Annotated in this window: 51 protein-coding genes (1 of these 51 running past the window's edge); 12 read left to right on the top strand and 39 right to left on the bottom strand. The window is 56.7% G+C overall.

From position 1 onward, the window contains the following. Nucleotides 1-1,634, bottom strand: partial view of a peptide ABC transporter substrate-binding protein gene (locus tag ACM3N8_RS10330; protein ID WP_290017519.1) — the 5' portion only. The gene continues 4 nt to the left of window position 1, outside the view; the window shows 1,634 of its 1,638 coding nt (coding positions 1-1,634); the start codon lies at nt 1,632-1,634; the stop codon falls past the left edge of the window. Nucleotides 1,635-1,874: 240 nt separating this feature from the next. Here ACM3N8_RS10330 and ACM3N8_RS10325 point away from each other — a divergent pair, with 240 nt between their 5' ends. After that, nucleotides 1,875-2,774, top strand: coding sequence for a DMT family transporter (locus tag ACM3N8_RS10325; RefSeq protein WP_043137548.1), 900 nt, complete (start codon nt 1,875-1,877; stop codon nt 2,772-2,774). Between the two features lie 138 nt (nt 2,775-2,912). Here ACM3N8_RS10325 and rsuA read toward each other — a convergent pair whose 3' ends face one another. Then, nucleotides 2,913-3,605, bottom strand: coding sequence for a 16S rRNA pseudouridine(516) synthase RsuA (gene rsuA / locus ACM3N8_RS10320; protein WP_043137550.1), 693 nt, complete (start codon nt 3,603-3,605; stop codon nt 2,913-2,915). A gap of 173 nt (nt 3,606-3,778) precedes the next feature. Between rsuA and ACM3N8_RS10315 the strand changes: the two genes are divergently transcribed. Further along, nucleotides 3,779-4,975, top strand: coding sequence for an HD-GYP domain-containing protein (locus ACM3N8_RS10315; protein ID WP_098983477.1), 1,197 nt, complete (start codon nt 3,779-3,781; stop codon nt 4,973-4,975). On the opposite strand, the gene ACM3N8_RS10310 is transcribed toward ACM3N8_RS10315, so the two are convergent. Together ACM3N8_RS10310 and fsa are read right to left on the bottom strand one after the other, a co-directional pair. Next, nucleotides 4,972-5,160: a hypothetical protein gene (locus tag ACM3N8_RS10310; protein ID WP_241326279.1), complete on the bottom strand. Its 189-nt coding sequence runs from the start codon at nt 5,158-5,160 to the stop codon at nt 4,972-4,974. The genes ACM3N8_RS10315 and ACM3N8_RS10310 overlap by 4 nt on opposite strands. Nucleotides 5,161-5,269: 109 nt before the next feature. Continuing rightward, nucleotides 5,270-5,920: a fructose-6-phosphate aldolase gene (gene fsa / locus ACM3N8_RS10305; RefSeq protein WP_290017521.1), complete on the bottom strand. Its 651-nt coding sequence runs from the start codon at nt 5,918-5,920 to the stop codon at nt 5,270-5,272. Nucleotides 5,921-6,048: 128 nt separating this feature from the next. Here fsa and ACM3N8_RS10300 point away from each other — a divergent pair, with 128 nt between their 5' ends. The 5 genes from ACM3N8_RS10300 (at nt 6,049) to ACM3N8_RS10280 (ending at nt 13,242) form a co-directional block, all read left to right on the top strand. Beyond that, nucleotides 6,049-6,945 carry a glycyl-radical enzyme activating protein gene (locus ACM3N8_RS10300; RefSeq protein WP_290017522.1) on the top strand — a complete coding sequence of 299 codons (897 nt, stop codon included), beginning with the start codon at nt 6,049-6,051 and terminating at the stop codon, nt 6,943-6,945. A gap of 4 nt (nt 6,946-6,949) precedes the next feature. Continuing rightward, nucleotides 6,950-9,382, top strand: a complete 2,433-nt coding sequence (locus ACM3N8_RS10295) for a formate C-acetyltransferase/glycerol dehydratase family glycyl radical enzyme (RefSeq protein WP_290017524.1) — start codon at nt 6,950-6,952, stop codon at nt 9,380-9,382. Nucleotides 9,383-9,477: 95 nt separating this feature from the next. Beyond that, on the top strand, nt 9,478-10,224 hold the full coding sequence (locus ACM3N8_RS10290) for a DNA-binding transcriptional regulator YciT (protein ID WP_290017525.1): 747 nt from the start codon (nt 9,478-9,480) through the stop codon (nt 10,222-10,224). A 141-nt stretch (nt 10,225-10,365) separates the two neighbouring features. Further along, on the top strand, nt 10,366-11,259 hold the full coding sequence (locus ACM3N8_RS10285; protein WP_290017526.1) for an EamA family transporter: 894 nt from the start codon (nt 10,366-10,368) through the stop codon (nt 11,257-11,259). Nucleotides 11,260-11,391: 132 nt separating this feature from the next. Then, nucleotides 11,392-13,242 (top strand): extracellular solute-binding protein, encoded by a 1,851-nt coding sequence (locus tag ACM3N8_RS10280; protein WP_416016126.1) that lies wholly within the window; start codon nt 11,392-11,394, stop codon nt 13,240-13,242. Nucleotides 13,243-13,369: 127 nt separating this feature from the next. On the opposite strand, the gene ACM3N8_RS10275 is transcribed toward ACM3N8_RS10280, so the two are convergent. Both ACM3N8_RS10275 and ACM3N8_RS10270 read right to left on the bottom strand, forming a co-directional pair. After that, nucleotides 13,370-13,762 (bottom strand): DUF2750 domain-containing protein, encoded by a 393-nt coding sequence (locus ACM3N8_RS10275; protein ID WP_042036410.1) that lies wholly within the window; start codon nt 13,760-13,762, stop codon nt 13,370-13,372. A 94-nt stretch (nt 13,763-13,856) separates the two neighbouring features. Then, on the bottom strand, nt 13,857-14,414 hold the full coding sequence (locus ACM3N8_RS10270) for a hypothetical protein (protein ID WP_290017528.1): 558 nt from the start codon (nt 14,412-14,414) through the stop codon (nt 13,857-13,859). A gap of 251 nt (nt 14,415-14,665) precedes the next feature. On the opposite strand from ACM3N8_RS10270, the gene ACM3N8_RS10265 reads away from it, so the two are divergent. Further along, nucleotides 14,666-14,914 carry a TIGR02647 family protein gene (locus tag ACM3N8_RS10265; RefSeq protein ID WP_005320240.1) on the top strand — a complete coding sequence of 83 codons (249 nt, stop codon included), beginning with the start codon at nt 14,666-14,668 and terminating at the stop codon, nt 14,912-14,914. On the opposite strand, the gene ACM3N8_RS10260 is transcribed toward ACM3N8_RS10265, so the two are convergent. The 7 genes from ACM3N8_RS10260 to ACM3N8_RS10230 all read right to left on the bottom strand — a co-directional run bounded on the left by ACM3N8_RS10260 (nt 14,901) and on the right by ACM3N8_RS10230 (nt 20,791). Beyond that, nucleotides 14,901-15,206, bottom strand: coding sequence for a hypothetical protein (locus ACM3N8_RS10260; RefSeq protein WP_098983464.1), 306 nt, complete (start codon nt 15,204-15,206; stop codon nt 14,901-14,903). The genes ACM3N8_RS10265 and ACM3N8_RS10260 overlap by 14 nt on opposite strands. A 106-nt stretch (nt 15,207-15,312) precedes the next feature. Further along, nucleotides 15,313-15,522: a cold-shock protein gene (locus ACM3N8_RS10255; RefSeq protein ID WP_005331438.1), complete on the bottom strand. Its 210-nt coding sequence runs from the start codon at nt 15,520-15,522 to the stop codon at nt 15,313-15,315. Nucleotides 15,523-15,727: 205 nt separating this feature from the next. Continuing rightward, nucleotides 15,728-16,828 (bottom strand): dihydrolipoamide acetyltransferase family protein, encoded by a 1,101-nt coding sequence (locus ACM3N8_RS10250; RefSeq protein WP_290017529.1) that lies wholly within the window; start codon nt 16,826-16,828, stop codon nt 15,728-15,730. Then, nucleotides 16,825-17,808, bottom strand: coding sequence for an alpha-ketoacid dehydrogenase subunit beta (locus ACM3N8_RS10245; protein WP_290017530.1), 984 nt, complete (start codon nt 17,806-17,808; stop codon nt 16,825-16,827). The genes ACM3N8_RS10250 and ACM3N8_RS10245 overlap by 4 nt, the downstream gene beginning before the upstream one ends. Before the next feature lie 102 nt (nt 17,809-17,910). Next, nucleotides 17,911-19,005, bottom strand: coding sequence for a pyruvate dehydrogenase (acetyl-transferring) E1 component subunit alpha (pdhA, locus tag ACM3N8_RS10240; RefSeq protein WP_290017531.1), 1,095 nt, complete (start codon nt 19,003-19,005; stop codon nt 17,911-17,913). 273 nt (nt 19,006-19,278) lie between these two features. After that, entirely contained in the window at nt 19,279-20,304 is a 1,026-nt protein-coding gene (gene astE, locus ACM3N8_RS10235) for a succinylglutamate desuccinylase (protein ID WP_290017533.1), read from the bottom strand. A gap of 277 nt (nt 20,305-20,581) precedes the next feature. Beyond that, the gene (locus ACM3N8_RS10230; protein WP_043137637.1) at nt 20,582-20,791 is read right to left on the bottom strand and encodes a DUF1127 domain-containing protein; all 210 of its coding nucleotides are present in this window, start codon (nt 20,789-20,791) and stop codon (nt 20,582-20,584) included. Nucleotides 20,792-21,312: 521 nt separating this feature from the next. Between ACM3N8_RS10230 and ACM3N8_RS10225 the strand changes: the two genes are divergently transcribed. Further along, complete coding sequence (locus ACM3N8_RS10225) at nt 21,313-22,206, top strand: DNA replication terminus site-binding protein (protein ID WP_241326291.1); 894 nt, start codon at nt 21,313-21,315, stop codon at nt 22,204-22,206. Between the two features lie 171 nt (nt 22,207-22,377). On the opposite strand, the gene ACM3N8_RS10220 is transcribed toward ACM3N8_RS10225, so the two are convergent. From ACM3N8_RS10220 to ACM3N8_RS10120, 21 genes are all read right to left on the bottom strand, one after another. Next, on the bottom strand, nt 22,378-26,220 hold the full coding sequence (locus ACM3N8_RS10220; protein WP_290017540.1) for a DEAD/DEAH box helicase: 3,843 nt from the start codon (nt 26,218-26,220) through the stop codon (nt 22,378-22,380). A 213-nt stretch (nt 26,221-26,433) separates the two neighbouring features. Further along, nucleotides 26,434-27,087, bottom strand: coding sequence for a YceH family protein (locus ACM3N8_RS10215; RefSeq protein ID WP_043137590.1), 654 nt, complete (start codon nt 27,085-27,087; stop codon nt 26,434-26,436). Nucleotides 27,088-27,232: 145 nt separating this feature from the next. After that, a complete protein-coding gene (locus ACM3N8_RS10210) occupies nt 27,233-28,951 on the bottom strand; it encodes a PglL family O-oligosaccharyltransferase (protein WP_290017541.1) in 1,719 nt (572 codons plus the stop codon). Between the two features lie 85 nt (nt 28,952-29,036). Next, on the bottom strand, nt 29,037-30,101 hold the full coding sequence (locus ACM3N8_RS10205) for an LPS O-antigen chain length determinant protein WzzB (RefSeq protein ID WP_290017543.1): 1,065 nt from the start codon (nt 30,099-30,101) through the stop codon (nt 29,037-29,039). 86 nt (nt 30,102-30,187) lie between these two features. Next, nucleotides 30,188-31,468 carry a sugar transferase gene (locus tag ACM3N8_RS10200; RefSeq protein WP_290017545.1) on the bottom strand — a complete coding sequence of 427 codons (1,281 nt, stop codon included), beginning with the start codon at nt 31,466-31,468 and terminating at the stop codon, nt 30,188-30,190. A gap of 27 nt (nt 31,469-31,495) precedes the next feature. Beyond that, nucleotides 31,496-32,305 (bottom strand): glycosyltransferase, encoded by an 810-nt coding sequence (locus tag ACM3N8_RS10195; RefSeq protein ID WP_290017547.1) that lies wholly within the window; start codon nt 32,303-32,305, stop codon nt 31,496-31,498. A 64-nt stretch (nt 32,306-32,369) separates the two neighbouring features. Beyond that, a complete protein-coding gene (locus ACM3N8_RS10190) occupies nt 32,370-33,209 on the bottom strand; it encodes a glycosyltransferase (RefSeq protein ID WP_290017549.1) in 840 nt (279 codons plus the stop codon). Beyond that, the gene (locus ACM3N8_RS10185; protein WP_416016062.1) at nt 33,206-34,519 is read right to left on the bottom strand and encodes a hypothetical protein; all 1,314 of its coding nucleotides are present in this window, start codon (nt 34,517-34,519) and stop codon (nt 33,206-33,208) included. The genes ACM3N8_RS10190 and ACM3N8_RS10185 overlap by 4 nt, the downstream gene beginning before the upstream one ends. 44 nt (nt 34,520-34,563) lie before the next feature. Beyond that, a complete protein-coding gene (locus ACM3N8_RS10180; protein ID WP_290017553.1) occupies nt 34,564-35,988 on the bottom strand; it encodes a hypothetical protein in 1,425 nt (474 codons plus the stop codon). A gap of 9 nt (nt 35,989-35,997) precedes the next feature. Then, nucleotides 35,998-37,248 (bottom strand): O-antigen translocase, encoded by a 1,251-nt coding sequence (locus ACM3N8_RS10175; protein ID WP_290017554.1) that lies wholly within the window; start codon nt 37,246-37,248, stop codon nt 35,998-36,000. After that, nucleotides 37,245-38,348, bottom strand: a complete 1,104-nt coding sequence (locus tag ACM3N8_RS10170) for a DegT/DnrJ/EryC1/StrS family aminotransferase (protein WP_290017556.1) — start codon at nt 38,346-38,348, stop codon at nt 37,245-37,247. Before ACM3N8_RS10170 ends, ACM3N8_RS10175 begins: the two co-directional genes overlap by 4 nt. Nucleotides 38,349-38,353: 5 nt before the next feature. Further along, nucleotides 38,354-38,761 carry a MaoC family dehydratase gene (locus ACM3N8_RS10165; protein ID WP_290017557.1) on the bottom strand — a complete coding sequence of 136 codons (408 nt, stop codon included), beginning with the start codon at nt 38,759-38,761 and terminating at the stop codon, nt 38,354-38,356. Further along, nucleotides 38,754-39,503, bottom strand: coding sequence for an N-acetyltransferase (locus ACM3N8_RS10160; protein ID WP_290017558.1), 750 nt, complete (start codon nt 39,501-39,503; stop codon nt 38,754-38,756). The genes ACM3N8_RS10165 and ACM3N8_RS10160 overlap by 8 nt, the downstream gene beginning before the upstream one ends. Beyond that, entirely contained in the window at nt 39,500-39,898 is a 399-nt protein-coding gene (locus ACM3N8_RS10155) for a sugar 3,4-ketoisomerase (protein WP_098983421.1), read from the bottom strand. The genes ACM3N8_RS10160 and ACM3N8_RS10155 overlap by 4 nt, the downstream gene beginning before the upstream one ends. After that, nucleotides 39,889-40,446: a dTDP-4-dehydrorhamnose 3,5-epimerase gene (rfbC, locus tag ACM3N8_RS10150; RefSeq protein WP_098985072.1), complete on the bottom strand. Its 558-nt coding sequence runs from the start codon at nt 40,444-40,446 to the stop codon at nt 39,889-39,891. Before rfbC ends, ACM3N8_RS10155 begins: the two co-directional genes overlap by 10 nt. A gap of 5 nt (nt 40,447-40,451) precedes the next feature. Further along, entirely contained in the window at nt 40,452-41,330 is an 879-nt protein-coding gene (gene rfbA, locus ACM3N8_RS10145; RefSeq protein WP_290017566.1) for a glucose-1-phosphate thymidylyltransferase RfbA, read from the bottom strand. A gap of 121 nt (nt 41,331-41,451) precedes the next feature. Further along, nucleotides 41,452-42,339, bottom strand: a complete 888-nt coding sequence (gene rfbD / locus ACM3N8_RS10140; protein WP_290017567.1) for a dTDP-4-dehydrorhamnose reductase — start codon at nt 42,337-42,339, stop codon at nt 41,452-41,454. Beyond that, a complete protein-coding gene (rfbB, locus tag ACM3N8_RS10135) occupies nt 42,339-43,424 on the bottom strand; it encodes a dTDP-glucose 4,6-dehydratase (RefSeq protein WP_290017568.1) in 1,086 nt (361 codons plus the stop codon). The genes rfbD and rfbB overlap by 1 nt, the downstream gene beginning before the upstream one ends. Nucleotides 43,425-44,193: 769 nt before the next feature. Continuing rightward, nucleotides 44,194-45,615 carry an efflux transporter outer membrane subunit gene (locus tag ACM3N8_RS10130; RefSeq protein ID WP_290017569.1) on the bottom strand — a complete coding sequence of 474 codons (1,422 nt, stop codon included), beginning with the start codon at nt 45,613-45,615 and terminating at the stop codon, nt 44,194-44,196. Continuing rightward, nucleotides 45,608-48,757: an efflux RND transporter permease subunit gene (locus ACM3N8_RS10125; RefSeq protein WP_103471159.1), complete on the bottom strand. Its 3,150-nt coding sequence runs from the start codon at nt 48,755-48,757 to the stop codon at nt 45,608-45,610. The genes ACM3N8_RS10130 and ACM3N8_RS10125 overlap by 8 nt, the downstream gene beginning before the upstream one ends. A gap of 17 nt (nt 48,758-48,774) precedes the next feature. Beyond that, nucleotides 48,775-49,956, bottom strand: coding sequence for an efflux RND transporter periplasmic adaptor subunit (locus ACM3N8_RS10120; protein ID WP_098983406.1), 1,182 nt, complete (start codon nt 49,954-49,956; stop codon nt 48,775-48,777). A gap of 143 nt (nt 49,957-50,099) precedes the next feature. Between ACM3N8_RS10120 and ACM3N8_RS10115 the strand changes: the two genes are divergently transcribed. The 3 genes from ACM3N8_RS10115 to ACM3N8_RS10105 all read left to right on the top strand — a co-directional run bounded on the left by ACM3N8_RS10115 (nt 50,100) and on the right by ACM3N8_RS10105 (nt 52,952). Then, nucleotides 50,100-50,741, top strand: coding sequence for a TetR family transcriptional regulator (locus ACM3N8_RS10115; protein ID WP_290017572.1), 642 nt, complete (start codon nt 50,100-50,102; stop codon nt 50,739-50,741). A gap of 342 nt (nt 50,742-51,083) precedes the next feature. Next, a complete protein-coding gene (locus tag ACM3N8_RS10110; protein WP_416016125.1) occupies nt 51,084-51,656 on the top strand; it encodes a class I SAM-dependent methyltransferase in 573 nt (190 codons plus the stop codon). Nucleotides 51,657-51,773: 117 nt separating this feature from the next. After that, a complete protein-coding gene (locus ACM3N8_RS10105; protein ID WP_043134212.1) occupies nt 51,774-52,952 on the top strand; it encodes a dicarboxylate/amino acid:cation symporter in 1,179 nt (392 codons plus the stop codon). 64 nt (nt 52,953-53,016) lie between these two features. Here the strand turns inward: ACM3N8_RS10105 and tesB are convergent, their stop codons facing one another. The 5 genes from tesB to ACM3N8_RS10080 form a co-directional block, all read right to left on the bottom strand. Continuing rightward, nucleotides 53,017-53,880: an acyl-CoA thioesterase II gene (tesB, locus tag ACM3N8_RS10100; protein ID WP_043134214.1), complete on the bottom strand. Its 864-nt coding sequence runs from the start codon at nt 53,878-53,880 to the stop codon at nt 53,017-53,019. Nucleotides 53,881-54,083: 203 nt separating this feature from the next. Beyond that, the gene (gene rluB, locus ACM3N8_RS10095; RefSeq protein ID WP_043134216.1) at nt 54,084-55,007 is read right to left on the bottom strand and encodes a 23S rRNA pseudouridine(2605) synthase RluB; all 924 of its coding nucleotides are present in this window, start codon (nt 55,005-55,007) and stop codon (nt 54,084-54,086) included. A 268-nt stretch (nt 55,008-55,275) separates the two neighbouring features. After that, nucleotides 55,276-55,839 carry an SMC-Scp complex subunit ScpB gene (gene scpB, locus ACM3N8_RS10090; RefSeq protein ID WP_241278349.1) on the bottom strand — a complete coding sequence of 188 codons (564 nt, stop codon included), beginning with the start codon at nt 55,837-55,839 and terminating at the stop codon, nt 55,276-55,278. A 98-nt stretch (nt 55,840-55,937) separates the two neighbouring features. Further along, nucleotides 55,938-56,804 carry a segregation and condensation protein A gene (locus ACM3N8_RS10085; RefSeq protein ID WP_274454354.1) on the bottom strand — a complete coding sequence of 289 codons (867 nt, stop codon included), beginning with the start codon at nt 56,802-56,804 and terminating at the stop codon, nt 55,938-55,940. A 16-nt stretch (nt 56,805-56,820) separates the two neighbouring features. Then, nucleotides 56,821-57,441: an L-threonylcarbamoyladenylate synthase gene (locus tag ACM3N8_RS10080; protein ID WP_043134223.1), complete on the bottom strand. Its 621-nt coding sequence runs from the start codon at nt 57,439-57,441 to the stop codon at nt 56,821-56,823. Between the last annotated feature and the right edge of the window lie 100 nt (nt 57,442-57,541).

Here is a 57,541-nt window from a genome sequence, read left to right as displayed (position 1 = left end):
GGCTGGCTGAAATAGAGATCCTTGGTGGCGATCGCCCCCTTGAGATTCTGAACGGGCAGGCCACGCAGGGTGGGATCCACCAACCGCATCTGGTTGTAGTGATAGACGGGAATAGCGGGCATCTCGTCCATCAGCAACTGCTCGGCCTGACGGTAGAGCCCGGTCCTGACGTTACCATTCAGGGTCTCCGAGGCCTGTTGCAACAGACTGTCAAAGGCCGGATTGCAGTAGCCGCTCTCGTTCTGGGGATCCTGGCAACGGAAGCTGTTGAGCATGGACGAGGGTTCCACGTAATCCCCGAACAGGAAGGAGCGGGCCAGCATGAAATCCCCGCTGTCTTTGGCCACCTGATAGGCGTTCCACTCCATGTTGTTGAGCGCCACCTCCACCCCCAGCGGCTTCCACATGGCAGCCACCGCCAGTGCCAGCTTCTTGTGATTCTCCGAGGTGTTGTAGGTCAGTGCCAGCTTGAGGGGATGCGCGCTGTTGTACCCTGCCTGTGCCAGCAGGGCACTCGCCCTGGCCAGCCGGGTCGGCTGATCCTGCAAGGCCAGCGGCGAGCTCAGCGCCTCATAGCCAGGCATGGTCGGCAGCAGTGACCAGGCGGCTTGTTCGCCCTGGCCGCTGACCTTCTCGGTCAGCAAATGGCGGTCTATGGTCATGGCCAGCGCCTGGCGCACCCGCACATCCTGCAGCTCGGGGCGACGCAGGTTGAAGGTATAGAGATAGGTGCCGAGCAGCGGCAGGCCCCAGATCCGCTCGGGGGTCGCCTCCTTGGTCTTCTGGTAATACTCCAGTGCCACCTTGTTGGTGAGCTGGATCTCGCCCGCCTCGTAACGCAGCCGCTCGGCATGCTGGGAGGCAAGCGGCAGATAGGTGACCCGCTGGATCCGGGTGTGGGCATCGTCCCAATACTGGACGTTGCGCTCCGCCTCGATGCGCTCGTTGGGCACCCAGTTCACCAACTTGTAGGCGCCATTGCTGACCAGCTTGCCTGGCTGGGTCCACTGCTTGCCAAACTGGTTGATGGCCTTCTCGTTGACCGGCACGAAGGGACGCTGGCTTATCAGTTGCAGGAAATAGGGCACAGGCCGCTCCAGGGTCACTTTCAGGATCTGCTCGCTCTCGGCCTCCACCCCCAGGGTATTGAGATCCAGCGCCCCTGCGTAGATGGACTGGGCATTGTTGATGCCGGTCGCCAGCAGCAACCCGGCGGAAGGTGAGCCCTGCGCCGGATCCAGCAGTCGCCGCCAGGCATAGACAAAGTCCTGCGCGCCGAGCGGCTCGCCGTTGGACCACTTGAGCTGCGGGCGCAGGAAGAAGCGCCACACCAGCCCGTCTTCACTGGTCTCCCAGCGCTGGGCCTGGGCCGGCACTATCTTGCCCTGGCCATCTTCGCTCACCAGCCCCTCGAACAAGTCCACCAGCACGACCTCGCCCGGAAAACCGGAGCGGATCTGGGCCGGGTCGAGGGATTCCGGCTCGGCGCCGTTGCCCTTGACCAGGGTCTGGCGGTCCGACAATACAGGCTCCTGGGACACAGTGGTGGCCTGCACTGAAGGGGCCATCAACAGACCCAGCAGCAAGGGAGAGAGCCAGCGACGGGCTGGCCGGGAAGCGGGGCACAAAACCATGACATAAACCTCGTTCAATTCACTTTATTTCAAGAAGGGGGAAGGCCGGCAGCGCGCCTGAATACGAATGCATGATGCTGCGCTTGTTATCCCCGAAGACGCCCCGTATTGTATCGGGCTTGCTCAAGAGATGGAGTCTTTCGGGCTATTTTTTTCTGTAGTTTTTTATGAAGTGCGAATGGCTGTCGCCGGTAACGGCCTGATGCGTCTTTCGATTTAGCTACATTTTCAGGAGTTGTTATGGGGTATGAGTGGCTGGCGCTGGCGGCGGCCAGTTTGTGGGCAGTGGCGGCCCTGATCTCCGTCAAACCGGCCCGTCACCTGGGGGCGTTTGCCTACAGTCGCTGGCGCATGTTTCTGGTCAGCCTGATGCTGGGCTCCGTCAGCCTAGCCACCGGCGGCTGGCAATCTCTCACCGAGAGCGCCCTGCCCCTGCTGGCATTGTCGGGCCTTATCGGCATCTTCGTCGGCGATACCGCCCTGTTTGCCTGCATGAACCGGCTGGGCCCCAGGCGCAGCGGCCTGCTGTTCTCCTGCCATGCCCTCTTCTCCGCCCTGCTCGGCCTCTGGTTGTTTGGCGAGCAGCTCGGTGGCTGGCGACTGGTGGGGGCCTTGCTGGTGTTTGCCGGCGTCATGCTCGCCATTTTGTTCGGCCGGCGTGGCGGCAATCAGCACAACGAGTGGGAACAGGTGCGCGGGCATCTCGCCATCGGCATAGGTCTGGGTCTGACGGCCGCCTTCTGCCAGAGCCTGGGCGCCATCATCGCCAAGCCCGTGATGATGAGCGGCAGCGTGGATGCGGTGAGCGCCTCCGGCATCCGCATGGGCAGCGCCCTGTTGGCCCACTGCACCTTGCGGGCGCTGCGGGTGCCGCTGTCACTGCCGCACAACCCCATCAACCGTCAGGTACTGGGGATGATTGGCATCAACGGCTTCCTGGCGATGGCCATGGGGATGACGCTGATCCTGGTCGCCTTGCGTCAGGGAGACGTCGGCATGGTGGCGATCCTCTCCTCCACCACCCCTGTCATTCTGCTGCCCCTGCTGTGGTGGCACTCGGGCCAGCGCCCTTCGCTGGCGGCCTGGGCAGGCGCCCTGCTGGCCACCCTGGGGACAACCATGGTGCTGGGAGCCGGGTAAGACGGCTCGACGTCAACGCAGGGGTTGAACACTCTCGTCCGAATAGGCTTGGCCAATCGAGCCTGCGACCAAGTTCTGCCCGTGGGTTCGATTAACCCCATGGCGCCGTAATCGACTCTCGATGGCCGGGTCGGATGACTAGAACTGGGCGATTTCCTCGGCCGTCAGCTCGCGGTATTCGCCCGGTGCCAGCGCGTCATCCAGCACCAGTGTACCGATCTGCTCCCGATGCAGCCCCACCACCTTGTTGCCGATGGAGGCAAACATCCGCTTCACCTGATGATACTTGCCTTCATGGATGGTGAGGCGGGCCTCGCACTCACCCAGAATTTCCAGTTGGGCGGGACGGGTCTTCTCGGATTCGTTGCGCAGGAAGACACCATCGGCAAACAAGGAGATGGCATCCTGGTGCACGGGGTCGGCCAGCCAGACGTGATAGGTCTTGGCACACTCATGGCGCGGCGAGGTGATGCGGTGGGACCATTTGCCATCGTCGGTGACCAGCACCAGACCCGTGGTGTCGAGATCCAGTCGGCCAACCACGTGCAGCTTGCCCATGGCGGGCTCGTCCATCAGGAAGAAGACGGTCGGGTGATCCGGGTCCTCGTTGGAGCAGACGTACCCTTCCGGTTTGTGCAGCATGAAGTAGCGATTGCGCTGATCCAGCGTCAGCGTGACGCCGTCAAATTCGACCTGGCTCTGCTCGTTGATGTGGAAAGCGGGTTGTTTGACCACTATGCCGTCCACCGTGACCTCTCCCTGCCGGATCAGCTTGCCCGCCAGGGACCGGGTCAAATCGGAACAATCGCAAAGAAATTTATCGAGCCGCATGCACAACCTCAGAGTCCATCAATAAAGGGGCGCCATTATATAGGCCGAGGCCAACAACTCCAGCACTAAGCGGTGGCGATGCAGACCATGTCGTCATGACGAAGCCCGGCGCGGGTGTTAGACTGCCTGCAGAGGGCCTAACGTTACGCATAATAATAAAGTCAGGAAGCCGTATGAAGTCGCACACTCCTCATCCCGTCATTCCCGTCAACCAGCTGCAAGCCGGCATGTATGTGATCGCCATCATCAGCCAGACAGGCGGCATGGAGATTGCCCAGATGGGGCTGGTTACCACCCGTCAGCAGATCGATGATCTGGTCCGGCGCGGTGTGCTCACGGTGCGCGTGGATCTTGCCCGCAGCAAGCTGGCCGGCATAGAGCAGATCATCTCCCCCGACCCGGCCGCCTTGTCCGCGTCATCCCAACGCCCGGCAGGCAGTGCCAACGGCGAGGGTCGTGAACTCAAGATCCGCCGTCTCTATCAGGAAGCCCGTGAGCTGCAGGGCAAGTTCATCCGTCAGCTCAAGGCGGGTGAGCCCATCGACATCACGCCGCTGGCGGCGGTGGCCGAAGAGATGGTGGACACCATGTTCACCCACGGCGATGCCATGCTCTGCCTGGCCAGGATCCGCGCCAAGGATGCCTACCTGATGGAGCACTCCATGAACGTGGCCATACTGCTGGCCAACTTCGGCCGCTATCTGGACCTGGATCGCAGCGTGCTCAAAGAGCTGACGCTGGGGGGCCTGCTGCACGATGTGGGCAAGATCATGACCCCGGACGAGGTGCTCAACAAACCGGGCAAGCTGACCGATGCAGAGTTCACCGTGATGCGCCAGCACGTGGTGCACAGTTACGACATCCTCAGCCATACCCCCGGTATCACGGCCACCATGCTGGAAGTCGCCGCCAATCACCACGAGCGGCTCGATGGCACGGGTTACCCCCGCCACCTCAAGGGAGATCAGCTCTCCCTCCATACCCGCATGAGCGGCATTGTCGACGTCTACGACGCCGTGACGGCGGATCGGGTCTACAAACAGGGAATGCAGCCGACCCAGGCATTCCGGATCCTGCTCAAGGGGGCCGACCACCATTTCGATCGGGGGCTGGTGACCAAGTTCATCAAGTGCATGGGGGTCTATCCAGTGGGAACTCTGGTTCAACTCTCCAACCAGCGGCTGGCCATCGTCATGCAGCGCAATCCTCATGAGCCGCTCAAGCCGGTGGTGAAGGTGATCTATCACGCCACCCAGCGCCACTACCTCGAGGTGCAGTGGCTGGATCTGGCGAAGTCGGGAGTACAGGAGAGCATAGAAAGCACGGTCGATCCCAAGGAGTTCGGCATCAGCCTCGCCAACTTCGTCTAGTTGGTGCTCCCCTGCCGGGACCGTTCGACACAATGCTGGATGAGAAACTCCTCATCCAGCGGTGACAGGTCAAAACGGATGCAGGCCTCTTCGATGGCCCGGATGTCGTGTTGATGGTGCTCGCTGAGCCAGCGCACGGCGCGGCGCAGATCTTCACCATGGGGCAGCAGGGTATGGTCGCTCATGAGGCACCTCCGGTAAGCCATCGACATCAGCCCGTCACACCGGGTTGTCTCTTATAGCTTAGTCCGCCCGCCGCCCCTCCTCTAGGCTCCCTCAATCCGGCCGCTGACCTCAGGCAAAGGCCCGCTGCCAATCCTGATCAAACTTCGCCAATGCCGCATCCACCGCGGGTACCTTCAGCAACTGCTCGGCCACGTCGAGCGGCAGTGTGATGGACTGGCAACCAGCCAGCAGGCAGTCAAGCGCCTGACGCGGGGTACGGAAGGAAGCCGCCAGCACCTTGCTGTTCGGCGCATGCAGCGCCAGCAGCCGTTGCAATTCCTGCACAGTGGCTATGCCATCGCCACCCTGGGCATCCAGCCGGTTGACATAAGGGGCGACATATTCAGCACCAGCCACAGCCGCCAGCCAACCCTGCAGCGGGGTGTAGACAGCCGTGCCCAGGGTCGGCACACCATTGGCGGTCAGGCTCTTGATCGCCGCCAGCCCCTCCTCACATACCGGGATCTTGATCACCAGATCCGGGTCCAGCTCACGCAGGGCGAACGCCTCGCGCACCATCTCTGTCTCGGTTTTGGCCATCACCTGGGCAAACAAGCGAGCCTTGGGGCCCAACACGTCACGCAGGGCGGGCAGCAGCGCCTTGAGCGGCAATCCCCCGGCGGCAGTAATGGAAGGATTGGTGGTCACACCGGCCAACGGCAGGATCCGTGACCAGCAACGCACTGCCGCCACATCGGCGGTATCGAGATACAGCTCCATCTCTAACTCCTTAACGGGATGTTCAATATGTCGCCATTCTAGCGACAAAACATCTGCGAATTGCTTGATCGAAAGCAAATCAACTTTCGAATGAAAGTAAATAGAATGAAAAAACAAAAGGAGGCGGTATGATTTTCGACCTGCAACGATATTCAACTCACGATGGCCCCGGCATTCGCACCCTGGTGTTTCTCAAGGGGTGCTCGCTGGCCTGTCTGTGGTGTCAAAACCCGGAAAGCCGCTCTCCCAAGCCGGACATACTACTCGACCGGCGCCAGTGCATCGAGGGATGCCGGCTCTGCAGCCAGACCTGTCCGGCAATCTTGCGTGACAGCGAGGGCATCCAGCTCACCCGTTCAGCCCTCAATGCCGAGGACATGGAACGGCTGCGCGGCCTCTGCCCGAGCGAAGCGCTGCAGGTGTGTGGCCGGGATGAAACGCTGGACACCCTGATGGACACCATACTGCGGGATCGCCCCTTCTTCGAGCGCAGCGGCGGTGGCGTCACCCTCTCCGGTGGCGAGCCTTTTATGCAGCCCGACTTTGCCGCCGCCCTGCTGGCCCGTTGCAAGGCACAAGGGCTGCACACTGCAGTCGAGAGCTGCCTGCATGTGCCCTGGCACCAGATTGAGCCAAGCCTCTCTTATCTGGATTTGGTGCTGGCGGATCTCAAACACGTGGACAAGGAGCGTTTCTTCAACTGGACTCGCGGCAAGGTGGAGCTGCCCATCGCAAACCTCAAACGCCTCGCCGAGCGCGGCGTGCCCATGCAGATCCGGGTGCCGCTCATTCCCGGCTTCAACGCCGACCGCGCATCGATCAAGGCCATCACAGACACGGCCGCCAGCCTCGGCACTGTGCAGGAGATCCACTTCCTCCCTTACCACACTCTGGGGATGGGCAAATATGCCCTGCTGGATCTGCCCTATCTGGCGCCGGACACACAGCTCGACGACCCCGATTTACTCAACTTTGCCCACGCATACGCCCAACGTCAGGGACTGACCCCTGTGACCAGAGGATAAGATCATGACCCAGCTCGACCTCAATACCCTCAGCCCGCGGATCCGCGCCCACAAAGAGAGCCTGATCCACATCGTTCAGCCGCCGGTCTGCACCGAGCGTGCCCGCCACTACACGCAAGCCTATCAGGCTCATCTCGCCCGGCCGCTGCCGGTGCGCCGCGCCCTGGCGCTGGCCCATCACCTCAAGGAACGCACCATCTGGATCAAGCACGAGGAGCTTATCGTCGGCAATCAGGCGAGCCAGGTGCGGGCGGCGCCGCTCTTCCCCGAATACACTGTGAGCTGGATTGAGAAGGAGATCGACGAGCTGGCAGACAGACCCGGCGCCGGTTTTGCGGTGAGCGAAACCGACAAGGAGATCATCCACGCCCTCACCCCCTTCTGGCGCGGCCAGACGGTGCAGGATCGCTGCTTCGGCCTCTTTACCGACGAGCAGAAAGCACTGCTGGAGAGCGGCATCATCAAGGCCGAGGGCAACATGACCTCGGGGGATGCCCACCTCGCGGTCAACTACGACGAGCTGCTCACGCTGGGTCTCGATGGCTTCAAGGCCAAGGTGGCCGAGCGGCGCAGTCGGCTGGATCTGGCGGATTGGGCCGATCTGCAGCGCGAGCAGTTCCTGCATGCCGTCGCCATCACCCTGGATGCGGTCAGCGATCATATCGGGCGCTACGCCACTCTTGCCCGTGACATGGCCACGATAGAGCCGGGCCCCGAGCGCCGAAGCGAGCTTGAGACCATGGCGCTGAACTGCGCCCACATAGCCCACCGGCCCCCCGAAACCTTCTGGCAGGCGCTGCAGCTCTGCTACTTCATCCAGCTCATCCTGCAGATCGAATCCAACGGCCACTCGGTATCGTTTGGCCGGATGGATCAATACCTCTACCCCTGGTATCGCCGCGAGGTGGAACTGTCAGGATCCCTGTCACGCCCGCGCGCCATCGAACTGCTGCAAGGGTGCTGGCTGAAATTGCTGGAGGTGAACAAGATCCGCTCCGGCACACACTCCAAGGCCTCCGCCGGCAGCCCCCTCTATCAGAACGTCACCATAGGCGGCCAGAACTGGCAGGATGGCGCAGCCCATGATGCGGTCAACGGCCTCTCCTACGCGATTCTGGAGTCTTGCGGCCAGTTGCGCTCTACCCAGCCCAACCTCTCGGTGCGCTACCACGCACGAATGAGCGAGGCTTTCCTCGACGCCTGCATTCAGGTGATCCGCTGCGGCTTTGGCATGCCCGCCTTCAACAACGACGAGGTGGTGATCCCCGAGTTCATCAAGCTCGGGGTAAGCGTGGAGGATGCCCACCACTACGCCGCCATCGGCTGCATCGAGACAGCCGTGCCCGGTAAGTGGGGCTACCGCTGCACCGGCATGAGTTTCATCAACTTCGCCCGCATCCTGCTGGCGGCCCTCGATGGCGGCCGCGATGCCACCACAGGCAAGGTATTCCTGCCCCAATCCCAGTCGCTGCGGGAAGGAACCTTTGGCCACTTTGACGAGGTGATGGCCCGCTGGGACGAGCAGGTGCGCTACTTCACCCGCAAGTCCATCGAGATCGACTGCGTGGTCGACAGCGTGCTGGAGGCGCAGGCCCACGACATCCTCTGCAGCACGCTGGTGGATGACTGCATCGAACGCGGCAAGACCATCAAGGAGGGGGGCGCCGTCTATGACTGGGTCTCCGGCCTGCAGGTGGGGATAGCCAACCTGGGCAACAGCCTGGCAGCCCTTAAAAAATTGGTGTTCGAGCAGGGCGTGGTGGATCAGCGCGAGCTGGCTGCCGCGCTGGAGCAGGACTTTGCAGGACTGGCAGGAGAGCAGCTGCGCCAGAGCCTCACCCATGCGGCCCCCAAATATGGCAACGATTTGGACGAGGTGGACATGCTGCTGGTGCAGGCCTACCAGAGCTACATCGACGAGCTGAAGGGATTGCACAACACCCGCTTCGGCCGTGGCCCCATCGGCGGCACCTACTATGCAGGCACCTCCTCCATCTCGGCCAACGTGCCGTTTGGTGCGGCCACCCTGGCCACCCCGGATGGCCGCCACGCCCGCACCCCGCTGGCGGAAGGGGCCAGTCCCTCCTCGGGCTCGGATCGCCTCGGGCCCACGGCGGTATTCAACTCCATCGGCAAGCTGCCCACGGCGGCCATTCTCGGTGGCGTGCTGCTCAACCAGAAGCTGAGTCCGGCCAGCCTTGAAAACGAGCGGGACAAAACCAAGCTGATGAGCCTGCTGCGCACCTTCTTCGAGGTGCACAAGGGGTGGCACGTGCAGTACAACATAGTCTCGCGGGAGACACTGCTGGCGGCCAAGGCCCATCCGGATCAGTACCGGGACCTGGTGGTGCGGGTGGCGGGCTATTCGGCCTTCTTCACCGCCTTATCCCCGGATGCGCAAGATGATATCATCGCCCGCACCGAGCACAGTCTCTGACGGGGCCCTCTCCATGGCGCCTGTGACGTCATATGATTGGCAAGCCACCCCACGGGTGGCTTGCCGCTATCCACCACCTTGCATGCGAGCGCACCATGAATCCACGCCACCAACTGATCCTCACTCTGGTCCATCAGGCTCGCAAGATGAGCGTGGCCGAGCTGTCCCGCCACACGGGGGTGTCAGAGGTGACGGTGCGCAACGATCTCACGGCGCTGGAGAAACAGGGGTTGCTCAAGCGGGTGCACGGCTCGGCCATGGCGCTGGAGACCGATGATCCGGATGCCCGGATGAACATCAACTACCTGCTCAAGGAGCGCCTCGCCGAGCGGGCCGCCCAGCTGGTGGAAGACGGCGAGACTGTCTTTATCGAAGGGGGCAGCGCCAACGCCATGCTGGCCCGCCACCTCGCCCTGCACAAACGGGTCACCATCATCACCATCAGCAGCTATATCGCCCATCTGCTCAAGGACACGCCGGCCCAGGTGGTACTGCTCGGCGGTCTGTTCCAGCACCAGAGCGAGAGCGTGGTGGGGCCGCTGACGCGCCTCTGTATCGAGCAGGTGCACTTCTCCAAGGCCTTCATCGGGGTCGATGGTTTTCACCCCGAGGTGGGCTTTACCAGCCGCGACATGATGCGGGCCGACGTGGTCAACAGCGTGCTGGCCAAGGGGATGACCAATGTGGTCATCACCGACAGCAGCAAGTTTGGCGCCATCCACCCCAGCCAGCTTGGCGCGCCGGGTCAGATCGGCGTGCTGGTCACCGACGATGCCCTGCCCGCCCCCATGCTGGCTGCCATCGCGGCTCGCGGCATAACCCTGCATTGCGTCACCGCCTGAACCTGTCATTGCGGCTCGCAGCCTAAAGCCATGCCCCGCCTGGCGGCTTGACGCCAGCCACCCTCTCAAGGGTATGCTCGTCCCCTTGCCGATCCGCCCGTGCTATGCGGATCGCCATTTCTCTGATGACAAGGAAGCTGAATGCAAACCAAGGACAAGTGTCTGGCCGCCCTGGTCATCCTCTGCTGGGGACTCAACTTCGTGGCGATCAAGTGGGGGCTGGAGGGGATACCCCCGCTGCTGCTGGGGGCACTGCGCTTCGTAGGCGTAGTCTTTCCCGCCATCTTGCTGGTGCCAAGGCCCGCCATGCCCTGGCGCTGGCTGCTGGCCTATGGCGGTGCCATCAGCCTGGGCCAGTTTGCCTTCCTGTTTTGCGCCATGAAGTTCGGCATGCCGGCGGGCATGGCCTCGCTGGTGCTGCAATCCCAGGTGGTGTTCACCCTGCTGTTCGCCATGCTCTGGCTGGGGGAACGCTGGCAGCCCCACCACTGGGTGGCGCTGCCGCTGGCGGGGGCAGGTCTCTATCTCATCGCCACCCATGGCGAGGGCAACCTGACCTTGCTCGGCTTCGTGCTGACGCTGTGCGCGGCCGCCTGTTGGGGCCTGGGCAACGTCATCAATCGCCAGATTGGGCTGCGTTATCAAACACCATTACCAAGCCTTATCGCCTGGGGCGGTCTGGTGCCCATACTGCCTTTCTTCGCGCTCTCCTGGTTGTTCGAAGGGCCGGAGCGCATTGCCAGCAGCCTGCTCAACTTCAGCTGGCAGGGGTTCTTGTGCGTACTCTATCTCTCCTTTGTCGCCACCTGGCTGGGTTACGGCCTGTGGGGGCGTCTGCTGATGCGCTATCCGGTGGCGCAGGTGGCGCCGCTCTCCCTGCTGGTGCCCTGTGTCGGCATGGTGGCGGCCGCCCTGCTGCTCGACGAACACCCGACCCCCTTGCAGTGGCTGGGCTCCGGCCTGGTGCTGCTCGGCTTCGTGGTCCATCTGCTGGGTGGCCGACTGCGCTGGTTCAAGCAAGAGACGGCACCTTGATGGTCACCCGGTTATTTTCCGCCCGCCATTGACCCGGCTGGGGAAAATTTCCATCATGAGCCAGTCCCCATCGGGACTGGCGTCACCAGAGCGTGACCTGCAGGAAGCAGACCATCAAGAGAGAGCATGGATATGCCATCGACAGCCTCAGCCGGGGTGAGCCCGGTCACACCCCTTATTCGTACTGCCGCCATCACCCTGACCCTGTTCTGGAGCCAGCTTGGCTGGAGCGCCAGCCTGCCTGCGGACCTCAAGTGGGAGAGCAACAACGCGGATCCTGTCTACGCCGATCTGGCCGCCAAACGGGGCGGCACCTTTCACACCTTTATGACCAGCTTTCCCCTGACCCTGCGCAAATTCGGCCCCGACTCCAACGGCGGATTTGCCGGTTATGTCAGGGAGACCAACCTGCCGCTGCTGAGCACCCATCCCGTCACCGGCAACCCCATGCCCATGCTGGCAAACGAGTGGGCCTTCGGCGCCGACAACAAGACGCTCTACTTTCGCATCAACCCCAAGGCGCGCTGGTCGGATGGCCAGCCCGTCACCGCCGGTGACTGGGTGTTTACCCTCAAGATGATGCGCAGCAAGGAGATAAGCGACCCCTGGTACAACAACTACTACAGCACCCAGATAACCGACGTGACCCGCTTCGATGACCGCACCCTGGCCATCACCAGCGGCAGCGAGAAGAGCCGCCAGGATCTGCTGGAGTCCTTGCCGTTCAGCCCGGAACCGAGCCACGCCATCAAGCTCACCGCCAACTGGGTCAAGGAGTACAACTGGAAGATATTGCCGGTCACGGGCCCCTATCAGCTCGGCGAGGTGAAGAAAGGCAAATCGGTCAGCTTGGTGCGGATCCAGGATTGGTGGGGCAACGATGAACGCTACCTCCAGCACCGCTTCAATCCGGACAAGATAGAAATCAAGGTACTGCGGGATCAGAACATCGCCTGGCAGCATTTCTTGCGCGGCGAGCTGGATACCTTCCCGCTGGTCATGCCCAACTGGTGGCACGACAAGACCAAAACCGCCGAATTCGAGAAGGGTTATATCGAGCGGCGCTGGTTCTACAACCAGACTCCCCAATCCCCCATGGGACTCTATCTCAACACAGCCGACCCGCTGCTGAAGGATATCAATGTGCGGCTCGGCATCCAGCATGCCCTCAACCTCGACAAGATGCTCGCCACCCTGCTGCGGGGGGATTACCAGCGCCTCAACAGCTATGGATCTGGCCAGGGCGCCTTCACCAACACTGAGCTCAAGGCTCGCCCGTTCGATCCCCAACTTGCGCGCAACTACTTCGCCAAGGCCGGTTTCACCAACGCTGGACCGGATGGCACCCTGCAAAACGAGCGGGGGCAGCCGTTGACCCTGAGCATCACCTACACCATTGCGGAGCATGCCCAACGCCTCACCCTGCTGCGAGAAGAGGCCAAGAAGGCGGGGCTCAATCTCGAACTCAACCTGATGGATGCCTCCGCCGGCTTCAAGTCCATGCTGGAGAAGAAGCACCAGAGTGCCTGGATGGGCTGGAGCTCCGGCCGCTACCCCGCCTATTGGGAGCATTTTCACAAGGTCAATGCCAACAAGCCCCAGACCAACAACATCATGAACATAGATGACGAGGCCATCACGGCACTGGTGGAGCAGTACGACAAGGAGTTCGATTTTGCCAAAAAGGCGGCCCTCTCACGGCAGATCCAGCAGCGGCTCTATGAGCTGGCCAGCTTCGTGCCCACCTATCAGGTGCCCTATACCCGGGAAGGGGCCTGGCGCTGGATAAAACTGCCCAAGGTGCCGGCGACCCCCAAGAGCGAGCTGCTCTACTGGCCGCTCGATGGCGGAAATAGCGGCTACAGCTATGGCGGCCTGTTCTGGATTGACGAGCAAGCGAAGGCAGAAACCAGGACGGCCATCGAGAGCGGCAAGACCTTCCCCGCCGTCACCCTGACAGACACAAGCTACCAGCAGCGCTGAGGCGGCTCGCCCTGTCATGGCCTAGTCCCCAAAAGGGCACAGCCCATCGGGGCCGAAAACAAAAGACCCCGCACGTTGGCGGGGTCTTTTTATTGCAACCAGGGTTGCAAAGGAAGCTCAGGAGCGATCAGGCGCGCTTGGCCTGCTTCTCGGCAATGGCGTCGGCCACGTCGGCCGGTTCCAGCACTATGCCTTCCTGATCCGGGGTCGGGAACACGGCAACACACAGCTCGTCCTGCTCCATGCCGTCGACCCAGCGCTCCAGCCACACCTTGAGGGTGATGGACTGCGGCTTGCACTCGGCCCACTCACCCTCGGCCCACGCCTGGGCGTACTCGGGGTGTGGCCATACCGGGATGCAATCTTCATCGTCTGTGGTCAGCATCATGACGCCGTGCTCGTCGGTCAGGACGAACAGCTCTTCGTGCTCGACCAGCTTGCTGATGAAGTGCTCGTAGCGGTAGTCGGCGTTCAGTTGCAGCGCAGCATTGCGCTCGGTTTCGCTCAATTCATAGCTCATTGGCCAAGTCTCTCTTTCAATAAAGGGCGCCATGTTCACATCTTGCTGGCGGCTTGTCCAGTATGAGAGATCGGTCACCTATTTTTCGCCGATATCAACCCAGTTCAGGCGTCACCAGGGTGATCTCCACCGTCTCGCAGCAACGCTGGCGCAACCAGTAGGCAGATTCCACCTCGACGAAGCAGAGTTGATCCCGTCCCGCCTGCACGCCCTGCATGATCTGCTCGAACCGCAACTGCTGTTGCTGCTCCCAGGCGCTGGCCAGTTTGCTGCCATGGGCCTCGTCCACCACCTCGCGGCGCAGCTCGAACAGGTTATCGGTGATCGGGCTGTTTATCTTGGCCGGGCCATGCCAGTACATCAGCAGGTTGTCCATCATCTCGGTGTCATAGTTGGCAAGGGCATCCTGCTCGGGGGTCGCCCCGACATCGCTGGCGGCAAAGTCACACCAGCCCGCCGTCAACGGCGCCAGGGTTTGCGCAGCCGCCCCCTTGCCATGCTGACGCAAGGCAGCCACATCAGTGCCCTTGATCGCGGGCAGCCAGACATCGCCCTGATGCTGGTCGAGCAGCGGCAGCAACAGGGAGGTGGGATAAACAGGGAAACGGGGGCCAAGAGAGTGGAGCAGTGATACTAGCGTGATCTTTACCATGAGGGGCGCCTTGAACTGGAAGGCCGATATGCTGTGCTCGGCCAGAAAGACAAAGGAGGGCCCTATCCTATCATGTTTGAAGGCTAGCAAGCGGACTCACATTTTCACGGCTCAAATCGGAGGGCAATGCCCAAAAAAACAGCGTTCAGGCAGGGTGGCGCCAGAGAAAGCCCAATAGTTTGAACCAGCGCCCACTAAAGTGGATCCGGGAATGCTAGTTTGCATACATCTTTAGCGTAAGGAGTGCATTCATGATTGGGATCGACCAGATTTCTAACGACTTTGTAAACGACTTGAAAATACTGGCATGCTTTGATCCGGCCAACATGAGCCTGGGGATCAAGTTGCGCAGTGACATGTCCGACGAGCTGTGCCAGGCGGCAGTACGCCTGCATCAGCAAGGTCTCATCAGCGCAGAAGATGGCGGCTACCTGACTCCTTTTGGCATGACCATGGTTGAGCATCTGCAGCATCTGATAGTCGCACTCAAACCGCTTTGATCGCCTGCGGGGCCCAGAGTGAAAAGTTGAGCAACTCCCAGCGCGAGCCCTGCCGCAGCAAACAGGCAAACAGCAAAGGACCTTCGGGTCCTTTTACTTTGCCATCGACCATCCATTCACCTTCCCGTTTCGGCAAAGGTTGCGCCTTGATCTCATCGGGCACAATTGTGCTTCCCAAGCGAACTTGTACAAACTGCTGACACACGGCTTTCGCTTCCGTGGCAAAAGCATTCTGAGCCTGGGTATTGGTGGAGATGAGCAGGCTGGCGGCCAGCAGGAGTGATGGGGTCATGGTGATATATGGCGGCGAAAGTGAAGCCGATACTAGTCTAAAAGGCACCCATAAACAAAAAGCCGTGGAACCAGAGGTACCACGGCTTTCTTAAATTCTGTAAGAATTACAGAGCAGTTACGTTCTCAGCCTGCGGGCCTTTCTGACCTTGGGTCACGGAGAACTGTACGCGCTGACCTTCAGCCAGGGTACGGAAACCGTTACCGCTGATAGCGCTGAAGTGAACGAAAACGTCCGGGCCGTTTTCTTGCTGGATGAAGCCAAAACCTTTGGTTTCGTTGAAAAACTTAACGGTACCGGTGATCATGTTAGACATATCTATAACCTGTATTCAAAATAATTACTTATGCTTTTCAGCGGATAAAGCTCAAAAACGGGATTAACTTATGAACAACAGGAAAAGATGTAAAACATCATATTCATTGACATAACTTTCGCCCTTTCAAGCTGGTTTAGATTATACGTGGCTTTGGGGATTACGCAAACAAATTTGTGCCCTGCCGACGGCAGGGCACAAGGGTTTATAGCGCGGGTGCTTCCAGTGCCTGAACCAGTACCTTGAGGAAGCGTGCAGCCTCGCCGCCGGTGCAGGCTCTGTGGTCAAACGTCATCGACAATGGCAGTGCCCTGACCGGACGAGCCTCTCCGTGGATGAACACCACCTTCTCGAATAGCTTGCCGGCGCCTATGATGGCCACCTGAGGTGGCGTCACTATGGGGCTGGCATAGCGACCGGCGATGGCACCGAAGTTGGTGAGGGTGATGGTCGCCCCCTGCAGCATCTCCCGCGGCACGGCGCGCGCCTTCACATCGGCGATCATGCGATCCAGCCCCTGCCGGATGTCTGCCCCCTCCCGCTCAACCACGTTCTCCATCACGGGCACATAGAGCCCATGCCGGGAGTCTACCGCAATGGCGACGTTGACCTCGCTGAACAGCCGCCTTGAGAGCGTATCGCCGTCAAACCAGGCGTTCATGGAGGGCTCGGCACGACAGGCGATGCCGATGGCCTTGATGAGGCGTACCGTCACATCCTCATCCGACCGCCAGTGACGCAGATCCACCTCGTCGGTAATGCTGACCGGCACCACAGTCTGATGGGAAAGCTCCATCGCCTTGGCCATAGCCCGGCGCGAGCCCTTGAGGAATTCGTTGCCGCTACTTTGCTGAGCCTCGAATGCCGCCTGCACATCCTGCTCTGTCACCATGCCGGCGCTGCCACTGCCCTTGATCCGGTCTATGTCCAGCCCCAATTTTTGCGCCAGCAGACGCACGGCTGGCATGGCCTGTACCAGGCTGCCACCTGGGGCTATGGCACCCACCACGAAGTGATCCTCGATATGCTGCTGATGGGCACTGACCTTGCCCACGACTGTGCCGTCATCCTCGCCCCCTTCGAACTCCACCAGCGGCGCGCCTATGTGGAGTATGTCGCCCTCCTGCCCGCACAACCTGGCGATCACCCCCGCCACCGGCGAGGGCACATCCACCAGAGCCTTGGCGGTTTCTACCGACAACAACACCTGATCGACACTCACCGTTTCGCCGGCACTCACCTTCCATTCGACTATCTCGGCCTCGGCCAAGCCTTCACCCAGATCCGGTAATTTGAAAAATTTCATAGCCACTTCTCCATCAGCTGATGAGCCGCGTCCGCGATATCCTGCTCGGTGATGAGGTAATACTCTTCGTTGCGGTAGTAGGGCACGGCGGCATCCACCCCGGTGAGGCGCTTTGGCGGTGCCTTGAGGGAGGTCAACGCCTCCTCGGTCACCCGCGCCACTATCTCGGCGCCCACCCCGAAGCTGCCGCACGCCTCATGCACCACCAGCAGACGGCCCGTCTTGCGCACCGAGGCCAGAATGCTCTCCATGTCCAGCGGCTTGATGGTGGCAAGATCCAGCACTTCACACTGAATATCCTGCTCCGCCAGCAGACTTGCCGCTCGCATCACCTCCTGGATGCAGGCCCCCCAGGCGACCACTGTGATGTCCCGTCCCGCCCGCAGGGTGAAGCAGACGTCCAGCGGCAGGCCGACACCGTCATCCACCACGTCCGACTTCATAGAGCGATAGATGCGATCAGGCTCGAAGAACATCACAGGATCCGGGTCGCGAATGGCCGAGAGCAGCAAGCCATAGGCCCGTCTCGGACTGGAGGGGATCACCACCCGCAGGCCCGGAATATGGGCAAACAGGGCCTCGACGCTTTCGCTATGGTGCTCCGGCGAGTGGATGCCGGCGCCATAGGGGGAGCGGTAAACGATGGGACAGGAGAGACGGCCACGGGTGCGGTTACGCATCCGCGCCGCCTGGCAGATGATCTGCTCCATGCCGGGGAAGATGAAACCCTGAAACTGGAACTCGGCCACCGGCTTGAGCCCCTGGGTCGCCATGCCGACCGCTACCCCGGCAATCAGTCCCTCGGCCAGCGGCGTGTCGATCACCCGCTTGAAACCAAACTTGTCGCGCAGGCCGACGGTGGCGCGAAACACCCCGCCGTTGACCCCCACGTCCTCACCGAGCACCACCACATCGGGGTCGTGCTCCATCTCGTGATGCAGCGCCAGATTGATCGCCTCGAGCAGTGTCATTTCACTCATGCAGCCTCCCCGACGCGGCGTCATCAGCCACCCCATTCCCATTGCGTGTCATGTCATCCCGCCACGCTGGCTTGATGGCATCCTGCAGTCTCATCTCATCGATCATGAGCGTTCCTCCCCGGCGTGGCGCTGCATGCCTTTGGCGATGATGCGCTGGCGCTGGCCGCGATAATCCTTGGGTAACTCGGCAAACTGATAGTCGAGCAGGGTTTCCGGCGCCTGCGGGGCCGTGCCTTCATAGGCAGCCACGGCGCGATCGACCTCCCGGCTCGCCTCGGCCAGCAGCGCCTGCTCCTGATGCTCGTCCCACCAGCCCTGTTCAAACATGAATTGGCGCAGCCGCTTGACCGGCTCCCTGGCCCAGGCAGCTTCCACCTCGGCCGCTTCCCGATAACGGGTCGCATCGTCGGCCGTGGTGTGATCCCCCAGCCGATAGCTGATCGCCTCTATGAGGGTCGGTCCCTTGCCGCTGCGGGCGCGCTCGACGGCACTACGGGTGGCCTCATAAACTGCGACCACATCGTTGCCGTCGACCTGAATGCTGCGCACCCCGGCCCCTATGCCTTTCTGGGCCAGGGTGGGGGCGCTCGACTGCAACTTGCGCGGCACAGAGATGGCCCACTGGTTGTTGTTGATGATCATCACCATGGGCAGATGCCAGACTCCGGCGCAGTTGAGCCCCTCCAGAAAGTCGCCCTTGGAGGTGCCGCCGTCGCCTATGGTGACCACGGCGACGCGAGGCTGGTTGCGCAACTTGAAGGCCGCCGCTATGCCGGCGGCATGGGTGATCTGGGTGGCGATGGGCACGCAGATGGGCAGGTCCTCCGACAGCTCGCCATCGGCCTTGTAAAAGACACAGCCCCGTTCATCCCCGCCCCAATATTGCAGGTTTTTCTCCATGGGCACGCCCCGCACGTAGAGGGTGGGCATGTCCCGGTAGTAGGGCACATAGACATCCTGCTCCTGCATGGCGAGACCGACGCCTATCCCGACCGCCTCTGCTCCCAGATGGGAGGGAAAGGTGCCGAGTTTGCCGGTTCGCTGCAGCGCGATTGCTTTCTTGTCATAGCTGCGCACCATCACCATGTTGCGGTAGAAAGTGTGCAGTATCGCCTTGTCCAGCCAGGTCGGCAGTGTCGCGACCGGGCGCCCTTCCTCATCGAGGTAACGAAGGAAAGGGATGTCGACATGGGTCATAACTGGCTCCTTGCCGTTGTCAACGTCACCACCATGAGGTGACCCTTAGAATGTAAATAAGATGTTAACTAAAGAGCAATGTGATTTAACCAGGTAAGACCAGTAGAAACTTCTTTAATTTCAGAAAGACATTGAACTTTTCGGCTGAGCAGAGACGAAAAAGGGAGCCGCTTCGGGCTCCCTGTTCGGACGGTTGCGGGATCAATCCCACGAGGATGAAGGGGCGCCACCAGCCGCATGGCGCGCTGGCAGAGGGCCCCAAAAGGGGTCAGATCACTCCCACAAGCGGGTCGGTACCACCAGCAGCACGGTGCGCTGGCCTATGGCCACATTGGCGTTGGGGAAGACCACCGCCTCCCGCGTCTTTTCTACCGTGTAGCGCAGCTCCCCATCCTCGGCCAGCACGAATCCCTGGGGAAACTCGGTGAAATTGTCCACATCGCTGGCAAACAGGAAGCGAAACTGCTCCGAACGCTTGTTGATCACCCGGTCGATGGCAAAAATGGTGAAGTCATCCGCCTGCCAGGGCTCTAGCACCACCTCATCCTGGGTCACCAGCTCCTGCAACGCCTGACGGGTCTCGATGAAGCGGGTCATGTCGTTTTCACCAAACGGACGCACCTTGCCCAGCTCCACCGTGAAGGCATGGGCACCGTGGCTGTGCGAGCTGTAATAGCTGAAGGTGGTGGTGGGGCCGCTGGAGAGCAAAATGGTGCGCACCCCGCAGGCACCGAGGAACTGCACCTGCTCCTTGCAGTGCGGCCGCTCATGGGGGAAGGGGTAGACAGCAAACTTCTCGTGGCGCGAACCGCGAATGGCGGTGTGCAAGTCGTAGTGATAACGGGGCCGGGCCGGATCGGCAAAGAAGCGGCTCACATACTGCTCCAGGCGCATGGCGCGAATGCGCTCCTGGTTGCACAGCCCCTCCCCCTTGCTGTGGGCACCGGAGAAGAGCCGGTTCATGTTCTCCTCCACCTCCCGCAACCCCAGGTTCATGGCGGCCGGGTTGCCAAACAGGAACAGCACCCGATGACGGGCGCTGAGCTCACCGCTGAGCAACCGGGTCAGCAGCTGGTTGCAGATCTCGATGGGGGCGGTTTCGTTGCCGTGAATGCCGCAGGAGAGCACTATGTCCTTGCGCCCCCCCGGCCGATCCTCGGCCCCTTTCGCGGGTTCCAGGCAGAGCACGCCCGTATCCCACACGCTCACCCGTGAGCCACCGGGCAGGTCAAATGTGAAGGGCTCAAGCTGCCACTCATGGCGGCGAGTCAGGGCCAAAAAGTCATGCTGGGGAATCATCCATCTCACCCTTTTGTCAGGAACGCTATGGGCGGATTATACGCAAGGCACGGGGGCTTAAAATCAGTTTTTAAACAAATTCAAACAGTAAGGATACAAATGTGGCGACAGTTAATGACAAGTCGGCAGGCATGGGGTGAACGAGGGAACGGCGAGAAGGGGAAATGAAGCGACAGGGACGAGAAAATATCGGGCAATCATTCAAGCGCCGGCGTCAGGCCGGTTGACACAGCAAGATCGGGGTCAGCAGAAAAACGAGGCATCCATGCCCGGCTGATCAACCACGCCAGAACGGCTTGGTGGTCTCTTGATAGCGATCAGATTCGTTCAGGCCGATGTCCTTGAGCAGGTACTCGGGCAGCTCGGAGAGCTGGCGACGGCTGCGGCTGCGTTCCAGCCAGGTCAGCACTGTCATTTTGACGCGAGCAACCAGATTCGATTGGCTGGAATGCTGGTAACCGGTCTCGGTATAAGTCATGTTGGCCATGATGTGGCTCCTCTTGATGATGTCTGCGCGGGGTGCGAATTTGTTGCGCAAAGCTTAGTCAGGAGGGACAACCGACTCAATTGACGAATTTTGATACAAGACATTAGTAAAACTAATGGTGAATATCGTCAATCTTTAAAACCTAATAGATTGATTTTAAACTATTAAATAATCATTTTATTCCGTCTGAAAGACCGGCAGCATATTCTCCTGCATGGCGCACCTCTAACTATGCAGTTTCTTGTCTTGGCTATGCAGTCACGGGATCTCAAGGCGAGGCTGGCAACCTGAGATTTACATCCAGTTGTTAATCAAGAGATCTTTTGCTGATCCTTATTTAACAGATAGATACAAAATAAACACACTCAAATGGCTATCGCTTTTGACCCTCGCCAGGCGCACTGCGAAGGAGATGCTTGGCGCGCTTTCGGCATGCTGGTATGGTTATTTATACAGTAGTTTAGCCACGTCTCTGCCAGCCCCTGTGGAGGGTGTGACAGGGGCGACCACAGGACACGCCGATGGACACATTTACCCCGACTGCCGCCCTGCGTCAACAGATGGACGCGCTCGAAGAGGCGCTGGCCCGCCTGGCCCGACAACTGGCGCAGCTCCCCTTGCTGGAGGCCCACGTCTATCCCCTCCCCGCCGTGCCTCAGGGGCAGGAGCACGAGCCCATCGAGCAGATAGAGGTGGGCTATCTGGGCGGTGAGGCCGCGCTGGCGGCCACCCTGGCGGCCTACCGGGATCACAGTGCTCGTCCCGGCTGTTCCACCAAGGCCACCCACCGCTTGCCAGGATGGCTGCGCTTTTCTGCCGCCAGCGCCAGCCAGCTGCGCCCGCTGATCGAAGAGGTCAACACCCGCAAGCTCGCCTTCAAGGAACTGGTGCAACAGGCCGGTGGGCGGGATGAGAAGTTCGAGCTGGTGCACAGGGCCCTGCCCGGGGTGATCACCCTGCAGGTCTACCGCAAGCTGACCCTGCTGGAAGGAGAGCTGCATTCCCTCGGCTTTACCTGGGCCGACAAGCAGAGCATCAACCGCCTCAGCCGGGAGCAGGTGCTGGAGATGCTGGAGCGCAGCCGTCGCTACATACCGGCGCTCTCCAACAACGAGGAGTGGAGCAAGATGGTGGATCAGGAGGTCTATGACCTTCGCCGTCTGCCTGCCGATGCCGAGCTCAGGATCCGGCGACCGGTCAAGACCCACCCCATGATCAACCTGCTCTGGCAGGACAGGGAACCCCGCAAGCAGCAGCTCAAGGCGAGCCTGCCCCTGCTGCTCTGCTCGGACACCCAGCCCGCCGTCACCCACCTTGGCCACTATCCGCCCAAGCTGCGGCAGGCGCGGCGGGATCGCAAGATTGGCGGTGAGCCCATCATAGAGCGGCTGCACCTCTACCTCTATCAGGGGTAGCCGCAAGCCGGCAGACTCCCCTTGCCCAGCCTCTGCAGATGGCGCGGCAAGATGCCAGCGGGCCTGGCTGAGCAGTCCACCTCTTCGACAGGAGCTCCTGCACAGCCACAGACATAAACAAAGGGGGGATCGCCTGCCGGCGATCCCCCCTTGTGCACAACCTCCGCCTGATCAGCCCATCAGCAGGGCGCGCAGGCTCTCCACATCCAGCCCGCGCACTTCGGACTGGCCGCTCAGCAGGCCATCGGCCAGCGCCCGCTTCTCGTCGTGCAGAGCGACTATCTTCTCCTCCACCGTCTGCTCGCACACCAGCCGATAAACCGTCACCGGCTGGGTCTGCCCCATGCGGTGGGCCCGATCGCTCGCCTGATCCTCCACCGCCGGGTTCCACCAGGGATCCAGGTGCAGCACTGTATCGGCCTGGGTCAGGTTGAGACCCGTGCCCCCCGCCTTGAGGCTGATGAGGAACAGCGGCACCGGCTCGTGCCGGAAGCGCAGTATGGAGTCCTGGCGGGACTTGGCGGAGCAGCCGCCATCCAGATAGCAGTAATCCCACTTCTTCTGTTCAATGCGCGCACGCAGCAGGCTCAGCAGATCGACGAACTGGCTGAACACCAGCACCCGATGACCGTTGCCGATCGCCTCGTCCAGCAGGGCCATCGCCTCGTCCAGCTTGCTGCTGGTCTGGGACCACTCGGGCATCACCAGCTCGGGGGAGCAGCAGAGCCGACGCAGCCGGGTCAGGCCGCTCAGCACGTGCATCAGGGCGCGGCCATCGGCACTTTGCACCTGCTGCACCACCTCGCGCCGGGTGGCCTCATACAGCTGACGCTCCTCGGGGGAGAGGCTGATGTGATGAATGATCTCTGTCTTGTCAGGCAGCTCGGTCAACACCTGCTGCTTGAGGCGGCGCAGTATGAAGGGGCTGATCACAGCCCGCAGCAGCGCCATGTGCTGGGGATCCTTCACCGCCTTGCCGAAGCGGCGCTTGAACTCGCCCAGGCTGCCGAGCAGACCCGGGTTGATAAAGGTAAACAGGCTCCACAGCTCCCCCAGGTGGTTCTCGATGGGGGTGCCGGAGAGGGCGAGGCGAAAATCGCCCTCAAGCTGGAACAGCAGCTTTGCGCGCTGGGTGCCGGCATTCTTGATCTGCTGCGCCTCGTCCAGCACCATGCTCGACCAGCGGCGGGACTTGAGCGCCTCCGCCAGGCTGCCGAGCATGCCGTAGTTGATCAGGATCACCTGGCCGGCCCTGGCATCGCGGATCACCCCTTCCCGCTCGGAGGGGTTCTCGAACACCACCACCTCGAGTTCGGGAGCGAAGCGCGCCACCTCTTCCTGCCAGTTGGTGACCACTGACTTTGGCACCACCACCAGCGCCGGGCCCAGGTGCTGGCGCATGCGCAGCACTATGAGCGCCTGCAGGGTCTTGCCCAGACCCATGTCATCGGCCAGACAGGCGCCGAAGCCATGATGGGCCAGGGTGGCCAGCCAGCGCACCCCGTCCTTCTGATAGTCCCGCAGCGGGGTCAACAGCTCGGCCGGACACTCCACCTCCTGCTGCCACTCCTGTTGCAGGGAGTGCCAGGCGTCATCCCCCTCAGTGGTGATGACGGAAAGCAGGCGGGTGAGCGGATAGGCCAGCTTGTTGTTGATGCGTTGCTCTTCATCCAGCATGGCGCCCAGCATGGTGAGCCGCTCCACCAGCTTGTCGCTCAGCATCAGGCTGGTTTTTTCATCGAGCTGGACGGTTCGCTGGCCCGGCGTCATCTGGCGCAGGATGAGACGCAGGTCGAGGATCTGGTGCTCATCGAGGGCCAGAGCCCCCTCCACCTGGAACCAGTCTTGGCGCCGCTCGATGCGCAGGCTCAGGGCCGCTTCATCCAGACTCTTGAGGCGGGCGCTGTCCTGGTGCCAGTGAATGACTACGCCGGCATCCACCAGTTCGGGCAGGGCGTTGACCAGTGCCAGCGCCTGCTCCCCCTGAAGTAGCCACTCACTGCCGGGCAGGCCGATGGGCAGCGAATTGCGCAGCTGCTGGGCCTGTACCTTCTCGGCGGCCAGGTCCCGCTGCCAGTAGTGATAATCCTTGATCCCCTGCCGCACTATGGCCTCCCCCTTGCCAAGAGGCAGTTGCGGCAACTCGCCCTGACGGGTCACCAGCCTGACCGCCAGCTGGCCATCCTGCCAATCCAGCTGGACCGAGGGAACGCCAGGCCAGGGAGCCAGCTCGGCATTGCCTGTCAGGCTGGCCACCTGGCTGTGCCAGGGCAGGCCCGGGATGGCATCCAGGGTACGCTGCAATTCGCTTAAGCCCTCGGCCGACAAGGGGGGGATGGATTCCAGCGCGGGCAGGCGATCGAGCAGCGCCTGGGGGGTGAGGATGAGCTGCCACAAGTCCTGCGCCAGCGGCAGTATGTGGGCCCCGCGCGCGGCGGCGGCCGGGCTCAGTACCGCGCCCATGCCCTGCTCCAGGGTGACGATCTGCAACAGGGGCGCACTGATCGCCAGTTGCAGCTTTTGTCCCTTGGCATTGAACAGGCGCGGATGGTTGGCCAGCGGTGCCCAGGCCTCTCGCGGCAAGTGGCCCATGACCCTGGGCAGGGTGCGCACCAGCGCCCAGTCTTCTTCGTCGAGCAGGGCGGCATACTGGGTGGAAAGCAGCGCGGGATCGACCCGGCGACCGGCGGTCCACTCCCCCTTGGTGCTCTGCTTCTGGATCTTGCATTCCAGCTCGGGCCCTTCGGCATGCAGCAGCCACACCAGCCGCTCCTGTGCCTTGCGCACGCCGCTGGAGCGGCCCAGCCCCTGCAGCCAGTTGAGCCAGCTGGCCGAGGCGGGCGTCTTGTCCTCCCCGTCCTGTTCGTCCGTTTCTTCCTCCCCGTTGGCGGCGCGCAGCTGTTGCAGCGGTGCACGCTGCGCCCCCTGCCCCAGCAGGAGCCGCAGCAGATCCTGACAGAAGGCCATCAGCCTGTGATGGGGGTCGGCCTCCAGCACGTGGGAGAGATCCCACTTGTGCAGTATGGCAACCTGGGGGCTCTGCTCACCATGCCGGGCAAGGGCGCAGAGATCGAGCCAGAGATAACCCCAGTGCAACTCCTCCAGCGGCAGTTGCAGGGTATCGAACAGACCGACCGCCTGGCCGTGACGATCGCCGGCCCACTGGCCCAGCAGATCCGCCAGCAGTGGAAACTGGTTGCCCAGGCTGCGCTGCCACTTCTTGCGCTGCTCGCTGGCAATGACGGGGTCGGCTTGTTGCAGCCAGCCGAGCCAGAGCAGGCCGCCGAACATCAGCGGCCACTGGCCCTGGCCGCCCTGCGCCTGCCACTGCCCGAGGGCACCGAGCAACCGCTCAGCAAGAGGTTGTTCCGCCCCCTGCTCCGCCAGCTGCTGCAAGGCGGGCCAGTGAGTGGTTACCTCGCCTGCCAGGTCGCCACAGAGCCATTGCCACTCGGATGCGAACCCCTCGCTCAGGCGGGTCAGCTCGGGGGTACAGGCGCTGGCGACCGATGCCAGCGGCCACCGCTCACCCGGTTCGGCATCGAGCAGGGTTTGCAGGGCGAAGTGCATCAGCATCAGTTGCTGCCATTGCGGGCTGGATCCCGGCAGCAGGCGATGGGCCTCGGGCACGTCGAGCAGGCTCAGCAGATCGGCCGCGAGGTAGTAGGTCGGCACCTGACCCGCCTCCCCAAGGCAGAGCTCGCGCACCAGGGCCTGGGCCATCTCCTGGCCGGTCACCGAGGGCACCCGTACCCAGTTCGGCATGGGGCAGGCTCCCGAGCGCACCGCCAAGATCAGCGCCAAGGTTCCCTCTGCCGTCAGACTCCACTGCTGCTCCCCGCGCAGCCGCACCAGCCCCTGCAACTGCAACTGGCTCAGCTTGTCGATCAAAGCCCGCCCGAGCGGCTGCTGTGCTTGCAGTTGTTCTTGCAAATAGCGGGTACTGGCGGTGCGCTGCAACTGCAGCTCACTGAGCAGGGCATAACAATCGGAAGAGAGGGTGAACGCAGACATCAAGACTCACGGGCAGGTGCAAAAGCGGAATTTTAACGGGAAAGCGGCGGCGGCTCGACCCTTAACCGTGAAATAACTCAAAAAAAGCCGACTGGCTCATAGAACGCGGCGAGCAGGGCTGAGCGCCGAGGGATGGCAAGAGGCGGCAACCTCGGCGAAATGACAATAAAAAAGGCGCCGCAGCGCCTCTTTGGGGGTAAACGTGCCGACGTGTCAGCCTTCCAGCTGCGCCAGACGGGCTTCCAGAGCCTGCAACTGTGACTTGAGGGTTTCGACCTCTTCCTCCAGCGCGCTCAACCTGTCCGCCGCCGGGGACGCATAGCTGCCGGCTGGGGATGCCTCGGCCAGCGCCTGCAGATCCACCTCGCCGCTGAACAAATGGGCATAGCGGGATTCACGCTTGCCCGGTTCACGGGGCAACTTGACCACATAGGGCCCCTGCTCAATCAGGGCGGCCAGCGCCGCATCCACCTGAGTGACATCATCGAAGCTGCACAGGCGGTTGGTACGGGAGCGCAGTTCGCCCGGGGTCTGCGGGCCGCGCAACAGCAGCTCGCAGACGATGCCGAGCTCCTGCTCGCTGAACTTGAGGGTGCCGAACTCGGTATTGCAGAAACGGTGCTGGTAACGAGGCACCCGGGCATTGAAACCGGCGGTGTTGACCACCAGACGCTTGCGGATCAGCTCATCCACTACGGCGCGGATATCCAGCTCACAGAGCTCCAGTACCGGCTCGCGGTTGCTTTTCTGGTTGCAGGCATTGACCAGGGCATTGAGGGAGAGGGGGTATTGATCCGGCGTGCAGATCTCTTTCTCGATCAGAGCACCGATCACTCGGGCCTCCAATGGGCCTAGCACTAACTCCATTTCATACTCCCTTTCTAAAACAAGACGTTGAGGCCACTATCTTAGCCATGGCGCCTCTGCCGTCCAGCAGAGGCAACCATTTTTGCGAAGCCGTGAGGCGGTTGATGAAACATCGCACAACCAGGCCGCCCCACGACAGCCAACATCAGGAGGAGGGCTTGCGCTCCAGCGCCGTGGCCACAGAGCTGGCGGCCGAGCCGGTCAGCAAGGGATCACCCGGATAGAGCATCAGGGCCTGCGCTCTCAGCGCCCTTGCCTCCTCCTGCCGTCCCAGTGCGCCGAGCGCGAGCACCATGTTCGCGTAGATATTGGATCTGGGGGTGTGGCGCACAAAGGCCTGACCCCAGTCGAGATAGGCTTCTAGCTCCGCCTTGTTGTCGGCCTGCAAGCCCACCATGAGTCGCACCGAGTTCACGTCAAACTCCACCCGGGTCAACCAGGCCATGGGATTGACGATGTCGAGCAACAGGGTCGGCTCCTTGTAGCCGCCACGCTCATACTTGGTCACCACCCAGGCGGTATGAATGGCGGTGAGCATGAAGGGCACGACCAGCAGAGGAATGGTGATGGCCACGAAGCGCAGCAACAGCCAGGGGCGATAGACATATTCGCGCCAGCTGGCACGGCCCGAGGCCTGCAGCCCCTCCTCCACCTCCGCATCCAGCACATGGATCAGCAGCAGCAGGGCCCACCAGAGGGCGATGGCATGATAGAGCGGATACTCGGTCTGGGTGTGCAGCAGTATGGGGGTCACCAGCGCCAGCAGCGCCGGCCCCTTGACCCAACCGGCCTTGGCCACTCGCCACAACAAAACGCCGCCCATCAGCGCCATGCCGATCATGGGGGCCAACCCCCCTTCCACCGCCCAGTAGAGAAACTCGTTGTGGGGGTGATCGAGGTTGTATTCAATCTGCGCCATGGCCGGGTTCAGCGCCTTGTCGGCCATGTAGTGGTGCAGAAAGGTAGTTTCAAAGCTGCCATAGCCCCAGCCAGCCCAGGGAGACTGGGCAATCAGCTTGGCGGCGTAGGGCCAGTAGATGGAACGCATGCCACCGGACTGATAGGCCTCGAGCCCGCGTTTGACGCCGCTGATCCCGTATTGAGATATCAACCCCAAGGCGATGCCCAACCCAACCAGCCCCAGAACCCTGCGCAGTTGCTGCTGGCGATAAAGTTGTGGCGCAAGCAGCAGCAGGGCCAGCAGGCCACCCAATTGCCCCACCCGGGATTGCAACACCACCAACAACAGGCTGGCCGCCAGGATCACCCCATAGCGCAGCCCCCTGAGCCAGGGGTTGGCATTACCGCGCAGCTCCAGCCAGCTGGCCAACGCAAGCCCGGTCGCCATGAAGGTTGCCATCACATTGGGTTGCTGAAAGATGCCGTAGGGGCGATTGACCCGAGTGTCATAACCGAGCCAGTTGCCGGGGGTCAGCAGGTAGTACTGCACCAGGCCAAGCAGCGCCTCTATGGCCACAGCCCCCAACAGCACATAGAGCAGCTTGTCACGGGCCTGACGAGCCAGTTGCCATTGGTACAGACAAAACAGAAACAGCAGACCGGCAAACAACCCCAGCAGCCGGGGAATGGCATAGTCTTTGAATTCGAAACCTGGATAGGCCATGGGCAGCAACAGCAAGCATCCACCGAGCCATAGCCAGGCCTGCAATGGCGAGAACACCAGTCGCTGTTGCAGCGTCACCTGCCACAACCCCAGGCCTATGACGAGGCTGGCGAAAATCCAGCCCCAGGCATTGAACGGCAAATAGAGCCCGGCCCCGCCGGGGTTGTGCATGAAAAAATGCATGGCCAATAACAGATAGAAAAAGCAAACGCCCCAGAAGCTGAATGAGACTTTTGTCATGTCGTATGCTCCTGATATGTAAGGTTGCAGTAAGTACCATCCAAAACCCAAGATAAAAATAAAGGAGGGCTATGCCTCCTTTATTTTAAATCCCTTGCTGGCGATACTTGAATGAATGTCTGATCAATACCAACCCGGCCCCAAAAATACCACCTAGCAGAGTAGATAGGATGATGATGAGAGGCCTGCGTGGCTTATCTTTTGAAATAGGTTCATCTGGAGATGAAAGATATGAAAATGATTGAAACAATACATTTTTAATATCAAGGGATTTCAAGCTATTAATCTGCAACCGTAATGAGCTTAACTCTGGATTCATGACTTCTGGATCCTTCATTGAACGTAGCACTTCCAGTTTTTCCGCTAACGCCTTAGAGCCTAGCTCAATATAAAATACGTCACGGTTATTCAAGTTCTCAACCGGCTTATCTAATCCAGCAGCCTTACTGATCTTCAGGCTATATCCGGTTCTGATAATTTCATCTTTTTGTCTCTGTAAAGTATCAGCAACCACACTCTTATATTGAGCATCCAGTGTCTTTATTCTATTTTGCCAGATGCTATACAGCTCATTATTCTTGGCCTCCACTTGTTTGGCTTGAATGAATGCAATATATTTTTCAAGCCAGAGCTTGGCTTCGCCTGAGGTCGCACCAGAGAACGAGAGTGTGACTTCATCACTTAGCTTATCCAAAGCTCTGGCATCAATATTTTTCGTCAGTTTTTTCAACTGTACTTTCTGATTTTGAGCTGAATCATTTTGTTGTAGATTTTGAGACGTATCAACAATACCCTCACTAATTAAGAAGTTTACTTTGTTATCAGCGCTATTAAAACTCTTGATAAAATCTTTAAAGATGACTTCTTTTTCAAAAGAGGAAAGGCTTTTAGGTTCAATATTATTATTTACAAGCTTATTGACTACAAGTCGTAGGTGATTAATCTCTTTTGAGGCTGGCTGATCAATCAAGGCTTGACTAGTCCATACTTGTGCAGCTGTATATGCATATATAACCCCTAATACACATGACACCAATGTGATTAGAAATATAGTTATTTTGTTTTTCCATAAAACCAAGATTATCGCATTCAAGTCCAGCGAGACAGAAGCATTCAAAGTCTCTCGCTCTGGATGTGAGACTGAAGTCATAAGTCATTCTCTCATATAATATACTTTAAAGAATCCATCTCATGTGAAATTATATTTATACACATGAATGTGTCATTAGCTGATAATTATCGAGCACCAAAACCAGTCAAAATAGTTCGTATGGTTTTAAACACAATAAGTACATCCAACCATAATGAAAAGTGCTTGATATAATAAAAGTCATGTTCAATTTTAATTCTTGTATCATCCGCATCAGCAGCATACCCATGTACTACCTGAGCCCATCCACTGATGCCTGGCCGCACTATATGCCGATACATATAAAATGGGATCTCCCGATCGAATTGATCAACGAACGTCCTCTGTTCTGGTCTGGGACCTATTAGACTCATATCACCTTTTAATACATTGAAAAACTGTGGTAGTTCATCAATCCTTAATTTTCTAATTACTTTTCCTACACGTGTAACGCGCATGTCATCACTCTGTGCAAACTGGGCACCATTTTTCTCAGAATCACGACACATGCTTCTAAATTTATAAATGCAAAAGTCTTTATTACCCATTCCAACACGATTCTGCAAAAACAAGATCGATCCAGGGCTTTCCAATTTTATTAGAATTGCCGTGATCAGCATTACTGGAGAGAGAGCCGGGATTGCTATAAGTGCAATAATAATATCAAAACAACGTTTTATTGGGGTATACATGGGCGAAGGCAACAGAGAACCCAGCTGATTCTCATGCATATGATCTATCTTCACTCTACCAGTCAAACTCTCACTAATTTGCTTGATATGGTAAACTGGAATGTGCGCCAGTGCACAACGTGCCAGAAAACGCTCCCAATCACCAGCCAAACTATTATCATGGAGATCAGCCACTACCGCATCATACCGGATCGCCCCCAAGTCCGGATGCTCTAGGATCCGCCATTCGGCTGCACTGTTTTTTAGCAATGAATGATAATCACCAAATGGCAGCAATGCATACTTTGGTATTCTATATCTACGGCCAATAAAATAGACAGCCCAGCAACACAAGAGCGCTAATATATATGATTCAAATAAAACTTGCCGACTATATTCCAAGCGAATAAAAAACAACATGCCAACGAGAACGCCATATACACCCGTAACTGTTGGAATCATATATGAGACAGGGCTGGCACCAGGATAACGAAGTATTCGGTGCAAAATAATCCCTGTCAAGATGAAGGCAAGAAATGCACCAGCAAGTGTATTTATTCGTACAGAATCAAGATGCACCCAAAATCCCCATCCCCAACGCTCAAGACCGGGAATAAATACAGAGAAAAAAGCTCCCATCAAAAAGAGGGCAGGAGAGCTGAAAAAAAACCTTTCATACCAACGGGAATGGCGTCTTTGATAGCTTATAATAGTCACATTAGTCCCCAGATCTCTAAAATTTAACTATTTTCTTAAAAAAACACGATATATTTTTTTTCTAAACTCGCCAGGTAGTAATCTGATTGGAAGCCTAATCACTAAATTTCTTATAAACTCAAAACATGATATGAAGCCTATGTCATAAAAACGTTTCTGAACAGATATTTCTGAAAGTGCATACTTCACCCCACCTCTACGTACCTCCATCCCATTTCCTGTCCTGGCATAAACAAGAACCTCGGGGATGTTCAACACAATAAAACCTTTAGTTATCATTCTGACCCATAGGGCATAATCTTCATATAAGTAATCGTCTTGGTAGCCACCTGCCGCCATAACAGCCGATCTTCTAAAAGCAACTGACATATGATTCATTGGATTACGGTACTTTGCATAACTCCTGATCTCATCATAAAGACAAGGTACAGTCTTTATTGCATGGCATTGTTCAATGCGTTCATCAAACTCGGCAACATAGGCCCCCAATAATTTTATATCTGGGCTTTCTTTAAAATGTGAAATTTGAATTTCAAACCTATTAGGAGTGCAGATATCATCTGTATCCATTCTAAATACGATATCATTACTGCATATATCAAGGCCTTTATTTAGAGCTTGACCAAGACCAATATTTTTCTCTAATGGCAAAGTAATAATTGGTAATTTATTACTCCATTTGGCAACAACAAGATTTAACTCATTAGTTATGGGGCCATCATAAACAAGTATAATTTCATTTGCCTGGACTGTTTGATTGAATAAGCTATCTAAACATTGATCCAAAAAACATGGGTTTTCTTTAAAGTATAGAGACATCAAAACGCTAAAAGACATGATAGACCCGAATAGTAAAATAATTAATGTTTAGCATTATCTTTGCTGATATTTTATCATACACCTACTTGAAAAAATCTCGAATACCCTTTATAAAGAATTGTCTTCGCTTCTTGCTCTCTTGATAAAAAAATGAAAAGATCAAGAATCTAAGCGGGAACAAACAGCATTGGGATATTTTCCATCGAAGTGGTACATAACTCAACGTTAGCATTCTTAATAAGTTTCTAGTCTGAAAGTAGTGTCTTATCGGCGATGGTATCCCCAGCTTGAATAGCTTGAAATCTAATACCCCCTCCCCCAGATGATGAGAAAATTCAACTGAAGAGTCAATGACGATGGAATAACCCATTCCACGAGCACGCCAGCCCCATTCATAATCAACATAGTCGATAAATAGATCGGCATCAAAGACACCCACATCAGTGAATGTTTTTACAGCTGTAACTGAGCACGAGCTCATAAGATTTTCTGCAAAGAAAAATCTTTCTTGACCAGGAATATTTTTCTTTGAATCTAATCCACCAGTTTGATCAGGCATTGCACATAATGCAGATATCTTGTGCCCAAGACTATCTAAATATTTATAACTGGCTAGCAATTCCTTTATTTTAAAAAAGGAAATAGTACTATCGTCATCTATAAATATGACATATTCATATTCATTACTTTCAGCGAATTTGATACCTATATTCTGGGCGGCAGCTATTCCTATATTACCACCATTGTGCCAGTAAAAAATATTGGCAATTTTTATCTCATCTAATGAGAGTTTTTCTGCACTATTATCAGAAATAAATATATCCATGTTTTCTGATATCTTAATGACATTATCAAACACTAGATGCCAATCTGGCTCATATGTGACGACAATAGACAGAATTTGCTTCCTTGAATGAGTCATATGTTATCCTGCTTAATCTTTCCCATATAAGGACACAAAATAAATTTTATGCATTTTTCAAACTGAAGAGCAAACAATGGAAATAGCATGAATAAAATGAATCCTAATAAGAATCTTCCGTATAGCAAATCTGTAATATTGTTAGCCAGAGGTAATGTTTGAGTCATTACAAAAATCGCTGGATAAAAAATCGCTTTGTTCACCCTCATTAACCAAGTGCTAATAATACAGAGCAATATTGTATTAGCTGCCACCGTTAAAATAACAACTCCCATAGAATAATCACCAAATATCGCTTTGGCTTCACCAATCAAGAACGATGTTGCATTAACCCATGAGGCATTTGCATCAGGAAATACATGCCTTATGATGTCACTCAATGGATCTACTTGTTTGATATCTAGTAGGCTTGCAAACGGTAACCCCCAATATAAATAAGTATCACTTGGCTTTGAAAAATTATATACCCAGAACATACCATCAGCTTGAGCGACAAAAAGACGATTCAATATCGCATCAAAAAAGTATGATGAGTCACCACCGAAATCAAAAGAAATATAAAATAGAAAACTAATTATAAGAAGAGTGAACAGACCGCCAACAATAATACTCTTTATTTTTCCATAGCGAGCCCAGTATAACCAGAACGAGCCTATTACCATCATAACAAGAGGACCTTTCTGCAGATCATACAATATACATAATGAGGTAATGAAAAAAGAAATAAATACTAGTTTTTTAGTACAAGTTTTGTTCAAGAATGCAATCAAACAGCTATAGTAAGCATACAACGGAAAATACTTAATAAAGAAGTTTATGATTGGAAGTGATATCCCATCTTCACCACGCAATATGCTAGCCTTCTGGATTTCTGCATCAACGACATTACCACTGATAGCAGTGAAAAGCGGTATATTTTTTGTAAAAACAATCTTTGCAATTAGAATTAGGAATACCAAGATAATACTAGAAACTAAATACAGTCCACGGTCATTTGAAACCGGTGTAAACTCATAGCGACAACCACCGATCAGAAAGGAAATAGATATTGAAATAAATAGTGCAATAATAACTATAAAATAGTCTATAAGCACCTTGCTTTTTACACTCTCGGATACAAGGCTACACGTTATAGACCCAAGGCAATCCGAACCATAGCTTATGATAAGTACGCCGGGGAGAGTCAGTATTAAAATTTGAAATGCTATGACAAATCCGATCGGATGGGCTGAATATCCAAAAATAGGCCATGTTTTATAATGGCTTAAAGATGCAAATACTAATGCTATGAAAAAAACCATGAATTCCATTATGATTGCTCTATTCAGTCTACGCTAACAATTAACGTGAGATGTTATTTTTTCATAATTTTTCTAACAAGAAAAACGAGCACGCTCTTTATAAAAACCAACGGATGTGTTTTAATCATAATGGTAATTAGCTTAGCATCCTTTACAGCCAGAGATAACATTTCACTGGGGAATATATCTAAATCCTGTTTCTCTAAGAAGTGCTCATTCCCACTCCACCCTTCATATGACTCGAGAAGATTGCTAGAACATGCCATATGGCAGATCACATTCAGAAAACGCTCCCTTACATTGTAAAAGGAATGAACAGCTTCTATTCTCTCCATTATCATCTCTAGATTATTAATGCTAACCCCAGAGTGTCCGACTTTACGCTTATTTTCCTCCAAGGGAGTATAACCTTGAAGCGGGCTTTCAATGCCAGTGCAATAAACGCCATTTAAACACTGCTCAACAAATGCAGTCCCACCAGGCATCGGGTGACTATCAATATATAAGTCACAATCCTTCGTCAAAGATAAATATTCAGAATATGGTAAGGATTTTATTATTTTCAAACGTTTTAGGTTTTTAATTTTCACTGGCCACCACCAATAATCAGTGTAGAAATTAACACCGATTATATAGATAATAGTATGTGGATACTCCACCAATAACGCTGATATTGTAGGGAATATAGAAACACCTTTTATCGGTTTGAATTTTGCACCTGAAGCCGCAGAAACTATTTTCTTTATCTCATTTTTTGACTGTGGATATCTTATATTCTCACTATCAAATTTTGTATTTTTATCTAACGGGATACCTAAGAATGAAGTAGGGCAGGTAATTCCTCTAAGCTTATCTATTTTCCGCCCAAAATTGCTGATTTCAAACCATATATCAGCAACAGTTACACCTACATTGAAAACATGGTCTGCATGATTTATAAAGAAACACTTAAGATCCGGATTTTTCTTCTTGGCTAATCCACATGACAATACAGATATTATATCATCTGGATGAATATTTAAGATCAACTTATTATACTTTGCATATATATCTGAGATATGATCTATCTTGTTCAAGGCTGATAATGAGCTGGGTATTGTAATTACGCTGGAAAAGAAAGATGACATTCTATTTTTTTCTCGATCACCTGAACGCCGAGTGATCAATAAATCCACTTCTTCATCCAACATTTCGGAGAGGCGCTCCATCAACCTGGTATGTCCGCCAGCAAGATATGGTTCACTAATAACAAACAATATATCATTATTTTTATTGTGAACACATCCTGATGAACCGATGGAATCTATTACCTTAAATCGAAGGTATGTTTCTATATCGGGAAAACTATAAACCCCAACATTATTTGACCACAGCAACTTGGCCAACACTTCTGCCAAGGAAATTGCATATTCAAGATCATCAGTAGAAGTAATCTTATTTTTCAACTCTAAAATTATTTTACTGCATGAAGAATTCATTCAACTGCCTTATTTAGCTATTTTATTAAAATTTATGACAAAAAATAAAAAATATAATGCATAATTTAAGGCATATGCGATGTTGACGCCGTTAACTCCAACGCTAACAATAAATAACCAAGATAGAAGCACAAATGACAGCGAAAATATTATTTCTGTACTAACAAACCATTTCACTGCACCACGAGATAACATAGGATATGCAACAAGCCAGCTTGCAATCTTTATTACATCACCAACGAGTTGAATAGAAAAAAGTTCACGTGCAGGTGAAAAACTTGATGTAAATAAAAGAGATATTGCTATATCTCTAAAGAGATAAACTCCCCCGGCACTAATAGCAACCAGTGGCATAATAATTCTAGCTGTACCAATAATTTCAGCCTTGATGGCTGCCACGTTATTTAGTGACGACAATCTAGGTAAATAGTAAGTACCAAGAGCCATAGTAATTACAGCTAAATATGCTTCCGATATTTTCCACACAGCCTGCCAATAACCAGCAACCTCCCAACCAACATTAGCCACCAGAATGTTTCTAATTAAAATCAACGCTACAGGGGCTGTCAGAGCAGAAGTCACGGCCATCAGCACATAACCGCCTATCGCCTTGCGGTGTACATGCTCAGTTTTACCCCACCAGTAACGTGCTTTAAACCAAGGTTGCCGCATGGATATAATTAGCATAACCAGGCCTGAAATGCTGCTATTTATAGCAGCAGCGATTAATGCGCCATGTAGATTGGACTGCAGTATCAATCCGATCATGACTACAGTCGCCACACATACTGAAATCATGCCCGCCATGACGTAACGCCGATACTGCTGCTGACCATTAATAACTGAAGCTATTAATGTATTCGCTGCGGAAAAGGGAAGTACACAACAAGATATAACGACTAACCAAATATAATCAGGATTACCGAAAAGCCATATAGACAGGGGCTTAGCCAGTAAAAAACCTAATGGAATGACTACACATAATAATATACCAATCCACTGAATGGCAGCCTTCCACCAAGGTGCACATGCCTCATAACCATTAGCTTGATGTTCTGCGGTAAACCGCACAACGCCATTTCCTGCGGGAGCAGTAACCAGACCATTTAACATGCCCACCATGCTTTGAACTTGTCCCAGCATAGCCATACCGGTGGGGCCGGTATACACGGCCACCACCTTGGCAATAATAAACCCAGCAACCATTCTCAGCAGGGTTAACAATGCTGTAAATGCTGTTACTGTTAACAAACGTCTCATTCAGTAAATCCATTCACCGCAGCAATGACTCGAGTCACAGCCTCTTCAGACATTGTGGGATCCATCGGCAGAGATAAAACTTGCCTATGTAACAGCTCTGTCACCGGTAACGTCATATGGTTAAATGTGTTATATGCTTTTTGCTTGTGAGGTGGTATGGGATAATGAATAAGGGTTTGGATATCACAGGACTGTAAATGTGATTGTAGTGCCTCACGAGTAGCACTTTGGACGACAAAAAGATGCCATACATGACTTTCTGGATTATCAAAAATAGGTAATTGAACTGCTGGATGAGTAATTTCAGTACAGTAACGTGCAGCGATTTCTTGGCGACGTTTGGTATCGCTATCCAGATAACCAAGCTTTACCCTTAGCATGGCTGCCTGAATTTCATCCAAACGGCTATTTACCCCTTGATATAGATTTTCATATTTTTTATGTGAACCATAGTTACGCAATGCACATACAACCTCAGCTAAAGAGTCATCATTGGTAGCAATGGCACCAGCATCCCCCAAGGCGCCCAAGTTTTTACCCGGGTAGAAGCTGAATGCGGCTGCATCACCCCAGTTACCGGCCTTACGCCCATCAATCATGGCTCCATGGGCTTGGGCGCAATCTTCTAGCACCAGCAGATTATGCTCTTTCGCAATATTCATAATCTCACGCATTGGAGAAAGCTGGCCATAAAGATGGACTGGCAAAATGGCTTTAGTTTTTTTCGTAATAGCCGCACGGACTATTTCTGGACATAAATTGTAAGTGTTTGGATTAGGTTCAACTAATACTGGAATCAAGTCATTCTGAGTGATGGCGAGAACAGATGCAATATAGGTATTTGCCTGAACAATAACTTCATCACCGGCCTTCAACTTACCCTGCTCTTTCCAAGCATCCAGAACGAGAATAAGTGCATCCAAGCCATTTGCGACGCCCAGAACATGTTTTACGCCACAGTAGTCTGAAAACTCGGTTTCAAACTGAGAGAGTTCATTACCCATAATATACCAACCAGAATCGATGACACGAGCACATGCCTCTTTCAATTCTTGCTGATAACGAGAGTTCACATTTTTAAGATCGAGGAAGTTAATCATTTTTCTCACTCTGGAATATAAATTTCTGCAATACCAGTAATTACTTTTGATTTTCCTACTTTGCAATAGGTATCAAAAAAAACTCTGCGCTTATCTATATCAATGGACGTGACTTCTACTGTGGCGGTAACAGTATCGCCAATATATACAGGCTTTCTAAATTTCAAGCTTTGCGCAACGTACACACACCCCTGACCGGGCAATTTAGTACCAAATAGTGCAGAAAAAAAGCTAGAACTTAACATTCCATGCGCAATTCGCTTGCCAAATCTAGATTCTTTTGCGTATTCGTCATCCATATGTACTGGGTTTTTATCCCCAGATATCCCTGAAAAATCTTTTACATCGGCATCGGTAATCGTTTGAGAGTATGACTCACTCATACCTATTTTAATTTCTTCTAATTTATACATCTTGTGAAAACTCCTTCACCCACTGTTGAACCACATCCTCAGGATAACCACGAGTAAAATGAGCTCTCCATGGATAAGCCGGTTTTCTGGAGCCATCCTTTAACTTTAATTTAGATGTAGCACCAACTGCTTTTGCCGGAGTTCCTGCGTAAATAGTATCAACTTCAGTTATCCCAGAAAGAGATGAATGAGCACCGATCAAACAACCTTCTGCGATATAAGCACCTGGCAAGATAACTGACATTGTTGCAATAACTGCATAGTCACTCACTGTCACGCCTTGCATTACATTGCTTGGCGGATGGGGATCATTAGTGAGCACAACATATGGAAATATCCATACAAAATTACCAATTTTACTATGTTGACCTATATGTACATTACTGTGTGTTCTAACATAGTCACCGATATGACAATGACCTTGAATATCAGAAAGAGTACCTATTTGCAGGTTTTTTCCAGCAATGGTTTTCTCGCGAACAGTCACTCGATGACCAGTCACTAATGCTGGTCCAAAAACAGACCCTTCATAGAATATACTATGAGAACGAATATGCGATTTTTTGCCTATATGTAGTCGCTCACCACCAGATAGACTATTACTAACCCCGATCTCACAAAATGCCTCAATGATAGTGTCATCTTCGATCAAAACATTATCATAAATAATTGTGTATGCGCCGATTGTAACATTGTTACCAAGCACGGCCTTATCAGAAATAATAGATGTTGGGTGAATCATTTCTTTGATGCCTCTATAAACACCTGATAATCTCGTACGTAATCATTTTCATCATATAGCTGGTCTGCCAGGACCATCAGTACACAGTCATCAGAAAAATCATACATTTCGCGCCACATAAATGACTCAATAAGAAGTCCCTGAGCCGGATTATCCAGTAAGATCTCAACTCGCTCACGACCATCATCAAGCAAAAAGCGACAAGACCCACGGACTGCAATTGCAACCTGTTTCAACGTCCGATGGGCGTGAAAGCCACGTCTCACCCCTTGGTTTGTCTTGAACATGTAATAAACACGTTTGATCTCAAAGGGAATATTTTTTCCCTCTTCCAGTGCTACTAATGAACCACGTTCATCGCCATGTGTTTGCAGCGGGATTAATTTCACTTGCATAGATTCATTGCCTCAACATAGCTTGATAGTGGCAGTGCTACCTGATCTTTTTTCGATAACTTTATATTTGATACTGGCCATGAAATATTTAAATCAGTGTCATTCCAACTAATAGCACCCTCGCTTTCAGGATGATAATAATCTGTTGTTTTATACAAAAACTCTGCTGTTTCGCTTAAGGTTACAAAGCCATGAGCAAACCCTGCCGGTATCCATAACTGTCTTTTATTTTCGGCTGATAGGTGCACACCAACCCACTGCCCAAAACTTGAGGAACCAAGACGGATATCTACCGCGACATCAAATACTTCACCGGAAATACAACGTACCAGTTTACCTTGAGCATGGGGAGCAGCCTGATAATGCAACCCACGCAAAACGCCTTGACTCGATTTGGAGTGATTATCTTGTACAAATGTGACTGGATACCCTACAGCCTTCTCAAACTGTAGATGGTTGAAACTTTCAAAGAAAAAGCCACGCTCATCGCCAAACACCTTAGGTTCAAAGAGCAAAACCTCAGGAATTTCAGTTTGAATACCCTTCATGGACATTATTTCCCTTTGATCATCTTGAGCAAGTACTGACCGTATGCATTTTTGGCAAGCGGCGCAGCCAAATTCCTGATCTTTTCCGCGTCAATAAACCCTTTTCGATAGGCAATTTCTTCCGGGCAAGAAACCTTTAATCCCTGCCTGGTTTCAATGGTCTGAATAAAGTTGCTCGCCTCAATCAGGCTCTCATGAGTACCGGTGTCGAGCCAGGCATAACCACGACCCATCATGGCTACCGACAGATTACCTTGTTCAAGATAGATGCGGTTAACGTCTGTGATTTCCAGTTCACCACGTGGAGATGGTTTCAGACTCTTGGCTATCTTCACCACGCTGTTGTCATAGAAATAGAGGCCAGTCACCGCATAGTTGCTCTTGGGCTCCAGCGGCTTCTCTTCCAGTGAAATAGCGGTCCCCTTGCTATCGAATTCCACCACCCCATAGCGCTCAGGATCATGTACGTGATAGGCAAACACGGTGGCGCCACTGGATTTGGCCGCCGCGCCTTCCAGCTGTTTCTGCAAATCGTGACCGTAGAAGATGTTGTCACCCAGCACCAACGCACAGTCGTCGTTACCGATAAACTCTTCACCCAGGATAAAGGCTTGGGCCAATCCATCCGGGCTTGGTTGCACCTTGTATTGCAGATTCAAGCCCCATTGACTGCCATCACCCAGCAGTTGTTCAAAACGGGGGGTATCTTGCGGTGTACTGATGATCAAGATATCGCGGATCCCTGCCAGCATCAGGGTGCTGAGCGGGTAATAGATCATCGGCTTGTCATAGATGGGCAGCAGCTGCTTGCTGACCGCCATGGTGACGGGATAGAGACGAGTGCCTGACCCACCGGCCAGAATAATACCTTTACGTTTAGTCATAGTGCTTGATTTCTTATATTTGAATTATGTAATTCATCAAAATGAGTGCGCCAAAACATCACTCATTCTGTGTTTTATCCCTGTTGGCGTGAAGCTGCATTCCCACACCCTTTGTATCTTCTTATTTGCCGAGGATCTCGGTCAGCATTCGCTCTACGCCCACTGTCCAGTCCGGCAGCACCAGATCGAAGGTGCGCTGAAACTTGCTGGTATCGAGGCGCGAGTTATGGGGCCGTCTGGCTGGGGTCGGAAAGGCACTGGTCGGCACCGCATTGAGTTGCGTGACCGCCAGTTCAACCCCTGCCTCTCTGGCTTTGGCAAACACCAGCTGGGCATAGTCAAACCAGGTGGTAGTGCCAGAGGCGATCAGATGGTAGAGACCCGCGACCTCCGGCTTGTGCTGCGCTATCCGAATGGCATGGGCCGTACAATCAGCCAGCAACTCGGCGCCGGTCGGCGCACCAAACTGGTCATTGATGACCGACATCTCGCTGCGCTCCTTGCCAAAACGCAGCATGGTCTTGGCGAAGTTGGCACCGCGGGCGGCGTAGACCCAGCTGGTCCGGAAGATAAGATGGCGAGGACAAAGCGCTGCCGCCTGTTCCCCTGCCAGCTTGGTCTCACCATAGACGTTGAGCGGTGCAGTCTGATCACTCTCGACCCAGGGACGCTCGCCACTGCCATCGAATACGTAGTCGGTAGAGTAGTGCACCAGCCAGGCACCCAAGGCCTCGGCTTCTTTGGCGATGGCGGCCACACTGGTAGCGTTGAGCAGTTCGGCAAACTCCCGCTCGCTCTCCGCCTTGTCGACTGCCGTATGGGCAGCCGCATTGACAATCACATCCGGCTTGACCAGCCGTACCGTTTCAGCCACGCCCGCCGGATTGCTGAAATCGCCACAATAATCCGCAGAATCAAAATCGACGGCGGTAATATGCCCTAGCGGAGCCAGTGCACGCTGCAGCTCCCAACCTACCTGGCCATTTTTACCAAACAGCAGGATATGCATCAGGCACGTTCCCCGTAGTTCTGTTCAATCCAGGATTGGTAGGCACCACTCTTGACATTGTTCACCCACTCCTGGTTATCCAGATACCACTGCACGGTTTTGCGAATACCAGACTCAAAAGTTTCTTCTGGCTGCCAATTCAGCTCTGCACTCATCTTGCTGGCATCGATGGCATAGCGGCGATCGTGACCGGGACGATCCGCCACATAGGTGATTTGATCGCGATAAGACCCGGCTTTCGGCACCATATCATCGAGCAGACCACACACGGTATGCACCACGTCCAGGTTTTGTTTCTCGTTGTGACCGCCAATGTTATAGGTCTCTCCCACCACACCGGTGGTCACCACCTTGTAGAGCGCGCGAGCATGGTCTTCCACATAGAGCCAGTCGCGGATCTGGTCGCCCTTGCCATAGACAGGCAGCGGCTTGCCATCCAGCGCATTCAGGATCACCAGCGGGATCAGCTTCTCGGGGAAGTGATAAGGGCCATAGTTGTTGGAGCAGTTGGTGACTATGGTCGGCAGACCGTAAGTACGGCGCCAGGCGCGCACCAGGTGGTCGCTGGATGCCTTGGAGGCAGAATAGGGGCTACTGGGGGCATAGGGAGTGGTTTCGGTAAAGAGCGGCAGTGCCTCACCGGCGATCACCTCATCCGGGTGGGGCAGATCGCCATACACCTCATCAGTGGATATATGATGGAAGCGGAAAGCCGCTTTGCGCGTCTCGTCCAGATCGTTCCAATAGGCACGGGCGGCTTCCAGCAACACATAGGTGCCGACGATATTGGTCTCGATGAAATCAGCGGGCCCTGTGATGGAGCGATCGACATGGCTTTCGGCCGCCAGGTGCATCACGGCATCCGGTTGATGCAGGGCAAACACCCGATCCAGTTCGCCACGGTTGCAGATATCCACCTGTTCAAAGGCATAGCGAGCACTCGCTGCCACATCAGCCAGCGATTCCAGGTTGCCTGCATAAGTGAGTTTATCGAGGTTGATGACTGAATCCTGGGTATGCCCAATGATATGACGAACAACCGCCGAGCCGATAAAGCCAGCGCCACCAGTGACAAGGATTTTCATAGGTATGCTCTTGAAAATTAATAGAAAAAAATTATTTTTTCAGCTAGCGAAAAAAGGATGGAGGCAAAACTGAGTCTGTCCGACAGGCAGATATCTCACGTTAATCAGGAAAATCACATTGGCTACCGCCCCTGAGTTACAGCCCCCAGTTTGCTGCTTTTAACCAGATTGTGTCTGCTGTTGGCCATGATGCCCTCCAGCGTGGGATAAGTCTGCCACCGTCCCTGATGACAAGATCTCGATTTGTTTTACAAATTCAGTCTGGCGGTCTTGCCAGAAGCAGCCGTGCAATATCACAGTACCACTAGGGCAAAGTCTGGATTCTAGCGCCTTTCCCGGCAGCTTGAACAGTCAAAACAACACTCCTAAAAGTGTCGGATCTACCATCTGTTCATTAATCCACCAGGGTGAAACCTGGCAGGAAATGTCCTGCTTCAGCCTGTAGATCGGATTCATAAGTTACCCACCTTAGCCTTGGTCCCATCAATACTGAAGTAAAACTAATGGCAAACGGAACGTTAGCACTAATTCAGGTCATGATGTCGATCCGCACCTCGGGGTTTATGGCAAGTGTGCCATCGTTTTTACAGTAACGACTACAGGTCCATTTACCTTGCTTGCCGGCGTTCCTGCCCACTCGGCACTTGGCAGCGGCAACACCCGCACGACGTATTATGTCATCAAGGTTTCATATGTGTATGAAAACAAACAGGGCGAACCGGATGGTTCGCCCTGTGGCTATACGATAACGCAAGCTGGGACGTGATGGCTACTGCTGCTGCTGAACACTCGCCGTCGCGCTTGCGTCGGGGGCTTGCCAGCCGCCACCCACGGCCTTGTAAAGCGCCACCTGGTTGGTCAGCTGGGCCAGACGGGTGCTGATCAGCCCCTGCTTGGCACTGAACAACGAACGCTGGGCATCGAGCCGGGTCAGGTAGCTGTCCACTCCTTGCTCATAGCGGAACTCCGCCAGCTTGAAGTAGGTCTGGTTGGCCTCGACCAGTGCCTGCTGCGCCTGCAACTGCTGCTGGTAATCAGCCTGGGTGCCGAGCGTATCCGCAACCTCCTTGAAGGCGGTCTGGATGCTCTTCTCATAGCTGGCCACCGCCTGCCTGGTGCTCACCTCGGCCACGTCGAGATCGGCAATGCGTTTGCCGCCATCGAAGATGGGCAGGTTGATCTGGGGGATAAACGACCAGGTCCCGGTCCCGCCATCAAACAGGCCGCTCAGCTGATTGCTGGCGGTGCCCGCCGTCGCGGTGAGCGAGATGGAGGGGAAGAAGGCCGCGCGCGCCGCACCAATATTGGCATTGGCCGCCTTCAGACTGTGCTCGGCGGCCAGAATATCCGGGCGCTGCTGCAGCAGGCTGGAAGGTGCGCCGACCGGGATAGCCGCCAGTTGCACCTCGGCCAGGGTCGCCGGCTGACCGTCCAGTGCCGGTACCTGGCTGCCAAGCAGCAGGGCCAGACCGTTGCGATCCTGCTTCACCTGGCGCTGGTACTGGGCCAGGCTGACCCGGGCGCTCTCCAACGCGGTACGCCCTTGCGCCAGTTCCATCTCGGAGGCCGCGCCCAGGCGATACTTGTGCTCGGTCAGGCCATAGCTCTCCTGCTCGGTCGACAGGGTTGCCTCACTCAGCGCCAGCAACTCCTGATCCGCCAGCAAGGTGAGATAGGCGTTGGCCACCGAGGCGACCAGCGCAATCTGGGTGCTGCGCTGGGTCTCGATCTGACCAAGATAGGTCTCCAGCGCCTGATCCTTCAGGCTCTGGATCCGGCCGAACAGGTCCAGCTCATAGGCTGTGATGCCGATGTTGGCATCGTACTGGCTGCTGATAGTCCCCTGCCCCGTGCTGCTGAGATCATCGGACCCCTGCTGGCGGGTGCCTGAGCCATTCGCCGCCAGGGTCGGCAGCTGGGCCGCCCGCTGGATGCGATATCTGGCCTCATAGGCCTCGACGTTGAGAGCTGCGATACGCAGATCCCGGTTGTTCTCCAGCGCAGTGGCGATCAGTTTCTGCAGGGCCGGATCGAGGAACTGCTGCTGCCAGGGGGAGGCAACCGCCTCCCCTTCCGCCTTGTTGCTCTGCCAGGAGGCGCCTTGCGGCAACTCGGGTCTTTGATAGTCGGGGGCCATGGAACAGGCCCCCAGCAATAGTGTCACGCTCAAGGCGACGATCGTCTTAGTCATGATGAGTCTCCTTGGCAAGGGCGGCCCGCTCTTCCCGTGAACTGTGTTTGGTGAAGTAGCGCGTCACCAGCACGAAGAACAGCGGCACGAAGAAGATGGCCAGCACGGTCGCGCTGATCATGCCCCCCATCACCCCTGTACCTATGGCGTTGCGGCTGCTGGCACCCGCGCCCGAGCTGATGGCCAGCGGCAGCACGCCGAGGATGAAGGCGAGCGAGGTCATCAGGATCGGACGCAACCGCAACCGGGCTGCCTCCACCACGGCTTCGCTGACGCCCATCCCCTTGTCATACAGCTCCTTGGCAAATTCGACGATCAGGATCGCGTTCTTGGCCGACAGCCCTATGGTGGTGAGCAAGCCCACCTGGAAGTAGACGTCGTTCTCGAGCCCCCGCATGGTCGCCGCCAGAATGGCGCCCAACACCCCGAGCGGCACTACCAGCATCACCGAGAAGGGAATGCTCCAGCTCTCGTACAGGGCCGCCAGACAGAGGAAGACCACCAGCAGGGAGATAGCGTACAAGGCCGGCGCCTGGGAGCCCGCCTGGCGCTCCTGCAGGGAGAGACCTGTCCACTCGATACCGATGCCTTCCGGCAGCTGTTTCACCATCTGTTCTATGGCCGCCATGGCGTCACCGGTACTCTTGCCAGGCGCCGCTTCACCCACTATCTCCATGGCGGAGACACCGTTGTAGCGTTCCAGACGGGGCGAGCCAAAGCTCCACTCCGTGCTGGCAAAGGCGGAGAAGGGCACCATCTGGCCCGCGCTGTTGCGCACATACCACAGCTTGAGATCTTCCGGGTTCATCCGGAACGGTGCATCCGCCTGCAGGTAGACCTTCTTGACCCGACCGCGATCGACGAAGTCGTTCACATAGGAAGAGCCCCAGGCCGCCGCCAGCGTGTTGTTGATGTCGCTGATGGAGAGCCCCTGCGCCAGCGCCTTCTCGTAGTCAATCTTGACGTCGAGCTGCGGTGTATCTTCCATCCCGTTCGGGCGCACCCGCACCAGGTTGGGATCCTGCGCCGCCATGCCGAGCAGCTGGTTGCGCGCCGCCATCAGCTTCTCGTGCCCCAGCCCGCCGCGATCCTGCAGGTAGAAGTCAAAGCCGGTGGCCGTCCCGAGCTCAGGAATGGGAGGCAGGTTGAAGGCAAACACCTGGGCTTCCTTGATGCTGAACAGGTAGCCCATGGCGCGGCCTATGATGGCATTGGCACTGCGCTCCGGCGTGTCGCGCTCTTTCCAGTCTTTCAGCTTGATAAACGCCATGCCGCTGTTCTGACCGCTACCGGCGAAGCTGAAGCCCGCCACCGTCAGCACGGCCTCGACGTTATCCTTCTCATTCTTCAGGAAGTAGTCGCGCATGTCCGCCAGCACCACCTCGGTACGCTGCTTGGTAGCACCGACCGGCAGTTGCACCATGGACATGATGACCCCCTGATCCTCTTCCGGCAGGAAGGAGGTGGGCATGCGCATGAACAGGATGGCCAGCACCGCAAGCATGGCGGCATAAATGATACCGTAACGCACCCCCTGCTTGACCACCTTGCGCACGCCGTTCTGGTAACGGTTGGCACCGGCATCGAAGGCCCGGTTGAACCAGCCGAAGAAGCCGCGCTGGGCACCGAACTCGCCGTGCTTGATCGGCTTGAGCAGGGTGGCACAGAGCGCCGGGGTCAGGATCAGCGCCACCAGCACCGACAGCACCATGGCCGAGACTATGGTCAGGGAGAACTGGCGATAGATGGCACCCGTCGAGCCGCCGAAGAAGGCCATGGGCACGAACACGGCGGACAGCACCAGGGCGATACCCACCAGGGCACCCGTGATCTGGGTCATGGACTTGCGAGTCGCTTCCAGCGGGGAGAGATCCTCCTCGCTCATCAGCCGTTCCACGTTCTCCACCACCACGATGGCGTCATCCACCAGCAGGCCTATGGCCAGCACCAGACCGAACATGGTCAGGGTGTTGATGGAAAAACCGAACGCCGACATGACGCCGAAGGTCCCCAGCAGTACCACGGGCACGGCTATGGTCGGGATCAGGGTGGCGCGGAAGTTCTGCAGGAACAGATACATGACGCAGAACACCAGGAAGATCGCCTCGATCAGGGTCTGCGCCACCTCCTCGATGGAGATCTTCACGAACGGCGTGGTGTCGTACGGATAGACGATTTCCATGTTGGCCGGGAAGTAGGCGGAGAGCTCATCCAGCTTGCCGCGGATCTTCTCGGCGGTATCGAGCGCGTTGGCACCGGTCGCCAGCTTGATGGCGACAGCCGCGGTGGACTGGCCGTTGTAGAGCGCATCGGCGTCGTAATTTTCGCCCGCCAGCTCAACCCGGGCCACATCCTGCAGCCGTACCTTGGAGCCGTCCTGATTCACCCGCAGCAAGATATTGTTGAACTCGGCCACGCTGGAGAGACGGGTCTGCCCCATGATGGTGGCGGTGAACTGCTGATCGGTCACGGAAGGCGTACCGCCCAGCTTGCCGAACGCCACCTGGGCATTCTGCGCCTTGATGGCGGTCTGCACATCAATCGGGGTCATCTGTACCCGGTTGAGCTTGTTCGGATCGAGCCAGACCCGCATGGAGTACTGGCTGCCGAACAAGGTGATGTCCCCGACCCCGTCCAGACGGCTCAGCGGCTCCTTGATGTTGGCCACCACGTAGTCGGCCAGGTCATCGTTGTTCATGGAGCCATCGCTGGAGATGAAGGCCGCCACCATCAGGAAGCTGCTGGAGGTCTTCTGAACCCGGATCCCCTGCTGTTGTACTTCCTGCGGCAGCAACGACATCGCCTGCTGCAGCTTGTTCTGCACCTGTACCTGGGCGATATCGGGATCGGTACCGGCCTGGAAGGTGAGGGTCACCGACACATTGCCGGACGAATCAGACTGGGAAGACATGTAGAGCAGGTGATCCAGCCCCGTCATGTTCTGCTCGATGATCTGGGTCACCGAGTCTTCCACCGTCTTGGCGGAGGCGCCCGGATAGCTGGCGGAGATGCCGACGGCGGGTGGCGCTATGCTGGGATACTGGGCGATCGGCAGGCCTATGATGGCCAGGCTCCCCGCCAGCATGATCACCAGGGCGATCACCCAGGCGAAAATGGGTCTGTCTATGAAAAATCGTGCCATGAGGCGACTACTCCATCCTACTTGTTGGCCGGGGTCTGGGCAGACAGCTCGGTGGCAGTCTGTTCAGTGGGCGCCACGACAACCCCGGGTTTTACCTTTTGCAGACCGGCGACGATCACCCGCTCGCCCGTCTTGAGACCGGATTCCACCACCCAGTCGCTGCCGACGATGCGGCTCAGCTGCACTTCCCGCAGCTCGACCTTGTTGTCCGCGGTCACCACCATGACGGTGGCACCGCCTTTCGGGGTGCGGGTCACGGCAGTTTGCGGCACCAGCAGCCCCTCGGCCCGCTCACCCTCTTGCAGGGTGGCGCGCATGAACATGCCGGGCAGCAACAGCTGGTGAGGGTTGGGGACTATCACCCGCAGGGTCACCATGCCGGTGGTCTCATCCACGGTCACGTCGGAGAACTGCAACGAGCCCTCTTCGCTGTAGCTGCTGCCATCTTCCAGTTGGAAGCGCACCTTGGCACCATCCTGCTGGCCCTGGGTCAGCTTGCCGGCGGCGACCTGGCGCTTGAGGCGCAGCAGATCGGCGGTGGACTGACGCACATCCACATACATGGGGTCGAGCTGCTGGATGGAGGTAAGGCTGTCGGCCTGCTGGGCCGTCACCAGGGCACCCTCGGTCACCGCAGACTTGCCGATGCGACCGCTGATGGGGGCCGTGATGCGGGTATAGGCCAGATTGATGTTGGCGCTCTGCACGGCGGCCTTGGCGGCCCCTATCTCGGCCAGCTGCTGCTTCCAGGCGGCGTCGGCGTCGTCATACTCCTGGCTGCTGATGGCCTTCACCTTCACCAGCTCGGCATAACGCTTGGCCTTGAGGCGGGCGCTCTGCTCGTTGGCCTGCGCCTTGGCCAGATTGGCCTTGGCACTGGCCACATTGGCCTGATAGACGGCGGGGTCTATCTGGTACAGCAGTTGACCGGCCTTGACGTCGCTGCCTTCGGTAAAGAGGCGCTTGAGAATGATACCGCTCACCTGGGGACGCACCTCGGCGACCCGCAGCGGGGCACTGCGGCCGGTCAGCTCCGAGGTGAGCTGCAACGGCATTGTGTGCAGGGTGACGACATCCACGGCGGCGGGTGGCATCTCACCCGGCCCTTGCTGGGCACTGCCCTGTTCGCCACAAGCTGTCAGCAGACCGCTTGCCAGCAGGGCAAGGCCGACCGAACGTGCGAGAATATGTTTATGCATGAAGAACCTGAGCCTCTGTCAATCAATGAATAACCACAGGTTTTGTATGACCCTGTTGGTAAAATCGGAAAGATGAGGCAATATACATACATTCATAAATGTATGTAAGTGACTTTTTTTACTTTTACAAGGCGCAGATGTCGATGGCCAGAAGAACCAAAGAAGAGGCGCAGCAGACCCGCTGCCACATCATGAGTACGGCCCTGAATCTGTTCTGTTCGCAAGGATTGGCCAAGACCAGCCTGACCGATATTGCCAGGGCCGCCGATCTGACCCGTGGCGCCATCTATTGGCACTTCAAGAACAAGGAGGAGCTGTTCGTCTCCCTGTGGGAAGAGCTGTGCCAACCGCTCTCCCATCAGCTCGACGCCTGTGTCGCCGAACAGGAGCCGGATCCCCTCGGCAAGCTGCGCAGCTTCCTCAAGGAGGTGCTGGTGAAGATCAGTACTAATCCTGCCCACCAGCAGATGTTCACCATCATGTTCAATCTCGAGTCGCTGGAAGGGGAAGCCATCTCGCTGCGCGAGCACATGCGCAGCCAGTCCGCCAACTTCTTCCGGGATCTGGAGACCACCCTGGCCAATGCGGTGCGCCTCGGCCAGCTGCCCCGGGGACTGGATCTGCAGCGGGCCGCCACCCTGCTGCACTGCACCCTGGATGGCTACATCATCAACTGGCTGCACTTCCCGGAGCGCATCGACCTGACCCGGGAGGCCGACTTCCTGCTCGACAGCCTGTTTGCCCTGATAGCCCTGCCGACCGGCCCGGCCGCCCGACGCACCTGATAGCCCAGGGCCAGCCCGACGCTGGCCCCGCTCCTTGCTTCCCGCACGCCACCACAGAACCGCTCTCCTGCCTGGCAGTACAGATTCACGGCACGACGCTTTGGTAGCCCGTCGCCAAATTTGCTAGAGTAGCGCCCCCGAAAGAAGGTGCCTGCCATGTCCATATCTCCACTGCCCGACCACGATGCCTCCATCAGTCAATCATCTGCATCGCCGCGGCCCGGTCACAATGCCTCCCCCAGTCAGCCATCTGCATCGCCACTGCTCAGTCATGATGCCTCCTCCAGTCTGCCATCTGCGGCGGATGCCGACACCCTGTCTGCCCGTCAGCGCTTTCTGATATTGCTGGCAAGCGGGGCCCATCTGCTGGAGGCGGGCTGTGGAGCGGGCGAGGATCTGCTCTTTTTCCGGCAGCAAGGCCTCATGGTCACCGCCTTTGATGCCAGCCTGGCCCAGGCCAGGCTCGCCTCGCGCCGCAGCGGCCAACCGGTGCGGGTCTGCCGCCTCGAGCAGATGCACAGCGCCTTGCCCTTTGACGGCATCTGGGCCAGCGGCTCGCTGCCCTGCCTGGCCGAGGGAGAGCTTGCCCCCGCCCTGATGCATCTCGCCGGCCTGCTCAAACCCCGGGCGCCGCTCTACTGCTCCTTCCCCTACGGCGAAGGCGAGCACAGCTGCGCCGTGGCGCCTTCACAAGACGAATATCCGCTGCAGACCCGCCTCGATGAGGCCCGCCTGCAACAACTGATCGCCCCCCTGCCGTTTACCCTGCATCAGAGCTGGTGCAGCGAGGATGCCGTGCACGGCCGCTGGCTGCATGCCCTGCTGATCCGCCTCCCCGAGCTCGCCCCCACCCTGCATCAATATCGCCGCCGTCGCTTCAAGGGGCCCATTCCCCGTGATCCATCATCCAGATAACAATATTTAACTCGGAGTTAACCAGGTGATGGCAGACAAGATGCGGCGTTTGTGTTAAAAAGCGGCATTAAAATCAAAATTAAATAACAAATCAGACACTAACACCTGGATTTACTTATGAAACTTGTCCTCAAACTGGTTGCCGGCATCCTGGCCGGTCTCTTGCTCGGTCTCTACGCCCCGGAATGGGTCGCACGCGTGCTGTTTACGGCCAAGACAGTCATAGGTCAGCTGATCACCTTCACCATTCCGCTCATCATCCTGTTCTTCATCATGAGCGGCATCGCCAGCCTGCCGAAGAACTCCGGCAAGCTGCTGGGCAAGACGGTCGCCCTCTCCTACTGCTCCACCATACTGGCGGGCCTGTTCGCCTTTGCCGTGGCCAGCAACCTGATCCCGCGCCTGACCACAGCCGCCGAGCCCACGGCCGCCGCCGCCATCAAGCTCAGCTCCTACGTCAACCTGGAGATACCGCCGCTGTTCGGGGTCATGTCGGCCCTGGCCGCCGCCTTCGTGTTCGGCATCGGCATCAGCGCCACCCAGGCCACCGATCTGCGCCGGGTCGCGGATCAGGGCCGCGACATCATAGACCGCCTGCTGGCCAAGGTGATCATCCCGCTGCTGCCCTTCTACATCGCCGGTGTCTTCGTCGAGATGACGGTCGAGGGCACCGTCTTCGCCACCCTGAAGACCTTCGGCGTGGTGCTGGTGATGGCCATCGTCATGCACTGGCTCTGGCTCTCCGTGCTGTTCGTCGGCACTGGGCTGGCGCTGGGTCGCTCACCCGCCATGCTCATCAAGAATATGCTGCCCGCCTACTTCACCGCCCTCGGCACCATGTCCAGCGCCGCCACCATCCCGGTGGCCCTGCAGGCCAGCAAGAACAACGGCGTGAGCGACGGCATCGCCAACTTCACCGTGCCCCTGTGCGCCACCATCCACCTGTGTGGCTCCACCATCACCCTGGTGACCTGTGCCACCGCCGTCATGTTCCTCTCCGAGCACCTGGCCATTCCGGGACTGGACACCATGCTGCCCTTCATCATGATGCTGGGCGTCATCATGATAGCCGCGCCGGGTGCCCCGGGTGGCGGCGTCATGTCCGCCCTGGGCCTGCTCACCTCCATGCTCGGCTTCGGTGAGGCCTCCATCGCCCTGATGATCGCCCTCTACCTGGCCCAAGACAGCTTCGGCACCGCCTGCAACGTCACAGGTGACGGCGTCATCGCCCTGTGGGCCGACCGCTTCGCCCAGCGCGGCGAGACTGCGCTCGGCGCCGAGCAGGACGCAGCCTGATAAAGCAAGCACATAAAAAAACGGGAGCCAGTGGCTCCCGTTTTTTTATGGCTGGCATCCGAGGTCAACCGCGCCGGCGTATCACCCCCTCCTGCGCCGTGCTCGCCACCAGCACACCCTCGCGGGTGAAGAACTGGCCGCGCACCAGACCACGACCTGCGCTGGCGCTCGGGCTGTCCACCACGTAGAGCAGCCAGTCATCCAGCCGGAAGTCCCGGTGGAACCACATGGAGTGATCTATGGTGGCCACCTGCATGTCCGGCTCCCAGTACGAGACGCCATGGGGCTGCAGGGCGGTAAACAGGAAGTGGAAATCGGAGGCATAGGCCAGCAGGTACTTGTGGACCCGCTGATCGTCCGGCATCTGGCCGTTGGCCCTGAACCAGACGTGGCGCAGCGGCTCGTGCACATCCGGCCGGATCGGGTCGACCAGGGTCACGGGGCGAATTTCGATGGGCTTCTCGCACATGATCTTGTCGCGCAGGGCGGACGGGATCTGCTGCTCGTAGGGGCGCACCAGCTCCAGCTCGCTCTTGAGCTGCTCGGGCGGGGTGATCCCCGCCGGCATGGCAATCTGATGCTCGAACCCCTCGGCCTCGACCTGGAAGGAGGCGTTGAGATAGAAGATGGGCTTGCCGCCCTGAATGGCCTTGACCCGGCGGGTGGAGACGGTCTGGCCGTCACGGATATTCTCCACGTCGTAGATGATGGGACGATTGGCATCACCGGGGCGCAGGAAGTAGGAGTGGAAACTGTGCACCTGACGATCGGCGGCCACCGTCTGTTTGGCGGCTGACAAGGCCTGCCCCATTACCTGTCCGCCAAACACGGCCCGCAGACCGAGATCCTGGCTCTGGCCCCGAAACAGGCCCTCCTCGATTTTCTCGAGCGCCAGCAGTGCCAGCAGCTCATCAAGTACCTTGCTCATTATTATCTCCTGTATCAGTGCCGCAAAGGCTAACAAGCCCGCTCTGGCAGAGCAACCTTGCCCCTCCCCCGCAGTGGATCCGCCGGGTGGTTTAATTCAGCAAGGAAGGGGTTTGAATAATAAATGGCAGACAGCAGCAACAAAAAGGCCCGCCTGAGAGGCGGGCCTTTCCTTGCGCGAACCCATCAGGCTCAGCGCAACGCTTACTTGCTGCCGGTACCCGAGTTGCGGGTAGAGGAGGTCGGCTTGCGGCGGGCCGTGGTGCTGCGGGCGCGCGGCTCCATGCCCTGCATGTCCTTGTGACGCTTGACGGCGCGACGGATCTGGGCGGCCTGCTTGTGACGGGTGCTCTTGCCATCCTGCTGCAGATCGACCTTGGATTCGGTCTCCGGCGGCATGTTGACCAGACCGCGCAGGTAGTTCACTTCCGGCAGTTTCAGCTCCTGCCAGCCACCACGGGGGATGCCGCGATCCAGGGTAACGTCGCCGTAGCGCACCCGCATCAGGCGGCTCACCTGCACTTCCTGGGATTCCCACAGGCGGCGCACTTCACGGTTGCGGCCCTCGGTCAGGGTGACGTTGAACCACTGGTTCAGGCCTTCACCGCCGGCCGGTTTGATCTTGTTGAACTTGGCCATGCCATCTTCCAGCTGCACACCCTTGCGCAGGCGTTGCAACATGGCTTCGGTGATCTCGCCGAACACACGCACCGCGTATTCACGCTCCACTTCGTGGCTCGGGTGCATCAGGCGGTTGGCCAGCTCACCGTCTGTGGTGAACAGCAGCAAGCCGGAGGTGTTGACGTCGAGACGGCCTACCGCGATCCAGCGGGCACTCTCCAGCTTGGGCAGACGATCGAACACGGTGGGACGACCTTCCGGATCGTGACGGGTACACATCTCCCCTTCGGGCTTGTGATACGCCAGCACGCGGCAGATCATCTCTTCCTCGGCACGGGTCTTGACCGTATGGCCATCGACACGGATCACGGCGTTCACTTCGACGCGATCTCCCAGTGTGGCGACCTTGCCATCCACACTGACCCGACCTGCGGTGATCAGGGCCTCCATCTCACGACGGGAGCCGTGACCCGCGCGGGCCAACACTTTTTGCAGTTTTTCACTCATCGGGGTTACCTGATTGTTGATCGCTGCCCGCCAGCATAACGGGCAACGGTTATTACTGTGTCGAACCCAGTACGGGCAATCCGACACGCTTCAATGCTCAAAGATCGGGTCAGCCGGCACATGCCAGCACAGTGGACCCGGTCTCGCGGCCCTCGCCCGGCATGCCGGGCAAGAGGATGGCGGTGCAGGATCCCGCATGGGTCATCCGACACGCCCTGATGTTCAAGAGGCCAGATCAGCCGGCACAGGCCAGCGACCTGGACCGGGCCTAGCTTCCCTCGACCGGCAAACCGGGCAAGGGGTGTTGCAGTTCAGGATCCAGCTCGGGGAGCTGCTCCAGGCTCTGCAGATTAAAATAATCCAGAAATTCCCGGGTGGTGGCGAGCAGCTCGGGGCGACCCACCACCTCCTTGTGACCGACGCTGCGCACCCAGCCACGCTCTTTCAGGGTATTCACTATCTGGCTCGACACCGCCACCCCGCGGATGGCTTCGATCTCGGCCCGGGTGATGGGCTGCCGATATGCAATCAGCGTCAGCGTCTCCATCACGGCGCGGGAATAGCGGGGTGCCCGCTCGCTCCAGAGCCTGGAGAGCTCCTCGGCATACTCCTGACGCGCCTGAAAGCGCCAGCCAGAGGCGACCTCTTTGAGCTCCACCCCCCGCTCGCTGTAATCCTGCCGCAGTTCTGCCAGCAAGAGTTGAATATAGCGGCCGGTGACGGGGTAATCCGCCAGCACGCCGCTTTTCAGCTCACTCACGGTTAATGGCCGTCCGGCCACGAAGATCGCGGCCTCGACCAGCGTCTTGAGCCGTTCAGCGGGCAGCGCCACGGTTGCCCTCCCCGCTCATGGCGTCAGGCTGGCTGGCCAACGGGAGAGGCACACAGACCCCGGCAGGCGGGCAGCAAGTTCGGGACAAAGAAAACAACTCAGTGTGCATGTTCACGCTCCCCGCTCTCATCTTGGCTCGCCAGAGCAAAGTGGATCGGCCCCAGCGGCTCGGCCTGCAGGATCCAGATCAGGGACTCCTTGCACAGCTCCAGCAGGGCCAGAAACGTCACCAGCACCCCCATGCGCCCCTCTTCGGCTCTGAGCACCTGTTCCAGCCGCAAGGTCCGGCCCAGCGAGAGCATGGCGAGGATCTCCGCCATGCGCACCCGGGTCGGGATCTGCTCGCGGCGGATCTGATGATGTTCGAAATGAGTCGCGCGTTTTACCACACTTTGCATGTAAAGGGCGAGCTCAACCAGCGAAACATCGGGAGTCAATGGCTTGAGAGAGCCAAAATCCGGCGGCAGGGCGGCGGCGATAAAGATCTCCCGCTCCACCCGTGGCAAGGCATTGAGACGCTCGCCCCCCACCTTGAAGCGCTCATATTCCTGCAGTCGACGAATAAGGGTGACGCGGGGATCTTCTCCCTCCTCTTCGTCCTCCAGCTCGGGGGCTTTGGGCAGCAGCAGGCGAGATTTGATCTCCGCCAGCCAGGCCGCCATCAGCAGATATTCCGCAGCCAGCTCCAGATTGAGCCCCTGCATCAGCTCCACGTACTCCATGTACTGGGCGGTGATCTGCAGGATCGGCAGGTTCAGGATATCCAGCTGCTGGCGCCGGATGAGATAGAGCAGCAGATCGAGCGGCCCCTCGAAGGTATCGAGGAAGACTTCCAGCGCATCGGGCGGAATGAACAAGTCCTGGGGCAGCTCATGGTAGGGCTGCCCCAGCACCCGCGCTATGGGGGATGGGATGGCCTGGGGGGGGACACCCTCCCCGGTTGCGCCCAACGCAGGCGGGGCCATCACGGGCACAGAGTCATCACTCAAACGGGGTCGGGTCTCCGGCGCCACGACGACGCAGCACGGGCTCGTCATCGGAGAAATCCACCACAGTAGTGGGCTGCTCACCCAGATAGCCACCGTTGACCACCAGATCCAGCTGCTTGCCCAGCTTGTCGAAGATCTCTTCCGGGTCAAACTCCGCCATCTCCGAACCCGGCAGGATCAGGGTGGTGGAGAGCAGCGGCTCGCCGAGGGCTTCCAACAGGGCCAGCGCTATGTTGTTGGCGGGCACCCGGATGCCGATGGTCTTCTTCTTTTCGTTCATCAGGCGGCGCGGCACTTCCTTGGTCGCCTTGAAGATGAAGGTGTAGGGCCCCGGCGTGTTGCCCTTGACCAGGCGAAACGCCGTGTTGTCCACCTTGGCATAGGTGGAGATCTCGGAGAGATCCCGGCACACCAGGGTGAAGTCGTGGGTGGGATCGATGCGACGGATGCGGCAGATGCGCTCCAGCGCGCCCTTGTCACCCATCTGACAACCGAGCGCATAGCCGGAATCGGTCGGGTAGGCAATGACGCCACCGTTCTGGATGATCTGCACCGCCTGACCGATCAGACGGGCCTGGGGATTTTCCGGATGTACGTAAAAATGCTGACTCATATGCTCTTCTCGCGATAGGGGCACGCGCGGTGCCCGCTTCATGGTCACGGGTTCCAGACCCATGACGCTACCTTAACCTGTTTGACGCCGGTTTGCCCTC

This window comes from Aeromonas sp. A04, assembly GCF_047780465.1.
Classification (GTDB): domain Bacteria; phylum Pseudomonadota; class Gammaproteobacteria; order Enterobacterales; family Aeromonadaceae; genus Aeromonas; species Aeromonas bestiarum.
Note: the sequence above shows the minus strand (reverse complement) of the source record. Positions and strands in the feature narration are given on the sequence as shown.

Excerpts from the sequence above, each read along its gene's own strand:
- ACM3N8_RS10325 (WP_043137548.1), top strand. The coding sequence starts at position 1,875 with ATGGGGTATGAGTGGCTGGCGCTGGCGGCGGCCAGTTTGTGGGCAGTG.
- rsuA (WP_043137550.1), bottom strand. The coding sequence starts at position 3,605 with ATGCGGCTCGATAAATTTCTTTGCGATTGTTCCGATTTGACCCGGTCC.
- ACM3N8_RS10315 (WP_098983477.1), top strand. The coding sequence starts at position 3,779 with ATGAAGTCGCACACTCCTCATCCCGTCATTCCCGTCAACCAGCTGCAA.
- ACM3N8_RS10310 (WP_241326279.1), bottom strand. The coding sequence starts at position 5,160 with ATGAGCGACCATACCCTGCTGCCCCATGGTGAAGATCTGCGCCGCGCC.
- fsa (WP_290017521.1), bottom strand. The coding sequence starts at position 5,920 with ATGGAGCTGTATCTCGATACCGCCGATGTGGCGGCAGTGCGTTGCTGG.
- ACM3N8_RS10300 (WP_290017522.1), top strand. The coding sequence starts at position 6,049 with ATGATTTTCGACCTGCAACGATATTCAACTCACGATGGCCCCGGCATT.
- ACM3N8_RS10295 (WP_290017524.1), top strand. The coding sequence starts at position 6,950 with ATGACCCAGCTCGACCTCAATACCCTCAGCCCGCGGATCCGCGCCCAC.
- ACM3N8_RS10290 (WP_290017525.1), top strand. The coding sequence starts at position 9,478 with ATGAATCCACGCCACCAACTGATCCTCACTCTGGTCCATCAGGCTCGC.
- ACM3N8_RS10285 (WP_290017526.1), top strand. The coding sequence starts at position 10,366 with ATGCAAACCAAGGACAAGTGTCTGGCCGCCCTGGTCATCCTCTGCTGG.
- ACM3N8_RS10280 (WP_416016126.1), top strand. The coding sequence starts at position 11,392 with ATGCCATCGACAGCCTCAGCCGGGGTGAGCCCGGTCACACCCCTTATT.
- ACM3N8_RS10275 (WP_042036410.1), bottom strand. The coding sequence starts at position 13,762 with ATGAGCTATGAATTGAGCGAAACCGAGCGCAATGCTGCGCTGCAACTG.
- ACM3N8_RS10270 (WP_290017528.1), bottom strand. The coding sequence starts at position 14,414 with ATGGTAAAGATCACGCTAGTATCACTGCTCCACTCTCTTGGCCCCCGT.
- ACM3N8_RS10265 (WP_005320240.1), top strand. The coding sequence starts at position 14,666 with ATGATTGGGATCGACCAGATTTCTAACGACTTTGTAAACGACTTGAAA.
- ACM3N8_RS10260 (WP_098983464.1), bottom strand. The coding sequence starts at position 15,206 with ATGACCCCATCACTCCTGCTGGCCGCCAGCCTGCTCATCTCCACCAAT.
- ACM3N8_RS10255 (WP_005331438.1), bottom strand. The coding sequence starts at position 15,522 with ATGTCTAACATGATCACCGGTACCGTTAAGTTTTTCAACGAAACCAAA.
- ACM3N8_RS10250 (WP_290017529.1), bottom strand. The coding sequence starts at position 16,828 with ATGAAATTTTTCAAATTACCGGATCTGGGTGAAGGCTTGGCCGAGGCC.
- ACM3N8_RS10245 (WP_290017530.1), bottom strand. The coding sequence starts at position 17,808 with ATGAGTGAAATGACACTGCTCGAGGCGATCAATCTGGCGCTGCATCAC.
- pdhA (WP_290017531.1), bottom strand. The coding sequence starts at position 19,005 with ATGACCCATGTCGACATCCCTTTCCTTCGTTACCTCGATGAGGAAGGG.
- astE (WP_290017533.1), bottom strand. The coding sequence starts at position 20,304 with ATGATTCCCCAGCATGACTTTTTGGCCCTGACTCGCCGCCATGAGTGG.
- ACM3N8_RS10230 (WP_043137637.1), bottom strand. The coding sequence starts at position 20,791 with ATGGCCAACATGACTTATACCGAGACCGGTTACCAGCATTCCAGCCAA.
- ACM3N8_RS10225 (WP_241326291.1), top strand. The coding sequence starts at position 21,313 with ATGGACACATTTACCCCGACTGCCGCCCTGCGTCAACAGATGGACGCG.
- ACM3N8_RS10220 (WP_290017540.1), bottom strand. The coding sequence starts at position 26,220 with ATGTCTGCGTTCACCCTCTCTTCCGATTGTTATGCCCTGCTCAGTGAG.
- ACM3N8_RS10215 (WP_043137590.1), bottom strand. The coding sequence starts at position 27,087 with ATGGAGTTAGTGCTAGGCCCATTGGAGGCCCGAGTGATCGGTGCTCTG.
- ACM3N8_RS10210 (WP_290017541.1), bottom strand. The coding sequence starts at position 28,951 with ATGACAAAAGTCTCATTCAGCTTCTGGGGCGTTTGCTTTTTCTATCTG.
- ACM3N8_RS10205 (WP_290017543.1), bottom strand. The coding sequence starts at position 30,101 with ATGACTTCAGTCTCACATCCAGAGCGAGAGACTTTGAATGCTTCTGTC.
- ACM3N8_RS10195 (WP_290017547.1), bottom strand. The coding sequence starts at position 32,305 with ATGTCTTTTAGCGTTTTGATGTCTCTATACTTTAAAGAAAACCCATGT.
- ACM3N8_RS10190 (WP_290017549.1), bottom strand. The coding sequence starts at position 33,209 with ATGACTCATTCAAGGAAGCAAATTCTGTCTATTGTCGTCACATATGAG.
- ACM3N8_RS10185 (WP_416016062.1), bottom strand. The coding sequence starts at position 34,519 with ATGGAATTCATGGTTTTTTTCATAGCATTAGTATTTGCATCTTTAAGC.
- ACM3N8_RS10180 (WP_290017553.1), bottom strand. The coding sequence starts at position 35,988 with ATGAATTCTTCATGCAGTAAAATAATTTTAGAGTTGAAAAATAAGATT.
- ACM3N8_RS10175 (WP_290017554.1), bottom strand. The coding sequence starts at position 37,248 with ATGAGACGTTTGTTAACAGTAACAGCATTTACAGCATTGTTAACCCTG.
- ACM3N8_RS10170 (WP_290017556.1), bottom strand. The coding sequence starts at position 38,348 with ATGATTAACTTCCTCGATCTTAAAAATGTGAACTCTCGTTATCAGCAA.
- ACM3N8_RS10165 (WP_290017557.1), bottom strand. The coding sequence starts at position 38,761 with ATGTATAAATTAGAAGAAATTAAAATAGGTATGAGTGAGTCATACTCT.
- ACM3N8_RS10160 (WP_290017558.1), bottom strand. The coding sequence starts at position 39,503 with ATGATTCACCCAACATCTATTATTTCTGATAAGGCCGTGCTTGGTAAC.
- ACM3N8_RS10155 (WP_098983421.1), bottom strand. The coding sequence starts at position 39,898 with ATGCAAGTGAAATTAATCCCGCTGCAAACACATGGCGATGAACGTGGT.
- rfbC (WP_098985072.1), bottom strand. The coding sequence starts at position 40,446 with ATGAAGGGTATTCAAACTGAAATTCCTGAGGTTTTGCTCTTTGAACCT.
- rfbA (WP_290017566.1), bottom strand. The coding sequence starts at position 41,330 with ATGACTAAACGTAAAGGTATTATTCTGGCCGGTGGGTCAGGCACTCGT.
- rfbD (WP_290017567.1), bottom strand. The coding sequence starts at position 42,339 with ATGCATATCCTGCTGTTTGGTAAAAATGGCCAGGTAGGTTGGGAGCTG.
- rfbB (WP_290017568.1), bottom strand. The coding sequence starts at position 43,424 with ATGAAAATCCTTGTCACTGGTGGCGCTGGCTTTATCGGCTCGGCGGTT.
- ACM3N8_RS10130 (WP_290017569.1), bottom strand. The coding sequence starts at position 45,615 with ATGACTAAGACGATCGTCGCCTTGAGCGTGACACTATTGCTGGGGGCC.
- ACM3N8_RS10125 (WP_103471159.1), bottom strand. The coding sequence starts at position 48,757 with ATGGCACGATTTTTCATAGACAGACCCATTTTCGCCTGGGTGATCGCC.
- ACM3N8_RS10120 (WP_098983406.1), bottom strand. The coding sequence starts at position 49,956 with ATGCATAAACATATTCTCGCACGTTCGGTCGGCCTTGCCCTGCTGGCA.
- ACM3N8_RS10115 (WP_290017572.1), top strand. The coding sequence starts at position 50,100 with ATGGCCAGAAGAACCAAAGAAGAGGCGCAGCAGACCCGCTGCCACATC.
- ACM3N8_RS10105 (WP_043134212.1), top strand. The coding sequence starts at position 51,774 with ATGAAACTTGTCCTCAAACTGGTTGCCGGCATCCTGGCCGGTCTCTTG.
- tesB (WP_043134214.1), bottom strand. The coding sequence starts at position 53,880 with ATGAGCAAGGTACTTGATGAGCTGCTGGCACTGCTGGCGCTCGAGAAA.
- rluB (WP_043134216.1), bottom strand. The coding sequence starts at position 55,007 with ATGAGTGAAAAACTGCAAAAAGTGTTGGCCCGCGCGGGTCACGGCTCC.
- ACM3N8_RS10085 (WP_274454354.1), bottom strand. The coding sequence starts at position 56,804 with ATGGCCCCGCCTGCGTTGGGCGCAACCGGGGAGGGTGTCCCCCCCCAG.
- ACM3N8_RS10080 (WP_043134223.1), bottom strand. The coding sequence starts at position 57,441 with ATGAGTCAGCATTTTTACGTACATCCGGAAAATCCCCAGGCCCGTCTG.